The 57,671-nt window shown below is 66.7% G+C and carries 52 protein-coding genes and 1 pseudogene (1 of these 53 cut by a window edge); 31 read left to right on the top strand and 22 right to left on the bottom strand.

Features of this window, described 5'->3' with window-relative positions:
* Positions 1-159: 159 nt before the first annotated feature.
* Both J8I35_RS03095 and J8I35_RS03090 read left to right on the top strand, forming a co-directional pair.
* Positions 160-402, top strand: coding sequence for a DUF6566 family protein (locus J8I35_RS03095; RefSeq protein ID WP_209924435.1), 243 nt, complete (start codon positions 160-162; stop codon positions 400-402).
* A 91-nt stretch (positions 403-493) separates the two neighbouring features.
* Complete coding sequence (locus tag J8I35_RS03090) at positions 494-1,201, top strand: succinate dehydrogenase/fumarate reductase iron-sulfur subunit (protein WP_050013958.1); 708 nt, start codon at positions 494-496, stop codon at positions 1,199-1,201.
* A gap of 30 nt (positions 1,202-1,231) precedes the next feature.
* Here the strand turns inward: J8I35_RS03090 and J8I35_RS03085 are convergent, their stop codons facing one another.
* From J8I35_RS03085 to J8I35_RS03060, 6 genes are all read right to left on the bottom strand, one after another.
* The gene (locus tag J8I35_RS03085; protein ID WP_209924434.1) at positions 1,232-1,663 is read right to left on the bottom strand and encodes a hypothetical protein; all 432 of its coding nucleotides are present in this window, start codon (positions 1,661-1,663) and stop codon (positions 1,232-1,234) included.
* Positions 1,664-2,268: 605 nt separating this feature from the next.
* Positions 2,269-3,321, bottom strand: a complete 1,053-nt coding sequence (locus tag J8I35_RS03080) for a Rieske 2Fe-2S domain-containing protein (protein ID WP_209924433.1) — start codon at positions 3,319-3,321, stop codon at positions 2,269-2,271.
* Positions 3,318-4,373 carry a Rieske 2Fe-2S domain-containing protein gene (locus J8I35_RS03075; protein ID WP_209924432.1) on the bottom strand — a complete coding sequence of 352 codons (1,056 nt, stop codon included), beginning with the start codon at positions 4,371-4,373 and terminating at the stop codon, positions 3,318-3,320. Before J8I35_RS03075 ends, J8I35_RS03080 begins: the two co-directional genes overlap by 4 nt.
* A gap of 12 nt (positions 4,374-4,385) precedes the next feature.
* Entirely contained in the window at positions 4,386-5,480 is a 1,095-nt protein-coding gene (locus J8I35_RS03070; RefSeq protein ID WP_209924431.1) for a methyltransferase type 12, read from the bottom strand.
* 13 nt (positions 5,481-5,493) lie between these two features.
* Positions 5,494-6,456, bottom strand: a complete 963-nt coding sequence (locus tag J8I35_RS03065) for a class I SAM-dependent methyltransferase (RefSeq protein WP_050014051.1) — start codon at positions 6,454-6,456, stop codon at positions 5,494-5,496.
* 581 nt (positions 6,457-7,037) lie between these two features.
* A complete protein-coding gene (locus J8I35_RS03060; protein ID WP_050013954.1) occupies positions 7,038-7,712 on the bottom strand; it encodes an HAD family hydrolase in 675 nt (224 codons plus the stop codon).
* Between the two features lie 193 nt (positions 7,713-7,905).
* On the opposite strand from J8I35_RS03060, the gene J8I35_RS03055 reads away from it, so the two are divergent.
* The 12 genes from J8I35_RS03055 to J8I35_RS03000 all read left to right on the top strand — a co-directional run bounded on the left by J8I35_RS03055 (position 7,906) and on the right by J8I35_RS03000 (position 22,499).
* Positions 7,906-9,108: a sugar transporter gene (locus J8I35_RS03055; RefSeq protein ID WP_209924430.1), complete on the top strand. Its 1,203-nt coding sequence runs from the start codon at positions 7,906-7,908 to the stop codon at positions 9,106-9,108.
* 493 nt (positions 9,109-9,601) lie between these two features.
* The gene (locus J8I35_RS03050; protein WP_209924429.1) at positions 9,602-10,549 is read left to right on the top strand and encodes a DUF4880 domain-containing protein; all 948 of its coding nucleotides are present in this window, start codon (positions 9,602-9,604) and stop codon (positions 10,547-10,549) included.
* 136 nt (positions 10,550-10,685) lie between these two features.
* Positions 10,686-11,150 (top strand): Lrp/AsnC family transcriptional regulator, encoded by a 465-nt coding sequence (locus J8I35_RS03045; RefSeq protein ID WP_012336653.1) that lies wholly within the window; start codon positions 10,686-10,688, stop codon positions 11,148-11,150.
* Positions 11,151-11,444: 294 nt separating this feature from the next.
* A complete protein-coding gene (locus J8I35_RS03040) occupies positions 11,445-13,835 on the top strand; it encodes a TonB-dependent receptor (RefSeq protein WP_209924428.1) in 2,391 nt (796 codons plus the stop codon).
* Positions 13,825-14,613 (top strand): energy transducer TonB, encoded by a 789-nt coding sequence (locus tag J8I35_RS03035; RefSeq protein ID WP_209924427.1) that lies wholly within the window; start codon positions 13,825-13,827, stop codon positions 14,611-14,613. Before J8I35_RS03040 ends, J8I35_RS03035 begins: the two co-directional genes overlap by 11 nt.
* Positions 14,614-14,636: 23 nt before the next feature.
* Positions 14,637-15,377 carry a MotA/TolQ/ExbB proton channel family protein gene (locus J8I35_RS03030; protein WP_012336656.1) on the top strand — a complete coding sequence of 247 codons (741 nt, stop codon included), beginning with the start codon at positions 14,637-14,639 and terminating at the stop codon, positions 15,375-15,377.
* A gap of 11 nt (positions 15,378-15,388) precedes the next feature.
* Positions 15,389-15,811 (top strand): biopolymer transporter ExbD, encoded by a 423-nt coding sequence (locus J8I35_RS03025; RefSeq protein WP_074807266.1) that lies wholly within the window; start codon positions 15,389-15,391, stop codon positions 15,809-15,811.
* Positions 15,808-17,619 carry an SbmA/BacA-like family transporter gene (locus tag J8I35_RS03020; protein WP_209924426.1) on the top strand — a complete coding sequence of 604 codons (1,812 nt, stop codon included), beginning with the start codon at positions 15,808-15,810 and terminating at the stop codon, positions 17,617-17,619. The genes J8I35_RS03025 and J8I35_RS03020 overlap by 4 nt, the downstream gene beginning before the upstream one ends.
* Before the next feature lie 78 nt (positions 17,620-17,697).
* Positions 17,698-18,918 carry a thioredoxin gene (gene trxA, locus J8I35_RS03015; RefSeq protein ID WP_209924425.1) on the top strand — a complete coding sequence of 407 codons (1,221 nt, stop codon included), beginning with the start codon at positions 17,698-17,700 and terminating at the stop codon, positions 18,916-18,918.
* A gap of 223 nt (positions 18,919-19,141) precedes the next feature.
* Positions 19,142-20,500: a metallopeptidase TldD-related protein gene (locus tag J8I35_RS03010; protein WP_209924424.1), complete on the top strand. Its 1,359-nt coding sequence runs from the start codon at positions 19,142-19,144 to the stop codon at positions 20,498-20,500.
* Between the two features lie 51 nt (positions 20,501-20,551).
* Entirely contained in the window at positions 20,552-22,039 is a 1,488-nt protein-coding gene (gene tldD, locus J8I35_RS03005) for a metalloprotease TldD (protein WP_209924423.1), read from the top strand.
* Between the two features lie 103 nt (positions 22,040-22,142).
* Positions 22,143-22,499, top strand: coding sequence for a Fis family transcriptional regulator (locus J8I35_RS03000; protein ID WP_245170056.1), 357 nt, complete (start codon positions 22,143-22,145; stop codon positions 22,497-22,499).
* A 77-nt stretch (positions 22,500-22,576) separates the two neighbouring features.
* Here the strand turns inward: J8I35_RS03000 and J8I35_RS02995 are convergent, their stop codons facing one another.
* The 6 genes from J8I35_RS02995 to J8I35_RS02970 form a co-directional block, all read right to left on the bottom strand.
* A complete protein-coding gene (locus J8I35_RS02995) occupies positions 22,577-23,128 on the bottom strand; it encodes a sigma-70 family RNA polymerase sigma factor (protein WP_077179759.1) in 552 nt (183 codons plus the stop codon).
* Positions 23,129-23,769: 641 nt separating this feature from the next.
* A complete protein-coding gene (locus tag J8I35_RS02990) occupies positions 23,770-24,933 on the bottom strand; it encodes a helix-turn-helix domain-containing protein (RefSeq protein WP_245170082.1) in 1,164 nt (387 codons plus the stop codon).
* A 150-nt stretch (positions 24,934-25,083) separates the two neighbouring features.
* Positions 25,084-26,211 (bottom strand): NAD(P)-dependent alcohol dehydrogenase, encoded by a 1,128-nt coding sequence (locus J8I35_RS02985; protein WP_209924420.1) that lies wholly within the window; start codon positions 26,209-26,211, stop codon positions 25,084-25,086.
* A gap of 13 nt (positions 26,212-26,224) precedes the next feature.
* Positions 26,225-27,694, bottom strand: coding sequence for a benzaldehyde dehydrogenase (locus tag J8I35_RS02980; RefSeq protein WP_209924419.1), 1,470 nt, complete (start codon positions 27,692-27,694; stop codon positions 26,225-26,227).
* Positions 27,695-27,992: 298 nt separating this feature from the next.
* Positions 27,993-28,625 (bottom strand): TetR/AcrR family transcriptional regulator, encoded by a 633-nt coding sequence (locus tag J8I35_RS02975; RefSeq protein WP_209924504.1) that lies wholly within the window; start codon positions 28,623-28,625, stop codon positions 27,993-27,995.
* 83 nt (positions 28,626-28,708) lie between these two features.
* Positions 28,709-28,903, bottom strand: coding sequence for a hypothetical protein (locus J8I35_RS02970; RefSeq protein ID WP_209924418.1), 195 nt, complete (start codon positions 28,901-28,903; stop codon positions 28,709-28,711).
* Between J8I35_RS02970 and J8I35_RS02965 the strand changes: the two genes are divergently transcribed.
* From J8I35_RS02965 to J8I35_RS02920, 10 genes are all read left to right on the top strand, one after another.
* Positions 28,902-29,795: an NAD(P)/FAD-dependent oxidoreductase gene (locus J8I35_RS02965; protein ID WP_209924417.1), complete on the top strand. Its 894-nt coding sequence runs from the start codon at positions 28,902-28,904 to the stop codon at positions 29,793-29,795. The two genes, J8I35_RS02970 and J8I35_RS02965, sit on opposite strands and share 2 nt — an antisense overlap.
* A gap of 96 nt (positions 29,796-29,891) precedes the next feature.
* Entirely contained in the window at positions 29,892-30,755 is an 864-nt protein-coding gene (locus J8I35_RS02960; protein WP_209924416.1) for a class I SAM-dependent methyltransferase, read from the top strand.
* Between the two features lie 257 nt (positions 30,756-31,012).
* Complete coding sequence (locus J8I35_RS02955; RefSeq protein WP_050013946.1) at positions 31,013-31,762, top strand: hypothetical protein; 750 nt, start codon at positions 31,013-31,015, stop codon at positions 31,760-31,762.
* A 413-nt stretch (positions 31,763-32,175) separates the two neighbouring features.
* Positions 32,176-33,312: a muconate/chloromuconate family cycloisomerase gene (locus J8I35_RS02950; protein ID WP_176016221.1), complete on the top strand. Its 1,137-nt coding sequence runs from the start codon at positions 32,176-32,178 to the stop codon at positions 33,310-33,312.
* Positions 33,313-33,364: 52 nt separating this feature from the next.
* Complete coding sequence (gene catA / locus J8I35_RS02945; RefSeq protein WP_209924415.1) at positions 33,365-34,306, top strand: catechol 1,2-dioxygenase; 942 nt, start codon at positions 33,365-33,367, stop codon at positions 34,304-34,306.
* Between the two features lie 122 nt (positions 34,307-34,428).
* The gene (locus J8I35_RS02940) at positions 34,429-35,787 is read left to right on the top strand and encodes a Rieske 2Fe-2S domain-containing protein (RefSeq protein ID WP_050013943.1); all 1,359 of its coding nucleotides are present in this window, start codon (positions 34,429-34,431) and stop codon (positions 35,785-35,787) included.
* Positions 35,784-36,272: a benzoate 1,2-dioxygenase small subunit gene (benB, locus tag J8I35_RS02935; RefSeq protein ID WP_124593680.1), complete on the top strand. Its 489-nt coding sequence runs from the start codon at positions 35,784-35,786 to the stop codon at positions 36,270-36,272. The genes J8I35_RS02940 and benB overlap by 4 nt, the downstream gene beginning before the upstream one ends.
* 40 nt (positions 36,273-36,312) lie before the next feature.
* Positions 36,313-37,335, top strand: a complete 1,023-nt coding sequence (gene benC, locus J8I35_RS02930; RefSeq protein ID WP_209924414.1) for a benzoate 1,2-dioxygenase electron transfer component BenC — start codon at positions 36,313-36,315, stop codon at positions 37,333-37,335.
* Positions 37,332-38,108, top strand: coding sequence for a benzoate diol dehydrogenase BenD (gene benD / locus J8I35_RS02925; RefSeq protein WP_124630987.1), 777 nt, complete (start codon positions 37,332-37,334; stop codon positions 38,106-38,108). The genes benC and benD overlap by 4 nt, the downstream gene beginning before the upstream one ends.
* Positions 38,109-38,217: 109 nt before the next feature.
* The gene (locus J8I35_RS02920; protein ID WP_209924413.1) at positions 38,218-38,616 is read left to right on the top strand and encodes a RidA family protein; all 399 of its coding nucleotides are present in this window, start codon (positions 38,218-38,220) and stop codon (positions 38,614-38,616) included.
* Positions 38,617-38,691: 75 nt separating this feature from the next.
* Here the strand turns inward: J8I35_RS02920 and J8I35_RS02915 are convergent, their stop codons facing one another.
* From J8I35_RS02915 to J8I35_RS02900, 4 genes are all read right to left on the bottom strand, one after another.
* Positions 38,692-39,498: an oxidoreductase gene (locus tag J8I35_RS02915; protein ID WP_204384546.1), complete on the bottom strand. Its 807-nt coding sequence runs from the start codon at positions 39,496-39,498 to the stop codon at positions 38,692-38,694.
* Between the two features lie 33 nt (positions 39,499-39,531).
* Positions 39,532-42,672, bottom strand: coding sequence for an efflux RND transporter permease subunit (locus tag J8I35_RS02910; protein WP_209924412.1), 3,141 nt, complete (start codon positions 42,670-42,672; stop codon positions 39,532-39,534).
* On the bottom strand, positions 42,669-43,793 hold the full coding sequence (locus J8I35_RS02905) for an efflux RND transporter periplasmic adaptor subunit (RefSeq protein ID WP_209924411.1): 1,125 nt from the start codon (positions 43,791-43,793) through the stop codon (positions 42,669-42,671). Before J8I35_RS02905 ends, J8I35_RS02910 begins: the two co-directional genes overlap by 4 nt.
* 82 nt (positions 43,794-43,875) lie before the next feature.
* Entirely contained in the window at positions 43,876-44,493 is a 618-nt protein-coding gene (locus J8I35_RS02900) for a TetR/AcrR family transcriptional regulator (protein ID WP_050013935.1), read from the bottom strand.
* Between the two features lie 77 nt (positions 44,494-44,570).
* Here J8I35_RS02900 and J8I35_RS02895 point away from each other — a divergent pair, with 77 nt between their 5' ends.
* Both J8I35_RS02895 and J8I35_RS02890 read left to right on the top strand, forming a co-directional pair.
* Entirely contained in the window at positions 44,571-46,031 is a 1,461-nt protein-coding gene (locus J8I35_RS02895; RefSeq protein WP_209924410.1) for an efflux transporter outer membrane subunit, read from the top strand.
* A gap of 63 nt (positions 46,032-46,094) precedes the next feature.
* Positions 46,095-46,292: pseudogene (locus J8I35_RS02890) on the top strand (addiction module antidote protein); the annotation flags it as partial.
* Between the two features lie 21 nt (positions 46,293-46,313).
* Here the strand turns inward: J8I35_RS02890 and J8I35_RS02885 are convergent.
* The 5 genes from J8I35_RS02885 to J8I35_RS02865 form a co-directional block, all read right to left on the bottom strand.
* A complete protein-coding gene (locus tag J8I35_RS02885) occupies positions 46,314-47,990 on the bottom strand; it encodes a cytochrome c (protein WP_245170054.1) in 1,677 nt (558 codons plus the stop codon).
* Positions 47,981-48,382, bottom strand: a complete 402-nt coding sequence (locus tag J8I35_RS02880; protein ID WP_050013932.1) for a hypothetical protein — start codon at positions 48,380-48,382, stop codon at positions 47,981-47,983. The genes J8I35_RS02885 and J8I35_RS02880 overlap by 10 nt, the downstream gene beginning before the upstream one ends.
* Positions 48,379-51,027, bottom strand: coding sequence for a cytochrome c oxidase subunit I (ctaD, locus tag J8I35_RS02875; RefSeq protein WP_209924409.1), 2,649 nt, complete (start codon positions 51,025-51,027; stop codon positions 48,379-48,381). Before ctaD ends, J8I35_RS02880 begins: the two co-directional genes overlap by 4 nt.
* 13 nt (positions 51,028-51,040) lie before the next feature.
* On the bottom strand, positions 51,041-52,102 hold the full coding sequence (gene coxB / locus J8I35_RS02870; protein ID WP_209924408.1) for a cytochrome c oxidase subunit II: 1,062 nt from the start codon (positions 52,100-52,102) through the stop codon (positions 51,041-51,043).
* Between the two features lie 300 nt (positions 52,103-52,402).
* Complete coding sequence (locus tag J8I35_RS02865) at positions 52,403-54,250, bottom strand: thiamine pyrophosphate-requiring protein (RefSeq protein ID WP_209924407.1); 1,848 nt, start codon at positions 54,248-54,250, stop codon at positions 52,403-52,405.
* A 169-nt stretch (positions 54,251-54,419) separates the two neighbouring features.
* Between J8I35_RS02865 and J8I35_RS02860 the strand changes: the two genes are divergently transcribed.
* From J8I35_RS02860 to J8I35_RS02840, 5 genes are all read left to right on the top strand, one after another.
* Positions 54,420-54,803, top strand: a complete 384-nt coding sequence (locus J8I35_RS02860; RefSeq protein ID WP_209924406.1) for a DUF305 domain-containing protein — start codon at positions 54,420-54,422, stop codon at positions 54,801-54,803.
* 151 nt (positions 54,804-54,954) lie between these two features.
* A complete protein-coding gene (locus J8I35_RS02855; RefSeq protein ID WP_209924405.1) occupies positions 54,955-55,695 on the top strand; it encodes an FRG domain-containing protein in 741 nt (246 codons plus the stop codon).
* A gap of 157 nt (positions 55,696-55,852) precedes the next feature.
* Positions 55,853-56,359, top strand: a complete 507-nt coding sequence (locus J8I35_RS02850; protein WP_209924404.1) for a low affinity iron permease family protein — start codon at positions 55,853-55,855, stop codon at positions 56,357-56,359.
* A 181-nt stretch (positions 56,360-56,540) separates the two neighbouring features.
* Positions 56,541-57,020 (top strand): BON domain-containing protein, encoded by a 480-nt coding sequence (locus J8I35_RS02845; RefSeq protein WP_050013925.1) that lies wholly within the window; start codon positions 56,541-56,543, stop codon positions 57,018-57,020.
* Positions 57,021-57,134: 114 nt separating this feature from the next.
* Positions 57,135-57,617: a DUF1641 domain-containing protein gene (locus J8I35_RS02840; protein ID WP_209924403.1), complete on the top strand. Its 483-nt coding sequence runs from the start codon at positions 57,135-57,137 to the stop codon at positions 57,615-57,617.
* Here J8I35_RS02840 and J8I35_RS02835 read toward each other — a convergent pair.
* Positions 57,592-57,671: the 3' end of an NUDIX hydrolase gene (locus J8I35_RS02835; protein WP_209924402.1), read on the bottom strand. It continues 394 nt past the right edge of the window; only the last 80 of its 474 coding nucleotides appear in the window; its start codon lies off the right edge, out of view; it ends in the stop codon at positions 57,592-57,594. The two genes, J8I35_RS02840 and J8I35_RS02835, sit on opposite strands and share 26 nt — an antisense overlap.

The raw sequence follows: 57,671 nt of genomic DNA, 5'->3' as shown, positions 1-57,671 counted from the left end.
CCCTTCGCGATGCGGGCCCGGTAACGGTTCGATGCGGAAAAGGGACGCAAGCAGCGTGCCGGCCGGGCACGGCGCGTGCGCACGAGGCCGGCGGCGCGCGCGGCGATCATGCGGCGCGCATTTTTTTCATCGCCATCGCAGATAAGACAGGAGGCCACCGTGGCACATCAACAGGACGCACAGGTTCGGGACCCGTATCGCGGCCACGAAATCCTCGTCTGGGCGCGACCCAACGAACAGGGCGCATGGCGCGACGAGGTTCAGGTGTACGTCAATGGGGCGCGCATCGAGTTGACGGTACCGGCGGCCGCCGGTACCGAATGGCTGACCGAGGTCGAGGCGCTGCGCGCGGGGCTGGAACGCGGCCGCTATCTGATCGACAAGCGCGTGGACGACGACTGACCGGCATGGCGCTTGCGGCGCCGCAGGCCGCGACAGCCGCCCCGCAGCATCTCGTCAACCCACCCATGCCGGCCCGCGCCGGGAGGAACCGATGAGCGATCCGCGTACCCTGCATATCTACCGCTACGACCCCGATCGCGACGCGCAGCCGTACCTGCAGCGCTACGAGATCGACGTGAATCCGGACGACCGCATGCTGCTCGACGTGCTCGGCCGCGTGAAACGCGACGACGAGACGCTCGCGTATCGCCGTTCCTGCCGCGAGGGGATCTGCGGGTCCGACGCGATGAACATCAACGGCAAGAACGGCCTCGCGTGCCTGACCAACATGCAGACGCTGCCGCGCGAGATCGTGCTGCGGCCGTTGCCGGGGCTGCCGGTGGTGCGCGATTTGATCGTCGACATGACCGACTTCTTCAACCAGTACCACTCGATCCGGCCATACCTGATCAACGACACGACGCCGCCCGCGCGCGAGCGGCTGCAATCGCCGGAAGAGCGCGATCAGCTCGACGGGCTGTACGAATGCATTCTGTGCGCGTGCTGTTCGACGTCGTGCCCGAGCTACTGGTGGAACCCGGACAAGTTCGTCGGGCCGGCCGGGCTGCTGCAGGCGTACCGGTTCATCGCCGATTCGCGCGATCTGGCGACGGCGGAGCGGCTGGACGATCTGGAGGATCCGTACCGGCTGTTCCGCTGCCGGACGATCATGAACTGCACGGACGTGTGCCCGAAGGGGCTGAATCCGACTAAGGCGATTTCGGAGATTCGGACAATGTTGGTTAGGCGGACGGTGTGATGCGCGATGTCTGAATGCGTGCTCTCGAAATCATGAAAATAACGCGATAAGTCGTTGCAGCAAAGGTATTCGCGCCGTCCAGCCATCGACGTTGGAAGGCGGCATGGCGATGAAGCGCAATGGAGACGACTTCGATTGGTCGTAGTAGAAAATGGCGTCGTCGCCGTACTCCAGTTCCCGAGGGGCTGCGTCGTTGATCGTGCGTACCGCAAAATACCGCTCTGCCCGCACCTCTCCGGCCGGGCCTATCACCCGGAGCCGAATTTCGTCGCCGTCGCCAAAGGAGCGATGTGCCCCACACAGCTCGATTTTGTATTTCTCGCCGCCGAACTCTTTCGTTCCCCCGTTAAGCGTCTGAGTATAGTTTTCGCAATCCCCATATGATTTCCGCAACATAAGAGACGGAATCGCCAGCGCCAAAACGAGCGCGAATGCGATTAAATTTTTTCTGGTGGCGTGCATATTTCGCCCAGGCTCAACTTGATGTATGGCAACGAGCGGCAACAATGAAAACAACTGTCAGCACGGCCCGCGCATTCAAGGGCAGCAAAGATACGGACAGCTCGCCACCGAAGGCGAATAGTAGCCGAGCCGATCCGCGTCGCCCGCCTGATCCGACGTCGACATCAACCACGACGGAAGCGCGTTTCTGCGGCCGCTGTGCTTTCGCTTTAGCTTGCTGATAGGTGCCGGCGGCTCCTGCCATCGTGTTGGCTACTCCTGTTCGTTTATCGAGATCCGTCCAGTCTATCGGGATACGGAAGTGCAGCCACTGGGGTCCGGGGAAATAGTCTTATAACCAATCGAAGATTAAATAGTCATATTTATTCTCGAATCACTGATTAAGGTTATCGCATGCGAGAAACTCATTCGCCCGCGGAGTTTCGCGCGTGAGTGTTATGGGTCGGAAACTTGAAAATACGGAAAAAACGCGCAGACGTGGCTCGCGGCGAGCGTCGATCCTTGCGTTGTCCGCGTCACGCTCTTAGCGCTGACCGCGAATTCGGACAATGCGTCCGGCGGACGGTTCAGCACAGAGCATCCCGAAGCGGAACCGCCGGCTCCCGCTATTTCTCGACGAACGCGTCCACATGCGTGGCACGCCGTTGCGCCGCTGCGCGACCCTCGGCCGGATAGAACTGCCGCGCCCAGCGCTGAAACACCGGATACGGTCCGTCGCCTGCGACCGGTGTCCCGTAGCCCGTGTAGTCGCGATGGCTCCACACCATGATGTCTTCCTTGAACACCGGCACCAGCCACAGTCGATGCAGCAACCGGCCGAGCGCGGCGTAGACGATTCGCTGCAACGGCGCCGGCCACCGCGACAGCCACGAAAAGCGGAACGAGATGCCGTCCCGGAAGGTCCAGCGCAGCGGCGCGATCTGTACGCCGCACGCGAAGATCTTCGCTTCGAGGCCGATCGCCTTCATTTCATGGTCGGACGACACGCAGCCGAGCCCATGAACGCCGATCAGCGTGCTCCATTTGATGTTCTTCCATGCCATGTCCACCTGCATCGAAATGCGCGGGCCGTCGATCACGGGCGCATGCGGCTTCATGTCCTTCCAGCGATGCAGCGCGCCAAAGTGTTCGAGGTCGTAGCCGTTTTCGGGCAGGTTCTGCATCACGCCGCGCAGCGTGAAAGCCTGACCGACGGGCGCCGAGAAGCCGGTCATGTCGACTTCCGGCAGTTCCCACGTCGGCGCGAGGCCGTCGGCGTTCTGCCACACGAACACGAAGCCGTTCCATTCGCGCACGTGACGGGTGCGAAGCGTCAGCGCTTGCCCGCCCTTCGTGCAGCCGGCGGTGGTGCGCCGCCCGTCGGGGCCATACGCGTAGTGATGGAACGGACAGACGATCTGCTCGCCGTCGACCACGCCGCCGTGGCCCAGATGCGCGCCCTGGTGCGGGCAATACGCGTCGACCGCGCACGCGACGCCCGATGCCGTCCGGTACAGCACGACATCGCGTCCCATGAAAGGCGTCGTGAGCACGGTGCCGCGCTTCAACTCGCGGCTGAAACACAGCGCGAACCATCCGTCCGGATAGGGCAGCGGCGCGGTTTCGTCGACGGGGCCGGTTGCATGCCTCGCGCGCTCCTGCATTGGCACGGCGTTCATCGCGCGAATTCCCGATCGGCGTGCGCGACAGCCGCCGGCACGGCGTCGCGTTGTCCGTCAGGCGCGTCGCCGCCGGAAGCCGGGTAGAACTGCGCGGCCCAGCGCCGGAACGTCATGATCGGCATCTCGCCCGCCATCAACGTCGGGCGCGCGTCGTAGTCGCGGTGATCCCAGATGCGCAGGTCGCGCTTGAATTGCGGCACGAACCACAACCGGTACGCGGCGCTCACGAGTGTCTCGTGCAGCGCCCGGCGCAGCGGCGACGGCCACGCCGACGCGCGTTCGACGCGCAGCGCCACGAATTCGCGGCAGGTCCAGCGATCGGCTTCGATCTGCGTCGGGAACAGCACGACCCGCGCATGCAGCCCGAGGTCCGGCAGTTCCATGCGCGCGGCCATGCAGCCCAGGCCGTGCATCGTGATATCCAGCAGCAGCCGTTGGCCGAGCAGCACGAGCGTCGAGCGCATCGTCATCCGGTGGCCATCGGCTTGCGGCGGCTCGAGCACCGGATTCGACCACCCGTGCACGGGGCTGAAATGGTTGACGTCGACGCCGTTCTCGGCCGGATTCTGCAGGCTGCCGTTCAGCGTGTGGCACTGGCCGCGCGGCCGCGAATAGCCGTCGAGGTCGAGTTCGGGCAGCGACCACGACGGCGGCGCGCCCGTACGGTCCTGCCATGCGAGCACGAGGCCGTTCCATTCGCACACGTGGCGCTGCCGCAGCGCGGTGGCAGGCGGCTTGCCGTCGCGCCCGGCGCGCACGCAGGTGCCGTCCGGCGCGAACGCGAGGTGATGGAACGGGCACACGATCTCCTCGCCGCGCACGACGCCGCCATGCCCGAGATGCGCGCCGAGATGCGGGCAATGCGGCGCGACCGCGCGAATCAGGCCGGATGCCGTTCGATACAGCACGACGTCCTCGCCCATGAAGCGCGTGACGACGAGTGCGCCGCGTTTGACGTCGCGGCTGTAGGCCAGCGCGAACCAGCCGTCCGGATAGCGATGTCGGGAAGCGGCCGCGGGTTCGGGCACAACAGGGATCGATGCGTGCATGCGCGTCTCCAGTCATCGGGGCGAAGCATGCCGGTCCGCCGCCGCGATTTCCTCGAGCGTCGGCAGTGGCGTCATCGCGACTTCGCCGCCGGCGAAGCGGCCGCCGCCGAGATCGTCGCCGTGGTAGCGGGTGCTGAACGCGTGAAATTCCGCGTTGCCCGCGCTCATGTAGCCCAGCTCCGTCACGTAGGCCTGCGCGACGGGGTCGTCCGCCAGCGCGCCGGTCGCGACCGCTTCGCGCGCGTCGATCAGGCGGCCCTCGTTCGACGTGCAGAGTGCCGCGAGCCGGTCGAGCGCCGCCTGCACGTTCAACTGCTCGACGCGCATCAGGATCCAGACGGCATTGAATCGCTCGTGCGCGGAGCGTTCCTTGCGAAACGAAAACAGGTCGTTGACGAGGATCACCGAATCGATCGTCCTGTCCCGTGCGTCGGCCAGCGCCGCGTGTTGCGCGAGGCGCTGCTCCATGTCGATGTCGAGCGCGTATTCGGTGAGCAGCGTGATCCAGTGGCCGAAGCCCTCGACGCGGCGAAACGCCAGATAGTCGTCGAGCGACAGGCGCGATGCGTCGGTCGCTGTCGGATCGGCCTGCGTACGGATCTGGTCGCGGATGCATTCGACGAAGCGCTGCCAGAAGGCCGGGCGCGCGTCGCACCGGGTGCGCATCAAGCGCAGCGTGTCGTGCAGCAGTCGCGCGGCGGGCACATCGGCCGGCGGCGGCGTGCCGTCGACGGCCGCCAGAAAATGATCACGCAACGTGTCGAGCCCCGCCTGGTCGCCGGTGCGCGCCAGATGCGTGAACGCGTCGTCCATCAGCGTCGTGACGTTCATCATGCGATGGATCGTGTACACGCGATCGGGCCGCGCATTCGGGTAGCACAGGCTGCCATACGCGGGAATGCGCTGCGCGAGAAAACGGCGTGCCGCCGCGTCGCTGCGATAGTGCCGCAGGATGGTCGGATAGTCGTCGATCGCGAGCTGCTGCTCGATCGCTGCGTGCCGCGGGTGCCGGGCAACGGGCAGCGCGAGCCGCGGCAGCGGCAGCACCAGCGTGTGCGTCGCGCTCGGCGGGGCGCTGTCGGCGTGCGGCGTTCCGGATGCTTGCATGCGAATCTCCGGGTTACGCGTCCGGTTTGACCGCGACGATGCTGTAGGTCGACACCTTGTTCTTGATCAGCGCGACGGACCAGTTTTCGGCGAGCACGCGCAATTCTTCCAGCGTGTCTGGCGCGCGGTGCGGGAAATGGCGGTCGATGTTGGCCTTGGCGTCCATCAGCCAGCGCGCCACGTCGATGTTCGACGGCAGCACGCGCATGTCGCGGATCGCGAACCCGGCGTCGATCAGCACCTGCCTGAAATAGTCGGGCGTCTTCCGATGCTTGCACGCGATCCGGTCGATCTCGTCCGGCGTGTCGGACTCGTATTCGTTGAGTGCGACGTTGTACAGATTATCGGAGATGATCACCGACCCGCCGCCGCGCACGCGCGCATGCAGTGCGCGCATGGCTTTTTCGTACAGCGCGTTCGGGAAATGCGAGATCACGCCGCGAATGATCGCGAGATCGTACGGCGTCGCGGGATCGGGCAGTCGATCGACGTCCTGCGCGTTGCACTGATACAGGTTGATGCGCCCAGCGAGCCCGTGCTGCGCATGAAAGCGTGCGCAGTACTCGAGTTGCTCGCGACTGACGTTGATACCGTCGAGGCGCATGCAGCCGGGGAAGCGGCCGGCCAGATACTTGAGGATGTAGCCCCAGCCGCAGCCGATGTCGAGAATGCGCTCGACGCGTGCGGGAACGGGGTCGTCGAAGCCGGCGAGGCGAAGCTGGCGTTCGAAGTAGCGAATGCCCGATTCATCGAGCGAGATCGGCGGCGTGGAGCGCGGATCGTCGTAGACGCCGAACTGAAACAACAGGTACTCGCCGATCGCCTTGCGCCAGTCGTCCGGACTGCCGGCGTAGGTCGCCTGCACTTTCTGCTCGTAGTCGCTCACCGTTTCGCCGTGCAGCACGCGGATAGGCAGCGCGGGCGCCAGGTGCGGCGCGCGCATGTCGGCGATTGCCTGTTCGCTGATCTGATTCATCGAAATCCTCGCGTCGTCCATTTCCGTCAAACCGGACAAAACAATGCCCGCCGATCGAGTGGGAGCGCACGCCTTCACGAACCGCCGGCGCGAAAATGCTCCGCGCCCCGACACGTGCGATCGTGCGATTGAATGAATCGATGTAATGCTTCTGTCGAAGCGTTATGAAGGCGAAAGATCCGTGCGCATTTATAGGACCCCGAATAAATGGCGGAAAGGGCGCGGTGACGCAGTATCGCGATGCAGGCCCCATATCATGCGCGGGACGTCTGGCGACGCGGGGTTGCGCCGGCTGGCCGGTTCGGCTCCGTATGCCGCTTGCGTTTTCACGATTCGGATACTGCGATCGTGAACCGGAAGCGAAGTGTATTCGTTATATGAGAGGCGATTCGTTTTTTCAAGAATCTTCCCGTCTGTTTTAAAAAGACGGGAAAACGGGCATCGGTAAAAAATATTTAAATCGCGATCGTCAATGGCGATTTGGATTGTTTCGATTCGATGAATCGAAACGGGGCAGTCGCGCCGCGAACGTGCGCGCGCGGCTGCCCGGCCGGACGCGGGCCGGCCCGACCCGCCGGCGCCTACGGCCGCGCGGCAATCTCGTCGAGATGCCACAGCAGATCCGCCGGATCGTCGTACACGCGCAGCGCACCCGCGCGTTCCAGTTCGTCGCTGCCGTACCCACCCGCCAGCAGCCCGACCCCCAGCGCGCGGCAGCGGCTCGCGGCGAGCATGTCCCAGATGCTGTCGCCGACCACCACCGTATGCTCGATCGGCACGTTCAGCTTCGCGGCGGCGGTCAGGAACAGGTCGGGGTCCGGCTTCGCATACTTCACCTGATCGCGCGTGACGACCACGTTCTTCGCCGGATCGACGCCGAGCGCCTCGAGGTTGATCGCCGCGGTTTCCATCCGCCCGCTGGTCGCGATCGCCCAGCGAATGCCGGCATTCGACAGCGCGGCCAGCAGCTCGCGCGCGCCCGGCAGCGGCCGGACCTGCGCGCGCAGCCGCTGGTACGCAGCGGCGTGCAGCCGCGCGAGCCGCTCGACACGGTCGGCGTCGATGTCGCCGTCCGTCTCGCGCAACAGCTGGTTCAGGAACAGGCCGCCGCTCATCCCGATCTTGCGATGGATGCGCCACACCGACAGTTCGATGCCTTCGGCATCGAGCGCTTCCTTCCACGCGAGGACGTGCTGATAGACGCTGTCGACGAGCGTGCCGTCGAGATCGAACAGAAATGACGTTTCAATGCGCATGTGAATCTCCTGGCCCGATGGCATTCGGGCAAATCGTCGGCAAAACCCAATTCGTCACATTATCGGCGCACGGCCGTGTCACCGCCATGTCCCGCGCCGCGCGCGGCGGCGGCGTGTCGAACGGCGCTGGTACAATCGCGCCGATGCGCCGGGCGGGCCGCCCGCGCGCGCCCAACCTTCGTCGAATCCCCGTATGGCAACCCCCGACGCCGTCAGTTCCGAGCAATCGTGGTGGGGCGTTCTGGCCCTCGCGCTTTCCGCCTTCATCTTCAATACCACCGAATTCGTGCCCGTCGCGCTGCTGAGCGCGATCGGCGACAGCCTGCAGATGCAGCCGACCGCCGTCGGCCTGATGCTGACGATCTACGCGTGGGCGGTCGCGGCCGTGTCGCTGCCGCTGACGTTCGTCACGCGCCACGTCGAGCGCCGCAAGCTGTTGAGCGTGGCGCTGCTGGTGTTCATCGGCAGCCATGTCGTGACCGGCTTCGCATGGAATTTCACGGTGCTGATGATCGGCCGGCTCGGCATCGCATGCGCGCATGCGGTGTTCTGGTCGATTTCGATCCCGCTCGCGGTGCGGCTCGCGCCGAGCGACCGCAAGAGCCGTGCGCTCAGCCTGATCGCGATGGGCTCCGCGATCGCGATGGTGGCCGGGATTCCGCTCGGCCGCGTGATCGGCGAGGCGTTCGGCTGGCGCGTCACGTTCCTGATCATCGCGGGCGCGGCGGGCGTCACGCTGCTGCTGCTGCGCGCCACGTTGCCGGTGCTGCCGAGCCAGGGCGCCGGGTCGCTGAGCAGCATCGGCGTGTTCCTGCGCAAGCCGGCGCTGGTCGCGCTGTACGCGATCACCGTGCTCGTCGTGTCCGCGCACTTCACGTCGTACACGTACATCGAACCGTTCGTGCAGAGCGTCAACCACGCGAGCAACAGCCGGATCACGTACGTGCTGATCCTGTTCGGCGTCGCGGGCCTGCCGGCCGCGGTCTGCTTCAATCGCGTCTATCCGCACCGGCCCGACGATTTCCTGCTCGCGTCGATCGTCGCGTTGTCGGGCTGCCTGCTGATCCTGTTCCCGTGCGCGCTGAACATCGTTACGCTGTCCGTGCACACGCTGGTGTGGGGCGGCGCGATCGTCTGTTTCGGGCTGGCGATGCAGGCATGGGTGCTGAAGCTGGCGCCGGAGGCGACCGACCTCGCCGTGTCGATCTACTCTGGGCTGTACAACGTCGGGATCGGCGCCGGCGCGCTGCTCGGCAACCATATCGCGGGAGACTTCGGGCTGCCGTGGATCGGCACCTTCGGCGGCGTGGTCGCGATCTTCGCGGGCGGTGTCGCGTGGGCCGCGTTGCGTCTGCACGCGAAACGGGAAGCGGCGGCCGCGGCGCCCGTGCGTTGAAACTGCCGTCCTTCCGTGACCGCATTGTCGAACGCGACGTCGAGTTGCCCATGGGTCGGCATCGCGAAATCGAACAGCTTGCGCCGATCGAGTTCGTTCGCGACATACGCGGCGAAGGCTTTGGCGTCGCCGCCGGCGGTCGCGATCTCGTCGGCCAGCCGATCGGGTTCGACCGTGCGTCGTGCGCTGACGGCCCGAGCCGTGAAAGCTGCACGTCTTTCGGCCGCGGCGCGGGCCGATGCCCCGGCGCATCCGCGTGGCGTACGACGAACGGGTGGCGAAGCTCGCGGAGGCGACGGGGCGGGAGCAGGTGCTGCCGCACGACCGCCCGAGATCACGCAACGGATCCGCGCCCATTTCGCCGCATCGTTCGTTGCGATGCGCTCGTTACGGCATGTTATGCTCGGCGCGAAACCCGTGTTCCGGAAATAGCGGCGCGGCAACGGGCCGCGTTCGAGCGGCACGGCCGTTCGCCCTCGATTGATTGACGCTCATGAACGGTAACTCCACGCTCGATCCAGTGGCCCAAGAGGCGATTGACTGGGAAGTGAGGCTGCGCTCCGGCGAGATTTCGCAGGCCGAGCGCGACGCATTCCTGGCATGGCGGCGCGCGGATCCGGCCCACGAAGAAGCGTGGGCGCGGCTGCAGCAGCGGCTCGGCAGGCTGGGCTCGTTGCAGGGCACGTCGAGTACGGCGGTGCGGCGGGCGCTCGACGAGCCGTCGCGACACCGCAGACGATTGCTGAAAGCCGGCGCGGGCCTGGGAGGCATCGTGCTCGCGGGGATCGGCACGCGCCAGCTCATTTCGACGTTTTCGCTCGACGCGGACTACCACAATGGCGATGTGGTCCCGCAAAGGGTCCAGTTCGACGGCAGCGTTTCCGTCACGGCCGGCGCGGCCACGCGGGTGTATACCCATGCGCGTGACCAGGCCGACCTCTATCTGGCCGCCGGTCAGGTTGCAACCGATCCGAATCGCGCAGGCTATCAGCCTGTCGTCGTGACCACCCGCGACGGCATGGTCCGCACCGAGCGGGCGCGCGTGAGCGTGGACGTTCTGCGCCTGCATACCGTCGTGGCCGTGCAAGGCGGCGACGCCGTGCTGGCTGTGCCTCACGGGCGCCGCTTGCGGGTGCCCGATGGATCGGCATGGTCCCTGTCGGGCGGGCAGATCGCGCGCATGCCCGAAACGTCGGCCGACATCTTCTCGTGGACACGCGGCACGCTGGTCGTGCTCGACCGCGCGGTGCCGGACGTGATCGAAACGCTGGGCCGTTACTTCGGCGGCTATGTCCGTTTTCCGGAGGCCGCGCTGTCGCGCCGTGTGAGCGGCGTCTTTCCGCTCGACGACGCGCCGGCCGCACTCCGGCAACTGGCCGAAAGCCTCGGGTTTTCCCTGAGTCTGTACGGCAACATGCTCGCCGTCGCCACACCTGCCTGAAACCGCAGGCTGCCTCTCCAGTTCCCTTCCAGATTTTTTTTGATTTGCGGTGTCACTTTTCGCCGCTCGTTGCACAAGGTAATCAAGAGCGCATCAAATCGCTCGACATCAACCCGTGCACTCGAGTGGAGGAAGTGTGTTCGACGCTATCGACAAGTCCATATTGTCCGTCCTGCAGCAGGACAGCACGCTCTCGGTGGCCGAGATCGCCGACCGTGTGAACCTTTCGACCACGCCATGCTGGCGACGCATTCAGAAGCTCGAGCAGGACGGCGTGATAGCGCGTCGCGTGGCGCTTCTGGATGCGAAGAAGCTCAACGTGGGCGTGACCGTTCTGGTGGAAATCAAGACCGCGGAACATACCGCCGCATGGTTGCGGCGTTTCTGTGACGTGGTGGCGACGATCCCCGAGGTGGTGGAGGTCCATCGCATGAGCGGGCACATCGACTACATGCTCAAGGTGGTGGTGCCGCATATCGACGCGTATGACAGCGTATACAGGCGTCTGATCGGCGCGGTCGACATCTTCGATGTCAGCTCAAGCTTCGCGATGGAGACCATTAAGCAGACCACCGTATTACCGCTCGATTACATGCTGTGACCGCGGGGCCGAGCAGTTTGTCGACAGGGGCGGAGAAGGACGGAATTTCACCGGCGCGGCGGGAGCCGCGGAATGGAATTCCAAAACGGGCAGCGCAAGCGAATTGTTTCAAAAAAACATTCCAGGCCCGGACGATAGACTTGTTTCATCGATGACGCGTTCGGGCAAGAGGCTGACCGAAGCCCGATTGAAAGCATGACGGAAATTTGCGACACGATGATGACGCGGTCACGCGTAGGAATACTGATAGAACGGACGAAGAGCCAATACATTCGACAAGGGAGCGGTTCAAACGTGAAGCTCAATATCGGAACTCGCCGGGCCATCTCGAGCCAGGCATCAGGGGTTGCCATCGCGGTTGCCGTTGCACAGGTTTTCATCGCGGCGTCGGCGCATGCACAACAGGCCGCACAGCAGTCATGGCATCTCGCAAGCGGTCCGTTAGACCGCACGCTGGTCGAAATCGCCCAGGCGGCCAACGTGAGGTTGAGCTACGACGCGGGCCTCGTGCAATCGTTGAAATCGTCGCCGGTGGAGGGCAGCTATACCGCCGAGGCCGCGATTCGACAAGCGCTCCGCGGCACCGGTCTCGACCTCGTCGCGACGGGCAGCGGTGGCCTGACCATTCAGAAGGCGGTTGCGAAGCCCGCTGCGGCCGCGCCCGTCGCGGCGTCGGCGGCGGCAGCCTCTGTGGGGCCTGTCGATACCACGCTTCCGCTGATCAGCGTGGCGGCCAGCCGGGACTCCGGCGGCACCGGCTTCGTCGCGGAATCGTCGTCCACCTATGCGCGCTCGGATGTGCCGCTGAGCGAGACGCCGAAATCGGTCAGCGTCATCAACGCGGCGGTGATCCAGAGCCAGGCCGCTCAGTCGCTCTCCGACGTGCTGAGAAATGCTTCCGGTGTCGTCACGCGTCCGGGGCCGCTTGGTGTGCCGAGTTACACGATTCGAGGGTTTGTAGCGCAAAACCTCACATCGGATGGATTGGCGACTGTCGGGACTGCCCCCAACGTTACGCCGACGATCGCCATCTCGAGCGTGGAAGTGGTCAAGGGGCCCTCGGCCATCGTGAATGGCAACAGTCCGCCGGGAGGCGTCATCAATCTCGTCAAGAAGACGCCGCAGGCCGAGCCGTTTCACGAAATCCAGGTGGGCTACGGTTCCTACGGCGACGAGCAGATCGCGCTGGACAGCACGGGCGCCATCACCGCCGACAAGAAGCTTCGGTATCGCTTCATCATCTCGGGCGAGCGGGTTGGCCAGAATTCGATGGGATATGACGGCGAGAGAAATTTCTACTTCGCCCCGACCCTGCAATGGAAGGACTCGACCACGGATGTGACGGTCGGCTATGAGCGCACGGTCAATCGCGAGCCGGTTCCCCAGTTCACGCTCGGCCATGCCGCCGGCGATATCTATCGAAACTATATCGACAAGCCGCTAGGCACGCCGTCCGACCATTTCGGCGCGCAAACGGACAATATTTTCATTCACCTGGAACAAAAGCTCGGCACGGCGCTGACCTTCGTGAGCAAGGGTTCCTATACGCGGACCCAACAAACGCAGCAAGCCTGGACAACGGCGACGCCGCTCTCGGCGACCAACGGCACGTTGTTCCACAACTTCGATTCGGTCTCGGATTTCTACAGTTGGAGCTTCCAGAATTACCTGCGAGCCAAGTTCGATATCGGTGCTGCAAAAAATACGGTGATTGCCGGCTGGGACGTTCTTCGCTACAGCCAGCATCAGTCTGACACCACGACATCGAAATTCATTTCCATTCCGAATGTCTTCGGCTCATTTACGCTTCCGTCTCCCGACACGGGAAACGTGATGCCGAATAACACTACCTACTTCACTCAAACCGGTTTATATCTACAAGATCAGTTTTCCTATAAGAATTTCCATGCGCTCGCGTCCGTGCGCCGGGATACCTATCTGACACATGCGACCTACGCCGGTACCCCACCAGCGGGAAGCCATCAGAACGCCTATAGCCCGAGCCTCGGCCTGCTCTACGAACTGACCTCCGAGGTTGCTGCCTACGCCAGCTACAACCGCGGCTTCCAGCCGGGCACGTCGCTTCAATTCGGTGGCGGTGTGCTCCCCCCGCAAATCAGCCAGCAAGTCGAAGTGGGCATGAAGTTCAACCTGCTGGACGACAAGCTGGCCATTACGACCTCGGCCTACCGCACCTCGTTCAGCAACTACAACGTCAACGATCCGCTCCATCGCGGTTTCTCTATTGCGACCGGCGGGGCCGTCAGCCGCGGATTCGAGGCAGAGATCAGTGGCCAGCCACTGCCCGGCGTCAACCTGATTGGTAGCTATACGTACAACGACTTCGTTCAGCCTTCGGGCAGCAAAATCGCCGTGAACCTGCCCAAGAACAGCGCCAGCCTGTGGGCCACCTACAACTTTCAGACTGAAAAGCTCCAGGGTTTCGGGGTCGGCGCGGGGCTCTTCTTCGCGAGCGGGCAGTACATCGGCTCGGGCTCGGCGTACCGCATTCCCAGTCAGGTGGAGACGGATCTCGGCCTGTTCTATCGGAAGAAAGGTTACGGCCTGAATCTTTCGATCAAGAACGTATTCAATCGCAAGCTCTACTACAGCAGCACGACGCCCAGCATGATCCCGATGGGACCGGAGCGGACGGTCATGCTGACCGGAACCTATGACTTCTGATTCCTTGCCCGGCCGCCCCTGGGATGACATCGCCGTGCGCGAGAACACGTCCCAGGCGCCCCATGCGCGCACCCGCCGCGTCGCGTGTGCCGCGGGTGTACTGCTTGCACACGCGCTCGGGCTGTACGTTGCGGTTCACGAAAGCGCGGTGACGCTCAGGCTCGAGGCCGGGCGTCCGGCGGGCGGCACGGTGCAGGTGCAACTGGTCGCCGCGCCGGCGCCGCGGCCCGCACCGACACCGCCTGCGCCGCCCAAGCCGCACACCGAGCCGCCGAAACCCGTGGCGCCGGCGAAGCCGGAAAAGGCGCACGTGCTGGCGTCGCGCGCGCCGAGCCCGCGTACGGCGGAGGCGGCACCTCAGGAGACGCCGAAACCCGCCGAACCGCGGCCGGCCGCGCCGGCGCCCACGCCGCATCCCGCACCTGAAGCGGCGCCGGCACAACCTGTCGCGCAACCCGCGCCCGGGCCGAACCTGCTGGACGCGCCGAGGCAAATCAGCGCGGGCGAGTTGAAGCAGTTGGGATGCCAGATGCCGCGACCCGACTACCCGGCGAAAGCGCGCCGGCTGCAACAGGAAGGCACGGTGGTCGTGCATCTGAGCATCGGCACCGACGGCGCGGTGACGTCTGCGCGCGTGGCGCAGAGCAGCGGCTCGCCGCTGCTCGACGCGGCCGCCGTCGCGGCGATCCGTGCCGGCCGCTGTCACCCGTACGAGACCGCGGGCATCGCGCGCTCGGTCGAAGCTTCCCAACCCATCGCATTCAACCTGAACGACTGAACCCGCACCAATCGGAGCAACACATGGAACAGTATGGCATCGCCAACGTCTGGCAACAGGGTGACTTCGTTACCCGCTTCATCTTCGTTTTCCTGATCGGCATGTCCGTCGTCTCGTGGTTCGTGATACTGACGAAAGGATTCGCCAATCGGCGTCTCGAATCGCTCGGCAAGCGCGCGCAAACGGGTTTCTGGTCCAGTGCGTCGATCAGCGACGGCATCGCGGCGCTGGGCGAGCGCGGTGACAATCCTTATCGTGCGCTGGTGCTTGCCGGGCGCGAAGCGAATGAACAGCATGCGGGCAACGAACCGTCGATGCAGGGCAGCCTGAGCGCGAGCGAATGGGTGGCGCGCGGGCTGCGCAACGCATTCGACGACGAAGTCGCGCGCCTGCAAAACGGCCTGGCCGTGCTGGGCTCGATCGGCAGCACCGCGCCGTTCGTGGGGCTGTTCGGCACCGTCTGGGGCATCTATCACGCACTCATGGCGATCGGCATGTCGGGGCAGGCCAGCCTCGATCACGTTGCGGGCCCGGTGGGCGAGTCGCTCGTGATGACGGCGATCGGGCTGTTCGTCGCCATTCCGGCGGTGCTCGGCTTCAACTACGTGAACCGCGGCAACAAGCGCGTGAGCCATCGGCTGAACCGCTTCGCGCACGAGCTGCACGTGTATTTCGTCACCGGTGCGAAGGCCCGTGCCGACGCTGGCCGGCCGGTCGGCGCACCGGCCGCGACCAAGCGCGCGACGCCCAACCTGGCCGCGTGAAGGAGCCTGCCATGTCAATGATTACCGATGGCGGCGGCGACGAAGGCGTCATGAACGACATCAACATGACACCGCTGATCGACGTCATGCTGGTGTTGCTGATCATCTTCATCGTGACGCTGCCCGTCATCAACAAGGCGGTGAAGGTCGATCTTCCGCAGGCGGCCGCGCAGCCGGCCGTGTCGAAAACCCAGGACATCGATCTGTCGATCACGGCGGACAAGACGGTGCTGTGGAACAAGCAGCCGGTCGACGCGGATGCGTTGAAGGCACGCGTGGCCGAGGCCGCGGCGCAGGGCGAGCCGCCCGCGGTCAATATCAACGCGGATCAGCACGTCGAGTACGGCAAGGTCGCGACCATTCTCGCGGCGCTCCAGGGCGGTGGCCTCAACAAGATTAACTTCGTGATGCAACCGCCCGAGGCGCACCAATGACGGTGAACGGCGCTTCTCCAATGGACCGCGCGGAAGACGCTGAAGCGCGCCGCCACTTTCCGTCGGTTTGGCGACTGCTGTTCCCCTACTGGCGTACGCGCGAAGGCGTGTTCTCGCTGATACTGCTGATGCTCGTGATCGGGTCGAGTTGGGCCACGACGTACGTGATGCTGTGGAACAACAACTGGACCGGCACGTTCTACGATGCGATCGGCGCGTCGCGATTCAAGGTGCTGCCGGAGCTGCTCGTGCGTTTCCTGCTCGTGGCGATGGCCGGTGCGGCCGTGCAGATTACCGGGGTGGTACTGCAGGAAATCGTGCAGATCCGCTGGCGCAGATGGCTCACGACATGGCTCGCCGAAAAATGGCTCGCGCACAACAACTACTACCGGATCGAACGCGACCGGGAACTGGAGAACGTCGATCAGCGTATCGCGGAGGACGTGAAGCTGTTCGTCAACGACACGCTGCTGCTGGGTCTCGGGCTTCTTTCGGTACCGGTCAGCGTCGTGTCGTTCAGCGTCGTGCTGTGGCGCATGGGCGGGCCGTTGCAGGTGCATGTCGGCGGATCGTCGTACGTATTGCACGGTTATCTGGTGTTCGCCGCATTTGCCTACACCAGCGTCATTTTCGCGGCGACGCATTATCTGGGCCGCCGGCTCATCACGCTGACGGCCAGACAGCATCGTGTCGAGGGCGATTTTCGCGTGCTCATGGTGGGCGTGCGTGAATTCGCGGAACAGATCGCGTTCTTTCAGGGGCAGACGACCGAGCATGGGCGTCTGCAGTCATCGTTTCGCTTCGTGGTATCGAATCTCTACACGACGCTGTGGGTGAGGACGCGCGTCTCGTTCTTTAACAATATCGTCGGTCAGTTGAGTTCGGTCGTTCCGATCGTTCCGACCTTGCTGATGCTGCCGCAACTGATGTCGGGTGGGCTGACGCTCGGCGGGCTGATGAAATCGAACAGCGCATTTAATTCCGTCACGGGGTCGTTGGCATTTTTTTGGCAAGCCTATCCGGGGTTTACGTCGTGGCGCGCGGAAGCCAACCGTTTACGCGAAGTCCTGCACGTGAGCGAGCATGAGCCGAGGCAGGAAATCGTGCTTCAAGAAAGCCGCACCGGAGCGGTCGCCGCGAGCGGGCTCGTATTGCGCGACGCGTCCGGCGACACACTGTCGCGCGTGCCCGACTTCGTGCTCCCAGCCGGCCGGCGGTGCCTCGTGCGAGGTCGCTCGGGGTGCGGGAAAAGCACGTTGCTGCGGGCGCTGGCCGGCCTATGGCCCTACGGCGAAGGCACGATCGTGCGTCCGGCAGCCGGCACGTTCTTCTTGCCGCAACGCAGCTATATCCCGCCGGGCTCGCTGAAGGCGGCGGTGACCTATCCGCGCGACGCGTCGGCATACCCCGACAGCGAATGCGAGGCACTGCTGCGCGCATGCGGATTGTCGGCCTATGCGCGCTTGCTCCATGTCGAAGACCGCTGGAGCGCTCGGCTGTCCGGTGGCGAGCAACAGCGCGTGGCATTTGCGCGCGTGCTGCTCGCCAAGCCTTCTGCAGTGTTCCTTGACGAATGCACGTCCGCACTCGATAGCCAGAGCGAGAAGGAACTGTACGGTCTGTTGATCGAGCGCTTGCCTCAGGCGACGGTCGTCAGCGTCGCGCATCGCAAGGAACTGCTGGCGTTTCACGACACCACGCTCGATTTCCCCGCTCCGTCGGTACCGGAAGCACGACAGGACGCGGCCGACGAAGCGCAGGGTGCACACGCCGGCAGCCGCCCATACATGGGAACGCAGCTGTGTTGAGCGCCACGATCCCAACCGGCACCGTGCATTTGAACCATGTACGGCGCGCCAACAAGTGAAACAGGACAAGGTCGATTCATGAGCAATCTGAAAGCAGTGACGCTGGAAACCATCGAAGCCGATGTAATCAACAACCCGCTGCCCGTACTGGTCGACTTCTGGGCGCCCTGGTGCGGTCCGTGCAAGGCGCTCGCGCCGACGCTGTCGAAAGTGAGCGAGCAGTTTCAGGGCAACGTGGCGTTCGTGAAGATCGACGTGGACGAGAATGCCGGCGTACGCGAACGATTCGGTGTTCGCGGGATTCCGACGCTGATCCTGCTGCGTGACGGCAAGGAGCTCGGCCGCGTGGTCGGCAATCGCTCCGCCACGCAACTGGCCGGCTTCATCGACAATCACCTCGGCTCCGTGACGCCGTTGCCGACGGCGATCGCCGTTGCACCGAACGCGTTCGGCGGCGACGCCCAGCTCAAGGCGGAACGCCTTGCCGCGTTGCGCGCGTGGCTGGACCGCAAGCGGGCCACGCCTTCCGAAGCGATGTGGGATGGTGAAATCGGCAGCGCCATTCAGTTCGTCTGCAACACCGCGGACGTGGACGATTGCGCGAGGATGCTGGGTATCCCGGCCAACGTGCTGGCCGTGGTGGAATCGCTGTCGAGCTATCGCAGCACCCATCTGAACGGCGCGGAGTTCGTCGCGCACTGGCTGGACGCCGTGCCGGTGGGTGCGAATCTCGCGCGGCTGCCGCAAATGCTGCTGACGGATCTACTGTCCGGCGGCGAGATGACCGAGTTGATCGGCGGCGACCCGGCGTTGCTGTCGATTCGCGACCGGCTGGCCGCGCAGCATGACCCCGCTCGGGCGGAAGGGCCCCTGGATTCGGAACTGGCCGCGATCAAGCAGGCGCTCGCGAAAGCCGATACCACCGCGGCCGGCGCCGCGCACGCGTTGGCGGCACGGCTTCTCGTATTGGTCGCTCAGCCGCTCGGCGACGCCGCGATCGTCACCGACTTCATATTCGGCCTGGCGGGCGCGCATTGGGAGTTGTTGCGCGCGGCCTGCAACTGGACGCGCGATGACGACCGACGCTTCATGCAGCTCGCCGAAGAAACGTCGAATCGCGCGGTGGAGCGCGGCGAAGAGGCTTCGCAAGGCGACAAGACTCTCGAGCGAATTGGGCTGGTGGATTCCGAACTCATTGCACGGTTTCGGTCTCACTACGGCGACGGCACGAAGGCCATGAAAAAGGTCGGCACGAGCATCGGCGATCGTTTGATCGGGCTGACGAAGCGCTGCGCGTGAATCATCGCGGAAAAGGCGCGCGCCGAACGTAAATTCCGGATGCGTCGGCGTGCGCGAAAAACGATTCCACGAATCCGCGAGACGGCGATTTCTTTCGTAAAAAAAATTCGGTCGCGCTCGATAGACTGTTTCCAATGTGCTCCCGCTCGACATGACGCGAAAACGTCTCGGTAGAAAGTCGGACTCGTGGGGCACGCGGCAATCCAACACTCGGAGTGATTCCATGCATGACGGCGGTACGCAGTGGCGCGACGTGAAATCCGGCCTGGAGGCGGCGGCCGAATGTGCACTCGATCTTGCACGACGCGCAGGGGCCGACGGCGTTCGTGTGGAGGTCGATCATGTCGAATCGCGGGCAGCGACCGTGCGCAACCGGATGCCGACCGAACGGAGCCTTCGACTGTCATCATCGGTCTCGCTCGTGGTCTATCGCAATGGCCGACGCGGTGCGACGACCTCGTCCGATTTGTCTCCCGACGGCCTCGCCGGTGCGGTGGCGGCCGCCATCGACATCGCGTCGGTCACGGACGTCGATGCCGCCGCCGGCCTGGCCCCGGCAGACTTGCTCGCCAGGGACTTCATCGATCTGGACTTGTATCATCCGCTCGATCTGTCGCTTGATGAGATGCTCGACGACGCCCGTCGCGCGGAAGAGGCCGCGTTCTCCACGAGCCCGGCCATCGTGACGACCAACGGCGCCAGCGTCAGGACTTCCGCGGGATTGTCGCTGCTCGCGACCAGCGAGGGGTTTGGTCACGGCGTGCCGTGGTCCACGCATTTCGTGTCGTGCATGCCTGTCGCGGCAGGCACTGGCGAGAAACAGATGGGATTCTGGAGCGATGGCGCGCGCGCTTATGCCGATCTGGACGCACCCGCACGGATCGGAACGTTGGCCGCGACACGTGCGCTCGCGCTGCTGGGCAGCACGCAGATTGAAACGCAGCGTTGCCCCGTGTTGTTCGAGCCGCTGGCCGCGATGTCGCTGCTCGGCGAGTTCGTCAACGCGGCATCCGGCGATGCGCTTTATCGGACGGGCTCGTACCTGACCCACCGTCTCGGTACTCGCATCTTTGCCGATCACATTCAGGTGGACGAAGATCCGTTCGTGCCGAGAGGCATGGCGAGCCGATGCTTCGACGCCGACGGCGTGGCCGCGTCCCGGCGATCGGTTGTCGAGGCAGGCATGTTGCGCGGCTATTTTCTTGGCTTGTACGCGGCCCGGCGTCTCGGCATGGCGCCGACCGGCAACGGTTGGGGCCCGCACAACCTCGAAGTGCGCAGTGCGAAAACCGCCAACACGGACGGGCTCGACGCGATGCTGGAAAGGCTGGATCGCGGCTTGTTCGTCACCGAGATGGCGGGCGGCGGTGTGAATCGGCTGACGGGGGATTTCTCGCGTGCCGCGAAAGGGTTCTGGGTGGAGAACGGCCAGATCCGTTTCCCGGTCACCGGCATCACGATCGCGTCGAATCTGAATGCGATGTTTTCCGGCCTGCTCGCCGTGGGGGCCGACACCGTGACCAGGGGCAGCTTCCGCACGGGTTCGTGGCTGATCGATGAAATGAGAATCGGCGGCAACTAACGCGTGCGATGCGCGCGGCCATCCTTTCCTGTCACATACCGGTACGACACCATGCTGGACACGAACGAAACCCTGACTGACACCTGTGCCCCCTCGCTCCACGACATGCGCCGCGCGGCGTATGCAGGGTTGCTCGACAAACACGGCATCGACGAAACGCATTTGTTCGCCGCGCTGAACAGCGCGCTCGGGCAGTCCGGCGACTTCGCCGACATCTATCTGAAGGAGTCGATCGCCGAATCGTGGTCGCTAGAAGGCGGCGCGGTGCGGGGCGGCGCGTGGCTATGCGATTCGGGATTCGGCATTCGCGTGCTGAATGGCGAGGAGACGACGTTCGCGAGTTCGCAAAGGATCGGAGCGGACGCGTTGCGCACGATCGCGCGGCAGATTCGTTCGGGACCGGAGGTTTTTTCCCACGCAACGCCTCGCGGCGAGCCACCCGGTTCCGCGGCGGCGCGATCGATCTATCTTCCGCGCGCCTCGCTCGGCGCGATCGGCGCTGAGCGCAAACTCGCGCTGCTCAAGCGCGTGGACGAACTGGCGCGTTCGAAGGATCCGCGCGTGGTCGAGGTCAACGCGATGCTCGCCGCGACGCACGAGACGGTGTGGATCGCGCGCTGCGACGGGCTCAGTGTCGGCGACGTGAGACCCATGCTGCGGTTGGCGATCAACGTTCGCGTCAAATCGGGCGACCGCGTCGAAAGCGCGAGCGGGGGAATCGGCGGTCGCTACGAAATCGCTTCGTGGTCGGACGACGACCTCCGCACGCTGGTATGCGACCGCGTCGAAGCCGCGCTGACGAAACTGGATGCACGGCCCGCGCCGGCGGGAAAAATGACCGTCGTCGTCGGGCCCGGCTGGAACGGCGTGCTGTTGCACGAAGCCGTAGGCCATGGTCTCGAGGCCGACGGCATACGGCGCAAGACCTCGGTGTTCGCGGGCCGCATCGGCGAGCGCGTGGCGGCGCGTAACGTCACCATCGTCGACGACGGCACGCTCGAAGGCCGCCGTGGCTCGCTCAATGTCGACGACGAGGGTTGTCCGACGCAACGCACGGTGTTGATCGAGGACGGCGTGTTGCGCGGCTGCATGCAGGACTCGCTCAACGCGCGCCTGATGAACATGCGGCCGACGGGCAACGGCCGCCGCGAGGGCTATGCGGTGTTGCCGATGCCCCGCATGACCAACACGTTCATGCTCAACGGCGATCGCGAGCACGACGAGATCATTGCGTCGGTAAAGCGCGGGATCTATGTGGCGGGGCTCGAGGGCGGGCAGGTCGACATCACGAGCGGGCAGTTCGTGTTCGAGGCGTCGGAAGCATTCCTGATCGAAAACGGCAGGCTCTGCGCGCCCGTGAAAGGCGCGACGATCACCGGCAACGGGCTCGAAACGATCCAGAAAATCAGCATGGTCGGCAACAACCTCGAACTCGACACGGGCCGCGCCGTGTGCGGCAAGGCCGGCCAGTCGGTGCCGGTGAGCGTGGGGCAGCCTACCGTTCGCGTGGACGACATGACGGTGGGCGGAACGGCGTGATGAATGCGTGCGGACCTTTGGCGAGCCGACGATGAGAGGGTGGGCGCAGCGTCTCGACCAGTCGAGAATCCGGTCGCGGGCGGACAAGACGGAACGCCTGCCTTTGCCGAAGGCCATTCGCGATGCGCTTTCACTGGAGTATCACCTTCAGCTCGAAGCGCTGCGCGCCGGGGCCGGCTCGCTGACCGCGCTGCGCATCCTGCTGCGCGTGGCGATGGCCGCCGCGATGTTGCGCGAGCTCGGCTACGGCGGGCAACACCTGCATGCGGCCGACGAATACGAGCGCATCGCCGGTCATGCATATGAATCGGGAGAGGAAGGTCGCTACGGATTCGATCCGGCCGCCTTTCGCGCCTTCGCGGCGCTCGTGACGGATCATGACTCGCAACTCGAGACAGCGCCCGTCCGGGTGATCGACGTCGTCGCACGGCAACTGGAGCGACCCGGCGCGGCGCAGTGAAAGCGGCACGTTCGCGACAACGAACGGCACGCGAGGCTGTCAGCCGGCAGTCGAGCGTCGACGCGGGTGCCGCCGGCTCATGTCATCAGATAGCACTGCGTCAAGGCCTGCGCGATATATTTGCGCACCATGCTCACCGACACGCCGAGCCGCTCGGCGATTTCAGCGTGCGTGAGGCCGTCGATCTGACTCATCACGAAAGCGCTTTTCGCATTGGGTGACAGGCCGTTCAACGCCTGATCCACGAGCAAGAGCGCCTGCGTCACTTCCGCCATGCTTTCCGCCGACGGCGTGACGGCTTCTTCCCGATGGGCGAGCGTCTCCAGATACGCGCGTTCCAGGTCGCGGCGGCGCCACATCTCGTAGGTGAGGCGCTGGGCGATGACCGTGAGAAAGGCCCGCGCATCGCGCACCGCTGTCAGGTCCTGCATACCGGCAAGTTCCGCGAACGACGACGACGCGAGATCTTCCGCATCGGCAGGCGAGCCGACGCGCCTTTGCAGTTTCGACTTCAGCCATGCATAGCTCGCGCGGAATTCACTCGTCAGCCATGCCGCGCGCGAGCGCGTGCGTTCGTCGTCGACATCGCATCTCGTGGGGGAGCCACTGATCGGTGAACTGTAATTCATATGAAACGGATTCCTGGACCCGTGGCGTCAAGGCACGCAAGCGTGCACGAAAACGGCACATGAAGAAGCGCACTTTATTTGCGCCGCCACGCCGCTGGAAGTGACAACGCCTCTGCGCAGCGCCCAGGCTTGAGTATGCCATTACAAAAACCGCTGGACTCAAAGTGGTTTGAAACCAACGCAATATTTTGCGCCGTCGTTTCGCTGCCGCAGGACCGCGCCGTCATCGATCGATAAGTCTGATGAATACGCGAACGATACGGACACCGCATCATCGACGGAACCAAGGAATCATGGAATCGTTATGAGGTCACGCTCGGAACGAGCGCGGGGAATTCGCGGCATCCTTTCGGTTGGAGACCGCTTCTGAGCCGCATCGACGTGGACCTGGCACATGCGTGTTTCAATCCGCGCCCGAGCGTGACGTGACGATCGCCGTCGAGCTTTGGCGGCGTATGGTCCGACCGCGGACGTTCCGTTATCGACAACGGCGCGTATCGACACGCGAATGACGGGCTGCGATTACACGAAACTATGGGACGGGCCAAACCTGTATTGGCCTTCGGGGCAACGCCAGCCCGGTGTCAGCATGAGCAGGCCCCAAGCGCCAATTGCCGCGCGACCGGCTTCATCCCGCATCGTCAATGCGATCCGTCGTGCCTGATCCCTGCCGCGTCGAGCTGCCGAAGTTTCGCGTACAGCGTCGTGCGTGAAATGCCGAGTTGCCGCGCGGCCGCCGACACATTGCCGTCGTGCTCGTCGAGCGCGCGCCGGATCGCGTCGAGTGACTGTTCGTGCAGGCTCGCCTGCGGGCCGGCGGCCGACCCGACGTTGCACACGTCGGCAGCGTCTTCGAGCACATCGGCGTGACGCGCCCTCGTCGCCCGGTCGAGCGGCGCACGCACGGTGCGCACCCATACGTGGCTACCATCGTCGCGCGCGATCCGCTGCGGCGTGCGTGCCGGTGTCAGCAACCGGCGCTGCTGCGCGGGCGTCGCGCCCGGAAATAGTTGCCGGAGATCGACCGGCGCCGCCGGCCCGGCGGGCGCGAGGTCGAGCATCTGGCGGGCCAGGCGGCTCACCGCGCGCACGCGGCCCGCTTCGTCGAGCGCGATGACGCCGGCGAGCGGCGTGCCGAGCCAGCGCGGATCGAATTGCACCTGCAGCAGATGGCAGTCGCGCAGCATCGCATAGAGCCGCTGTTCGGCGGCGAGCGACGCGTGCCGGAACGGCTCGCGCAGTTGCGCGACGTTGCGCCTGCCGATGCCGGTGATATCGAGCGCGCCGATCACTTCGCCGTCGAAGCCGACCAGCGGCACCGCGAGACAGAACACCCGCGACAACTCGTGGAGATAATGCTGCGCGCCCGCGACGATGGCTTCGCTACCGTCGTGAATCACGCAGCTCGGCGCGGTCGTGCCGATGTTCGGCTCGACGATCCTGCGCCCGGCGACGATCGGCGTCAGCAGCGCGTCGTCGCATTGCGGGCTGCGCCGCGCATGGACGATCGTGCCGTGCGGATTGACGCACATGATCGTCCATTCGGTGCCGCCGAATGCGGCCCACAGCGGCTCGATTTCCTGCGCGACGCAGCGATGGAGCCGCCGATCCGCGCGCGATTCGTCGCGCTCGCGCTGCATTTCATAGCGGGCGGTTTGCCACGGCCGGAGCCCGGCGTCGCGCGAGCGCAGCCACGAGCGCGCGACGCTGGCCGGCAACGCCGTTTCCGGCAGCGGCTCGCCCGCGGCGAAGCGGGCGCGGAGCCGGTCGAGGTCAACCGGCCGTGCAGGGGATTCAGGGGCCATGTTCACGCTGCGCTCCATTCAAGGTCGATATCCGTGCCAGACGTGTCGGCCTGGCGTGTCGCGCGAATGCGTAATATAGCCCGGTGCCTGATGCCGGGTATTTTCCCGAGAAGAGGCGCCGCCGCGTGCTGCCGGCGGCGCCTGTTGCGCTCAGTGCGGCAACCGCAGGATCGGCTTGAGCGTGATCCCCTTGCTGCTGTCTTCCGCCGCCTGGTTGATCTGGTCGAGCGGATAGAACTTCACCAGCCGGTCGAACGGAAACCGCCCTTGCAGATACAGCTGCACGAGCTGCGGAATGAACGTCTGCGGCACGCTGTCGCCTTCGACGATGCCGCGAATCGTGTGACCGCCGAGCAGCAGGCTGTTCACGTCGAATTCGGCTTTCGTACCCAGCTTCGGCGCGCCGACCACGCCCATCGTGCCGCGCGAGCCGAGCGCGTCGATTCCTTGCGACAGCACCGCCGGCAGCCCGGTCGATTCGAGCGCGTAGTCGACGCCGCCGCCGGTGATCTCGCGGATCGCGTCGGCCACGTCGACTTCCCGGCTGTTGATCGCGTGCGTCGCACCGAGCTCGAGCGCCAGCGCGAGCCGCGACGGCACGATGTCGACGGCGATGATCGTCGTCGCGCCGGCGATGCGCGCGGCCATCACCGCGCTCATGCCGACGGCGCCGGCGCCGAAGCTCGCGAAGCTGCTGCCCGGGCGCACCGCGAGCGAGTTGATCACCGCGCCCGCGCCGGTCTGGATCCCGCAGCCGAGCGGGCCGAGCAGTTCGAGCGGCGCGTCCTTCGGCACCTTGATCGCGTTGTTCTCGCGGGCGAGCGCATAGCTCGCGAACGACGACTGCGCGAAGAAATGATCGTGCAGCGGTTGTCCGGCTTCGTCGCGGATGGCCGTCTGCCCGTCCGTGTCGGCGCCGCCGAAATTCAGCGCGAAGAACTGCCGGCAATACGCGCCGTGGCCGCCGACGCACGACGCGCAGTGGCCGCACGCGCCGTAGGTGAGCACGACGTGGTCGCCCGCGGCGAGCGTCTTCACGTTCGGGCCGACCGCCTCGACCACGCCGGCGCCTTCGTGACCGAGCACGGCGGGCAGCGGCACCGGGTAGTACTGGTCGCGTACGATCAGGTCGGTATGGCACAGGCCGGTCGCGACGACGCGCACGAGCACCTCGTCGCCGCGCGGCGCGCGAATGCGGGCCGCCTCGATCGAGAAGGGTGCGCCGGCGGCGCGCGCGACGGCCGCGGTGACGGCGCGCGTATCGTTTTCGGTGTACATGTCGGTCTCCTCGTCAAATCGGATACAGCGGCGCTTCGCCCTTGATCGTCAGCCACTGCCACTGCGTGAATTCCTCCCAGTTTGCCGCACCGCCGATGCTCGTGCCGTTGCCCGATGCGCCGACGCCGCCGAACGGATTGATCACTTCGTCGTTGACCGTCTGGTCGTTGATGTGCAGCAGCCCGGTGTTCAACCGCTCGCCGATCCTCAGCGCGCGGCCGACGTCGGCCGACAGGATCGCCATCGACAGTCCGTATTCGGTTTGATTGGCGAGCGCGATCGCGTCTTCGTCGGTATCGAACGGCACGACGATCGCGACCGGCCCGAAAATCTCCTCGTCGAATGCCGGATTGCCCGGCGCGACGCCGCTCAGCACGGTCGGCTCGAAGAACAGGCCACGATGATTGCCGCCCGTCTCGACCCGTGCGCCCGCACGGCGCGCCGCGTCGACCACGCTCGCCGCATGGTCGCGTTGCGCGGCGTTGATCAGCGGGCCGAGGCCGACGTCGCCGCTGGCCGGATCGCCGACGCGCAGGCTTCGCGCCTTCTCGACGAGCTTCGCGACGAAGCGGTCGTGAATCGCGCGCTGCACGAGCACGCGGCCGGTCGCCATGCAGATCTGGCCTTGATGCAGATACGCGCCCCATGCGGTGTTGGCGACCGCGCGGTCGAGGTCGGCATCGTCGAGCACGATCAGCGAATTCTTGCCGCCGAGTTCGAGCGATACCTTCTTCAGGTGGCGGCCCGCCGCTTCGCCGACCTTGCGCCCGGCCGCGGTGGAGCCGGTGAACTGGATCATCGCGACGTGCGGATCGGCGACCAGCGCCGCGCCGGCCGCGCCATCGCCGGGCAGTACGTGCAGCACGCCCTCGGGCAGGCCGGCGAGCTCGAACACGCGGGCGATCGCGACGCCGCCGCACACGGCGGTACGTGGATCGGGCTTCAGCACGACCGCGTTGCCGAGCGCGAGCGCCGGCGCGACCGCGCGTATCGCGAGATACAACGGGAAATTGAACGGCGAGATCACGCCGATCACGCCGCGCGGACGGCGGCGCGCGAGCGACAGCCGGCCGGCCGCCGACGGCAGTACTTCGCCGGCCGCGCGCGACGGCAGCCCGGCTGCTTCGTGCAGCGCCTTGATCGTGACCGACGTTTCGAACGCTGCCTTTGCGCGGGTCGAGCCGCTTTCGCGCACGAGCCAGTCGACGATCGAATCGAAGTGCGTTTCGGCGATGGCCGCCGCGCGGCGCAGGACGGCCGCGCGCTCGTCGTAGGGCAGGGCGAACCAGGCGGGCTGGGTGCGGTGTGCGGTAGCCGATGCTTCGGCGATGGCTGCGGCGTCGGCGACGCCGATGCGGCCGAGCGCGTTGCCGGTTGCCGGTTCGATTACGTCGGCGGCGTGCGGGCTGGCGTGCCAGTTTCCATTGAAGGTCTTGCCGCGCCAGATGTCGGTGTCGAACAGTGCGGGGGTGTTGCTATCCATTTGCGCTCCTGGGGAAATTCGGATCGGCCGGATCGGGCGTGGGTTGGCGTCGATCGGCATGCGCGCGAGGGTAGGCAAGCGCGGGGAAGCGGGGCTATCCGGATTTCTTCCCACGCGTGGGAGGCGCGTGGATCGGGACGCGTTTGCGATTCCGTGTGCGGAAATTGAACAGTTGTCGGGCCATTGCGCTCGCGCAATGGCCTCCCCGTCAGTCGTCCACGGATCATCCATCGGTTGCCCGGGGCGAACATCATCTGCAACTGCTGCGGGTTCGTCATCAAGCCGCGACAACGCACCGCTAGATGCCGCCGTGCGCGGCGATGAACATGGCGACGGCCGACCGGCAATAGGACTCGATTTCGTTGTCGTTCCGTGCGCTCGCCTCGTCGAAGCGCGCGACAAGCAGCAGATCGCATCCTTTGAAGAGCGCGCCAAACAAGCGGGCGGACCGGTGAGCATCGGGTACGTTCAGCATCGCTTTCGCGTGCAACTGACGCAACACGGCCTCGATTTGGGCAATGACATGGGCGGGCCCCGCTTCGTAATGGAGCTTGCTCAACGATCTTTGATTCGTCTTGTCGGCCAAAACCATGGCTTCGACGCTGCGGACGTCCGGGCTCAACAGCGTGCGAAGCAGCGATGATCCTACCGCCATGAGCTGATCTTCAGCCGAACCGGCGATGCCTTCGGTCAGGGTCTGCGGCGCAAACTGCTGGCAGTGGGCCGCCATGGCCGCGCTGAACAGCGCCTCCTTGCTCTCGAAGTGTCGATAGATGCTGAGCTTGGATATCTTCGCGCGCTGGGCGACCTTGTCCATGGTCGTCGCTTGAAAACCCAATTCCACGAAGAGTTCGCAGGCGGCGTCGACGATCGTCTGGCGAAGCGCGTCGTTGGCGGGCCGGCCGCGGCGGCCCTGGTTGTTTTCGGTCACGATCATTTCAGTACTTGACAGTATTCAAATCCGTGCATTAGGATACCATTCAGTATCATAAATATGCAAGCCAAGGGTCGGTTTCAACCGGTCGTCCGAATCAGTTTCCCCGGCCGCCCGGCGATATCGAGCGGCATTGTCCGGCCGTTCAACACGGTGACGGCGACTGTCGCGTCGTTGCCGAAGCCCTGCTCGCAGCCCGTCTGGAGCGCGTATCGCTGGACGATATGGCGCACCAAGCCCAGCCCCTCCCACCAGGACACGGAGCCCATCACCATGAATGACGTTATCATCATCGGCGGCAGCTTTGCCGGCCTTGCCGCCGCGCTGCAGTTCGGCCGTGCCCGCCGCGAGGTCACCGTGCTCGATACCGGCCGCCCGCGCAATCGCTTTGCCGGTCACTCGCATGGCCTGCTCGGCCACGATCACAAGCCGCCGCTCGACATCCTGGTCGAGGCGCGGCAGCAGCTGTCGCGCTATCCGACGATCAAGCTGGTCAATGCCCGGGCGGAGAGCGTGTCTGGCGCGATCGACGATTTCTGCGTCGTCACCGACGATCACGAAAGCTTGAGGGCGCGCCGCCTGATCCTGAGCTATGGCGTCGCCGACCAGATGCCTGAGGTTCCGGGCTTTGCCGAAAGCTGGGGCACGTCCATCGTGCCATGCCCCTATTGCGACGGCTTTGAAGTCGCCGGCCAGCATTGGGGCCTCGTCTGGTCCGGACCGCAGTCGTACCAGTCTGCCAGGCTGTTCCGCGACTGGACTGACGCGTTGACGATCTTCACTGACGGTCATGACATCGCGCCCGATATCCGGGCCGATCTGGCGCGCCGCAACCTGTCTGTCGTCGATGGCCGGATCGTCGAGATCGCGCACCAGAACGGCCATATCGCCACCGTCAATCTCGACACGTGCCGCAACGTCGCGGTCGACGTCCTGTTCGCCCAACCGCGCAACAAGCCGTCCGCCAGCCTGCACGAATCACTGGGCCTCGCCACGGTCGATACGCCTACCGGCATCGTTCTCGCGGTCGACGAGCGCCGCCAAACCAGCATGCCCGGCATCTACGCCGCCGGCGACCTCGCCACGCCGTTCTTGCCCTCGGTCACCCAGGCATCATCGCAGGGCGCGATGGCGGGTATCTTCGCCCAGCAGTCGATGGTGGTTTGAGCGCACGGATTCCTGCTCTCGTTGCGTCGTCGCGTTCGAACAGGTCGACATGGATCGACGCGGCGAAAGGCGGATCGTCGGGTCAAGGAGAATGACATGGCAAAGCAAAGTGCTGATCAGGCGGGTGACTGGAATGGTCAAAGCGGCGAGCGCTGGGTCGCCAACCAGGCTCGGCTCGACGCTCTGGTGGCGGTGTTCGGGCAGGCCGCGATCGAAGCCGCCGCGCCCGCGACGGGTGAGCGCGTGCTGGACATCGGCTGCGGCGCGGGCGCGTCGAGTCTGGCGCTGGCTGCTCGCGTCGGCGCGGCGGGCCACGTGCTGGGCGTGGACATATCCGAACCGCTGATCGATCGAGCGCGCGCGCTTGCGCGCCACGATACGCCGGCCCTGTTTCAGGTGTCCGACGCCAGCAGCGCAGCGCTGCCCGAAGGCGCGTTCGACATTCTGTTCTCGCGTTTCGGCGTGATGTTTTTCCCCGATCCGACAGCGGCGTTCGCCCATATGCGACGCGCGCTCCGGCCGGGTGGCCGGGTCGCTTTCGTCTGCTGGCGCGGGGCGGCCGAGAACGATTGGATGCGACTGCCGGTGGGCGCGCTCAAGGACATCGTCCCGCCGAGTGCGCTGCCCGATCCCGACGCGCCCGGCCCGTTTTCGTTCGGCGACCGGGAGCACCTGGCGCGCATCCTGACGGCGGCCGGTTTCGCCGAGATCGTTATCTCGCCCTTCGACGCCGCCGTCCCATTCGGCGAGGGCGAAACGCGGGACGCCGCGATCGCCGACGCAGTGAGGATGACGCTCGAGGTCGGCCCGCTGTCGCGTGCGCTCGCTGGTCAACCCGACGACATCCGCGCCCGTGCCTCCGCCGCCGTTCATGCCGCCTTCGCGAGCCTCCCCGGCGAGGGAGCGGTATTGATCAACGGCGCTGCCTGGGTCGTCACGGCACGAAATCCGGCAGGCTGACAGGGATTAACAGGCGAGACGCGGCCGCTTGGTCGCGCCGGGCGTCGTTGGCCGCTCAGATGGATGTCCGTTCCGAGCGCTGAACGAGCGCTCGCCTTGCGACAGGCAGATGGCCGGTTGCGAAGCAGAGCCGACGCCTGAGCGGCCTGCCGGCGGCGCATGCGACCGGCAGTTCGTGGCCGATTTTCGCCGACGTGATCAGGCTGAATCGCTACAATTGCCCCATCTGTCCCCTTCGACGGCATCGAATTCGAGACATGCTGACTTCCTATTTCTGGAGCGGCGACGCCATTCGCAGTCGACGCGTCAGTGACATCGTTCTATCAGGCACGGTCGACGTGCCGGTTCCTTCCGCACGGCTGCTCGCAGATTGGGAAAGAGAGACATCGTCGCGGCTCGTCCTGGAGCCGGGGGACGTCGAGGCAATGCCGTTGGCGCGAACGCAAGCGCGCTGGCCGGACTACAAGCGCTGCGTGCAGGCCATGTCCGACTGGACGGGCGCACTCGGACTGCCCAACGTGCTTGCCGCCAGTGACGTGGCCCTCATGGCCTGTCGTGGCGCGAGGTACCACCATGACGGCGCGCAATATGGCGGTGCGGCCTTCTGCAATCTCTTCCTGAGCGAGGACCGAGGGCTGGACTTGCATTTTCCCGCTACCGGCCATCGCATTCCGCTGACCCGGGGGACCGCTGTGATATTCGATACGGGCCAGCCTCATGGCGTCATTCAGCGCGGCAGTCGCGAATTTAATGCGGTCGACTTCGCGCCAGGCCGCGATTGCATCCAGATATTCCTGACCTGGGAGCTTCCCATCGAAGACGTCCATGTCGGGCAAGCGCTTGACGTCGTCTTCGACACTGCCCGTTCGACCTCGCTGCACCTGGATGAGGAACAAGTCTGGTCGAACGGCGCACCCGCCGCCGTGTGCCCGGCATCCGGTCGCTGGTATCGGCCCGGCGGCCGGTCGCACATACGACCGCTTGCCGACGCCTCATCGATGTCTTAGGGAGCATGTTTGCGTCAATGAGTGCAAGCGTGACGGCCTTCCGGTCGTTCGCCGAAACCGACGCCGACGCCGACACCGAAGCCGACGGCCCGACGGCGGCCCACCGTTTTTTTCCCTCAGGAAAACCCTGATCGACTCGGCAGGCCGCCGGTTTTCAGCTCGTTTTCCCGCTGCCGCAAGCCGCCTCGGCAGACCCCCGCCCAAACGATCCCCCGACCCCGCACAACCCGCTCCATCAACCCTCCCAGCCCGTCTGTCTACCCAAACAGGTATGGCGCACCGCAATATTTCGCATTCATGGGGCGATTTCAATACCAATTAGGTATCGAAAATCCCGCCCAAAAGTATTGGACGCCCGATTTCCCCGCCGCGTATAAATCCGTTCCATGAACAGCCCCCACGCAGCGTGTCCCATGTCCTCCCCCACCATCGAACGCATCGAAACCCGTCTCGTCGACTTGCCGACGATCCGCCCGCACAAGTTGTCGGTGGCCACGATGCACGGCCAGACGCTGATGCTCGTGAAGGTGTTCTGCAGCGACGGCGTGACCGGTATCGGCGAAGGCACGACGATCGCCGGCATGGCCTACGGTCCGGAAAGCCCGGAAGCGATGAAGCTCGCGATCGATGCTTACCTCGCACCGGCGATCATCGGCCGTGACGCGACGCGCGTTCAGACGCTGATGGCGTTCGTCGGCAAGCTCGCGAAGGTCAACCATTTCGCGAAGAGCGCGCTCGAAACCGCGCTGCTCGACGCGCACGGCAAGCGGCTCGGCGTGCCGGTCAGCGAACTGCTCGGCGGGCGTCGCCGTGATCGCCTGCCGGTCGCGTGGACGCTCGCGTCGGGCGACACGGCCACCGACATCGCCGAAGCCGAACGGATGCTCGACCTGCGCCGCCACAACGTATTCAAGCTGAAAATCGGCGCGAAAGCGCCGGAAACGGATATCCGCCACGTGGCCGAGATCAAGCACGCGGTCGGCGATCGCGCATCGGTGCGCGTCGACGTGAACATGGCGTGGAGCGAAACGCAGGCCGCGCGCGCGATTCCGGCGCTGGCCGATGCGGGCTGCGAACTGGTCGAGCAGCCGGTCGCGTCGGCCGCGGCGCTGACGCGCCTGATGCGCCGTTTCCCCGTCGCGCTGATGGCCGATGAAATCCTGCAGGGCCCCGACAGCGCATTCGACATCGCGAAGCAGCACGGCGCGGACGTGTTCGCGATCAAGATCGAACAGAGCGGCGGCCTCTTCGCCGCGCAGCGCGTGGCCGCGATCGCGGACGCGGCCGGCATCGAGCTGTACGGCGGCACGATGCTCGAAGGCGCGTTCGGCACGGTGGCGTCCGCGCACCTGTTCGCGAGCGTCGCGAACCTGCAGTGGGGCACCGAACTGTTCGGGCCGCTGCTGATCACCGAAGAAATCCTGACGCAGCCGCTGGACTACAGCGACTTCGAACTGACCGTGCCGGACGGCCCCGGTCTCGGCATCGTGCTCGACGAGGACAAGGTCAGGCGTTTCACCCGCGACGGGCTGACGAAAGTCGCGCGGTAAGTCGAGTCAGGCAAAGACCGTCATCCCCCCAAATACACGTGGAGACAGCATCATGAGCGTCAAAGTTTTCGATACCCGCGAAGTGCAGGACCTGCTGAAGGCCGCGTCGAACGCGGGCGGGCGCGGCGCCGGCGGCGACGCACGCACGCAGCAGATCGTGCTGCGCCTGCTCGGCGACCTGTTCAAGGCGATCGACGATCTCGACATCACGCCCGACGAAGTGTGGGCCGGCGTGAACTATCTGAACAAGCTTGGTCAGGATGGCGAAGCGGCGCTGCTCGCGGCCGGCCTCGGTCTCGAGAAGTATCTCGACATCCGGATGGATGCCGAGGACGAGGCGATCGGCCTCGACGGCGGCACGCCGCGCACGATCGAGGGGCCGCTGTACGTGGCGGGCGCCCCGGTGCGCGACGGCGTCGCGAAGATCGACCTCGACGCGGACGACGGCGCGGGCCCGCTCGTGATCCACGGCACGGTGAAGGATCTCGACGGCAAGCCTATCGCCGGCGCGCTGGTCGAATGCTGGCATGCGAATTCGCACGGCTTCTATTCGCACTTCGACCCGACCGGCAAGCAGAGCGACTTCAACCTGCGCGGTGCGGTGAAGACGGGCGCCGACGGCCAATACGAATTCCGCACGCTGATGCCGGTCGGCTACGGCTGCCCGCCGCAGGGCGCGACGCAGCAACTGCTGAACCGTCTCGGCCGACACGGCAACCGCCCGGCGCACGTGCACTTCTTCGTGACGAGCGATGACCATCGAAAGCTGACCACGCAGTTCAACATCGACGGCGATCCGCTGATCTGGGACGACTTCGCGTATGCGACGCGCGAGGAGCTGATTCCGCCCGTGACCGACAAGACCGGCGGCACGGCGCTCGGCATGAAGACCGATGCGTACCAGGACATCGAATTCAACTTCGTGCTGACGCCGCGCGTACAGGGCAAGGACAACCAGATCGTCGACCGCCTGCGCGCCTCAGCCACGGCATAACCCGTCCGGCAGCACGGTGGCGCGCGTGCGTGCGTCGCCGCTGCCGGCCGGTCCCCCGAGATTCAACCGATATCGATGCGAGCGTGCTTGCAGGACGCGGCACGCGCATGGAAGGAGCCATCATGTCCGTCACGATCGACGCTACCAACGAACTGGATCACCTGCTGGAAACCGCCGTGCAGGATGACAAGGCGGCCGGCATTTTCCGCTGCCGTCGCGACATCTTCACGAACGCGGAGCTGTACGAACTCGAGATGAAGCACATCTTCGAGGGCAACTGGGTGTACCTGGCGCACGAAAGCCAGATTCCGGACAACAACGACTACTACACGACGTGGATCGGCCGCCAGCCGATCGTCATCACGCGCGACAAGGGCGGCGAGCTGCATGCGGTGATCAACGCGTGTGCGCACAAGGGCGCGATGCTGTGCCGCCGCAAGCACGGCAACAAGGGCAGCTTCACGTGCCCGTTCCACGGCTGGACCTTCTCGAACACCGGCAAGCTGCTGAAGGTGAAGGACGAGAAGACGACCGAGTATCCGGTGCAGTTCAACACGCACGGTTCGCACGACCTGAAGAAGGTCGCGCGCTTCGCGAACTATCGCGGCTTCCTGTTCGGCAGCCTCAACGCCGACGTGCTGCCGCTCGAGGACTACCTCGGCGAAGCGCGCGTGATCATCGACCAGATCGTCGACCAGGCGCCGAACGGGCTCGAAGTGCTGCGCGGCAACTCGTCCTACATCTACGAAGGCAACTGGAAGATGCAGATGGAAAACGGCTGCGACGGCTACCACGTCAGCACCGTGCACTGGAACTATGCGGCGACGATGAGCCGCCGCAAGGAGGACGGCACCAAGGCGGTCGATGCGAACAGCTGGAGCAAGTCGGTCGCGGGCGTGTACGGCTTCGACCACGGCCACATCCTGCTGTGGACCCAGACGATGAACCCGGAAGTGCGGCCCGTGTACCAGCACCGCGACGAGATCCGTGCGCGCGTCGGCGACGTTCAGGCCGATTTCATCGTGAACCAGACGCGCAACCTGTGCGTGTATCCGAACGTGTTCCTGATGGACCAGTTCAGCACGCAGATCCGCGTGGTGCGGCCGCTCGGCGTCGACAAAACCGAAGTCACGATCTTCTGCTTCGCGCCAAAGGGCGAGAGCGAAGCCGATCGCACGACGCGGATTCGCCAGTACGAGGATTTCTTCAACGTGAGCGGCATGGGCACGGCCGACGATCTCGAGGAGTTTCGTGCGTGCCAGGCCGGCTATGCGGGCATCACGGCGATGTGGAACGACCTGTCGCGCGGCGCGCCGCTGTGGATCGACGGGCCGGACGAGAACGCGAAAAAGATGGGGCTGAACCCGCGCATTTCGGGCGAGCGCAGCGAGGACGAAGGACTGTTCGTGTGTCAGCACGAACACTGGGTGAACGTGATGCGCGATGCGCTGAAGAAGGAACGCGGGGAGGTGGCGGCATGAGCTTCGATTACCGGACGATTTGCGCGGCGCTGTATCGCGAGGCGCGCCTGCTCGACGATCGCGAGTGGGACGCGTGGCTGACCTGCTACACGGAGGACGTCACGTACTGGATGCCGGCGTGGGACGACGACGATCGGCCGACCGACGATCCGCAGCGCCAGATCTCGCTGATGTACTACGCGGACCGCGGCGGCCTCGAGGATCGCGTGTTCCGGATCAAGACCGAGCGCAGCGGCGCATCGACGCCCGAGCCGCGCACCAGCCACAACGTGACGAACGTCGAGGTGCTGGCCGAACGCGACGACGAGGTCGACGTGCGCTACAACTTCCACACGCTGAACCACCGTTATCGCGTGACCGATCACTTCTTCGGCACGATGTTCGTCACGTTGCGCCGGGCGGGCGACGCACTGCTGATTTCGCACAAGAAGATCGTGCTGAAAAACGACTACATCCGGCAGGTGCTCGACGTGTATCACGTCTGACGCCCGTTGTTTTGCCATGAAAGGAAGTGGAGGTGACGCGATGTCCAGCTACAAGATTGCATTGAATTTCGAGGACGGGGTAACCCGCTTCATCGACTGCAAGGCCGGCGAGAAGGTGCTCGACGCAGCCTTCCGCGCGAAGATCAACCTGCCGATGGATTGCTCCGACGGCGTGTGCGGCACCTGCAAGTGCCGTGCGGAAAGCGGGCACTACGACCTCGGCGACGATTACATCGACGATGCGCTCACCGAGGACGAAAAGGACGGCGGCCTCGTGCTGACGTGCCAGATGGTGCCGCACAGCGATTGCGTGATCGCGGTGCCGACGTCGTCGGTCGCGTGCAAGACCGGGCAAAGCAGCGTTGTCGCGACGGTCACGAAGGTCGAGCAGCACAATGATGCGGCCGTCGTGCTCGAACTCGACGTCGGCGCGAATGCGCCGGCGTTCCTGCCGGGCCAGTACGTGAACATCGGTGTGCCGGGCAGCGGCCAGCATCGGTCGTATTCGTTCTCGTCCGCGCCGGGCGACGCAAAGGTCGGATTCCTGATCAAGAAGATTCCCGGCGGCGTAATGAGCACGTGGCTTGCATCCGCGCGGCCCGGCGACACGCTCGAACTGCACGGGCCGCTCGGCAGCTTCTATCTGCGCGACGTGCAGCGGCCGCTGTTGTTCCTCGCCGGCGGCACGGGCCTCGCGCCGTTCCTGTCGATGCTCGACGTGCTCGCGCGCAGCGGGTCGCAGCAGAAGGTGCACCTGATCTACGGCGTCACGCGCGATCTCGATCTCGTGCTGGTCGACGCGATCGAAGCGCTGGCGGCGAAGCTGCCGAACTTCAGCTTCGCGACGGTCGTTGCCGATTCGGCGTCGAACCACGCACGCAAGGGCTGGGTCACGCAGCACATCCCGGCCGACGCGCTGAACGACGGCGACGTCGACGTGTATCTGTGCGGGCCGCCGCCGATGGTCGATGCGGTGCGCCAGTATTTCGACGATGCAGGCGTGAAGCCGAACAGCTTCCACTACGAGAAGTTCACCCCCAACGTCACGGCAAAGGCGGCATGACCATGCAACGATTCTCCGGCAAGGTCGTCGTCGTCACCGGCGCGGCGCAGGGCATCGGCCGCGGTGTCGCGCTGCGCGCGGCGGCCGAGGGCGGCAAGGTGCTGTTCGTCGATCGCGCGGATTTCGTCGCCGACGTGGCGGCCGAAGCGACCGGTGGCGAGACGGCCGGCTTCGTCGCCGATCTCGAAACGTACGAAGGCGCGCATGCGGCGATCGCGTATGCGGTGCAGACGTTCGGCGGCATCGACATCCTGATCAACGGCGTCGGTGGCGCGATCCGGATGCGGCCGTTCGCGGAGTTCGAGCCGGCGCAGATCGACGCGGAAATCCGCCGCTCGCTGATGCCGACGCTCTATGCGTGTCACGCCGTGCTGCCGCACCTGATCGCGCGCGGCGGCGGCACGATCGTCAACATCTCGTCGAATGCGACGCGCGGCATTCGCCGCGTGCCGTATTCGGCGGCGAAGGGCGGCGTGAACGCGCTGACGTCGGCGCTCGCGATGGAATATGCGGAACACGACATCCGCGTCGTCGCCACCGCGCCGGGCGGCACCAGCGCGCCGCCGCGCCGCGTGCCGCGCAATGCGGCCGGCGACACCGAGCAGGAACAGGCGTGGATGGGCGAGGCCGTACGGCAGGTGACCGAATCGACGTACTTCAAGCGCTACGGCAGCCTCGACGAGCAGATCGCGCCGATCCTGTTCCTCGCGTCGGACGAGGCGAGCTACATCACCGGGACGGTGCTGCCGGTCGCGGGTGGGGATACGGGTTGAGGGGCACGCGTGACGATTTGCTGTGCTTCACAGTGCACGCGCTGCTGCCGTGCGCACGACAACGATCACGTAACCGGTCGGCGCGGCAAACCCGGCCATGGAGACACTCATGAGCAAACGCGAAGCGATCATCCCGGCCGGCTTGGAGGCCGTGTACGAAAAAATCGGCTATGCGCCGGGAGTGAGGGTCGGCGATACGCTTTACATATCCGGCCAGATCGGCCGCGACGCCGCGATGCAGCGGGTCGAGGATCGCGAAGCGCAGATCGTGCAGGCGTTCGAGAATCTGAAGCACGTGCTGGAGGCGGCCGGTGCTTCGTTCGACGACGTCGTGGACCTCACGACGTTCCACACCGACATGCGCGACCTGCCGCTGTTCATGCAGGTGCGCGACCGCTATTTCCATGCGCATCCGCGGCCGGCATGGACGGCCGTCGGCGCGCACATGCTCGGCGGCGCGCCCGGTTATATCGTCGAGATCAAGGCGGTGGCGGTGCTGCGGCGGTGATCGACGGGTATCGTTGCGAGGGAACCGTCCTTGCGGCCCCCTTGAGACGATAAGGCGCTTGCATCGATCGTCCCGTCACCCGAGCCGGAATTTCTTGCGCAGGCTCGAATCGACCGGGCCGGCCGGCATGAAGCGCCGCAGCGTACGCAGAAGCGACGCCTCGCCGCTCGGCGCGCGTCGCATGCGCCACGCGCCGAGCGCGGCCTCGACAATGGTGCTCGCCACCCCGTCGGGCTCGGGCGCAGCTTTCACGTTGTCGACGACCGCGCGCGCCGCAAGCGTCCGTTCGCGGTCGTAGTCGGCGATCTTCGCGCTCGCGCGCGGCGCATTGACGTCGAGGCTGGTCCGCGTAAACGACGGTTCGACCAGCGTCGCGCGAATGCCGAACTGGCGCAGCTCGTGATCGAGTGTTTCGGTCAATCCCTCGACCGCATGCTTGGACGCCGCATAGAGGCCCATGTACGGCGCGGGCAGGAACCCGAGCACCGAACTGACGTTGACGATGCGTCCGCCGCGCCGTGCGCGCATGTGCGGCAACACCGCCTGCACCGTGCGCAGGATGCTGAACACGTTGGTGTCGAACAGCGCCGCCGCTTCGACCACCGACGTTTCCTCCACCGCGCCGATCAGGCTCGTGCCCGCATTGTTGACGAGCACGTCGATACGCGCGGCGCGCTCGACGATCGTACGGATTCCGGATTGAACGGACGCATCGTCGCGCACGTCCATCTCGATCAACTCGACGCCGGCGACGGGTGCGGTTCGGGCAATGCTGCGCACGGTACCGAACACCCGGCACCCGCGTCTGGCGAACTGCTCTGCGGTGGTGCGCCCGATGCCCGAAGACACGCCCGTCACGACGACAACGGTAGGGTTCGACATGACTGTTTCCTTCGAGAGTGAATGGTGGGCACGTCAGTTGCGTGCGTCGAGCGCGGCCGCGAGCGTGGAGTCGGTCAGTGACGCCGGTTCGGGTTCGCCGCGATGCGAGCCGGCGGCACGACCCGGCCCGATCCTGAACCAGATCGCGTACATCGCCGGCAGGAACACCAGCGTGAGAATCGTGCCGGCGAACGTGCCGCCGATCAGCGTGTACGCGAGCGTGCCCCAGAACACCGAATGCGTGAGCGGAATGAACGCGAGCACGGCCGCCATCGCGGTGAGGATCACCGGCCGCGCGCGCTGCACGGTCGCCTCGACGACCGCATGGAACGGATCGAGCCCGGCCTGTTCGTTCTGATGGATCTGCCCGATCAGGATCAGCGTGTTGCGCATCAGGATTCCCGACAGCGCAATGAGCCCGACCAGCGCGTTGATGCCGAACGGCTGCCCGAACAGGATCAGCGTCGGCACCACGCCGATTAGCCCGAGCGGGCTCGTCATGAACACCATCACCATCGCCGAGATCGAGCGCACCTGGAAGATGATGATGACGAGCGTGATCGCGAGCATGATCGGGAACAGCGGCAGCATCGCCTTCGTCGCCTTGCCGGATTCCTCGATGGAGCCCGCTTCCTCGATCCTGTAGCCGCTCGGCAACCGCGCGACGATCGGCTGAAGCTGCTTCGTGATCGCGGCCGATACGTCCGGCGGCTGCAAGCCGTCGGCGATGTCGCCGCGCACCGTGATCGTCGGCACGCGATCGCGCCAGCGCAGGATCGGCTCTTCCATCCGTACGTCGACCTTGCCGACCTGCGACAGCGGAATGCGCTGCCCGTTCGCGCCGGCGAGCGTGAAGTCGTCGAGCCGCGCCGGGTCGAGCCGCGCGTCGCCGCCCGAACGCGCGACGACCTGCACGGTCCGGATATCCTCGCGCACCGCGGTGACGGGCACGCCGGTCAGCAGGAACTGCAGCTGCTGCGCGACCGCGCTGGACGTCAACCCGACCGCCTGCAGGCGATCCTGCTGCAGCGTGAAGTGCAGCGTCGGCGCGCGCGTGCCCCAGTCGGCATTGACCGTGCGCATCATCGTGCTGCCGTTCATCACGTGCCCGACGTCGGACGCGATGCCGCGCAGCGTGTCCGGATCGGGGCCGGTGACGCGATACGCGACCGGGAACGGCGAATACGGGCCGAACACGAGCTGCGTGACGCGCACGCGCGCTTCGGGCGCAAGGCCGTCGGCGACGGCGCGGCGCAGGCGCGCCTTCAACGCGTCGCGTTCGTCCTGACTGTCGGTGCGCACCACGATCTTCGCGAACGACGGATCGGGCAGCTCCGGCCCCATCGCAAGATAGAAGCGCGGCGCGCCCTGGCCGACGTACGCGGTGACGATCCGCGCTTCCTTCTGCTTCGCGAGCCACGCTTCGACTTTCGACGCGGCGGCGCTCGTTTGCGAAATCGACGTGCCGTACGGCATCTGCACCTCGACGAGCACCTCGGGGCGATCGGAGATCGGGAAGAACTGCTTCTTGACGACCGCCATGCCGAGAATGGCGAGTACGAACAGGCCGACGACGGACCCCGCGACCAGCCATTTACGCGCGATCACGCGCGTCAGCAGCTGGCGGAAGCGGTTGTAGCGCGGCGTGTCGTAGATCGCGTCGTGGCCGCCTTCGATCTTCCTGAACTCGGGCAGCATCTTCACGCCGAAATATGGCGTGAACACCACCGCCACGACCCACGACGCGATCAGCGCGATCCCGACGATCCAGAACATGTTGCTCGTGTATTCGCCGGCGGTGGAGCGCGCGAAGCCGTTCGGCATGAAGCCGACCGCAGTCACCAGCGTGCCGGCCAGCATCGGCGCGGCCGTGTGGCTCCACGCGTAGGCCGACGCGGCCACGCGCCCATAGCCTTCCTCCATCTTCACGACCATCATTTCGATCGCGATGATCGCGTCGTCGACGAGCAGCCCGAGCGCGAGGATCAGCGAGCCGAGCGTGATGCGGTCGAAGTTCTTGCCGGTGGCGGCCATCACGACGAACACCACGGCCAGCGTCAGCGGCACGGCCGCGGCGACGACGAGTCCCACGCGCCAGCCCATGCTGACGAAGCTCACCAGCATGACGACGAGCAGCGCGGCGAAGAACTTGACCATGAACTCGTCGACGGCCGAGCTGATGTTCACGGATTGATCGGTGACCTTGGTCAGGCTCATGCCGAGCGGCAGTTCGCGGTTGATCGCGCCGACTTCACCGTCCAGCGCGCGGCCGAGGTCGAGCCCGTTCCAGCCGTCGCGCATCACGATGCCGAGCAGCAGCGCGGGTTCGCCGTTGTTGCGGATCATGAACGTCGACGGATCTTCGTAGCCGCGCTCGACGGTCGCGATGTCCGACAGCTTCAGCGTGCGGCCCTGCGAGACGATCGGCGTGTCGCGGATCTTCTGCAGCTTGTCGAACGCGCCGTCCACGCGAATGAAGATCTCCGGCCCGCGCGTCTCGACGGAGCCGGCCGCCGTCAGCACGTTCTGGCCGTTGAGCGCCGCGAATACGTCCTGCGGGCTCACGCCGAGCGTCGCGAGCCGGTCGTGCGACAGCTGCACGTAGATGCGCTCGGCCTGCTCGCCGATGATGTCGACCTTCTTCACGCCCGCCACGTGCAGCAGCCGCTGACGCAACGCTTCGGCGTCGCGCACCAGCAGGCGCTGCGGTTCGCCCCTGGCCTTCAGCGCGAACAGCGCGAACGTGACGTCCGCGTATTCGTCGTTGACCATCGGGCCGATCACGCCGGCCGGCAGGTTGGTCGCCTCGTCGCCGATCTTTTTCCGTGCCTGGTAGAACTGCTCCTGCACTTCAGACGGCGGCGTGCTGTCGAGCAGCGTCAGCGTCGTGATCGCGAGGCCCGGACGCGTATAGGTTTCGGTACGGTCGTACCAGCGCAGCTCCTGCATGCGCTTTTCGATCTTTTCGGCCACCTGGTCGTGCATTTCCTGCGCGGTGGCGCCCGGCCATGCGGTGATGACGGTCATCACCTTGATCGTGAACGCCGGATCTTCCGCGCGGCCCAGCTTGAAGAACGACACGAGGCCGGCCAGCGAAATCAGGCAGACCAGGAACAGCGTGATCGCGCGCTCGCGCACGGCGAGCGCGGACAGGTTGAAGCGGCGTTCGCTCACGGCCGTGCTCCTTCGCTCGCGATGGTGGCGGCCGGCGCAGACACGCGGACCGCTTCGCCTTCGTGCAGCAACTGCGCGCCGAGTGCGACGACGCGCTCGCCTGGCTTGAGCGTGCCGTCGCCGGCCACGCGCGCGCCGTCGTCGTCGAGATGTTCGACCTTGACCGGCCGCCACGTCACCTTGGCCGGTTCGCCGGCGACGACCCACACGCCGGGCCCGTTGCCCGCGTCCAGCAGCGCGCCGATCGGTACCTGCATGCCGCGTGGCGAAGCCGTGCGCGCGTCGTCCTGCAGGCGGACCGTGACGGTCGCGCCGAGCGGCGCATTGGCCAGCGCGCCCTGCAGCACGTAGCGCGCTTCGAAAGTACGCGTTCTCGCATCCGCGGTATCGGAAAGCTGGCGCAGCGTCGCGGGGACGCCGACGTCCGGCTTGCCGAACAGCCCGGCCTGCGCGAGCGACCCAATCGCCGGACGCAGGGTTTCCGGCAGCTGGATCACGGCCTCGCGGCTGCCGGCGTGCGCGAGCCGCACCACCGGCTGTCCCGCGCTGACGACCTGGCCGGGTTCCGCGAGCGTTTCCATTACCACGCCGTCGCCGTCCGCGACGAGTTGCGCATAGCCGGTCGCATTGCGCGCGACGTCGGCGTCGGCCTCGGCGGCGCTCAACTGCGCTTTCGCGGCATCGGCCGCGGCCTTGGCCTGGTCGTACGCGGATGCCGATATCGCACCGGTGCCGCGCAGGTCGCGGTAGCGCGTTTCGTCCTCGGCGGTCTGCCGCGCGCGGGCCCGTGCGGCGGCGACCGCCTCGTCGCGGGCGCGCGCCGCGAGCTTCAGGTCGACCGGGTCGAGCCGCATCAGCGGCTGGCCGCGCCGCACGGTTTGCCCGGTATCGACGAGCCGCTCCAGCACCTTGCCGGCTACCCGGAAGCCGAGATCGCTCTGCACGCGCGCGGCGACGGTTCCGGTAAACGAGCGGGACGCGGGGACGGCCGCCTGCACGACGGCGGTGCGCACGAGCGGCGCCTCCGTGCGCGGATCGGACGGCGCTTTTCCGCTGCAGGCGGCTAGCGCGACGGGCAGTGCGGAAGCGACTGCGAAGAAAGCGAGGCGACGCCGAACCATGAAAGACCCAGTGATGAAGTGATCGGGGCTTTCATTGTGTATCTAGTGACCAATATAGTCAATGGTCACAAATGGGAGCACATCACGGTGCGAGGCTTCGGAGGACGAGGCTGGACAGTTGGGCGGGCGCGGCGTCGGTCGTGTCGAGGTTGTACTGCAGCAGCAGCGGGTTCAGGTACGGCCGCATCACGAGGTAGATCGCGGTCGCGGTTTCGTCCAGCGGCGTCTTGCGCTCGAACTCGCCGTTTTGCCGGCCTTCCTGCAGGACGTCCTGCAGCAGCTTCTGCACGCGCGCCTCGTAGGCCTGCACCGACGGCCAGTTTTCGGTGGCGGCCGACGCCGCGATGTCGTACAGCTTGCGGTCGCGGAAAAACAGCCGCAGGCTCGCCTCGGTGAAGACCTTGAACATCCGCCGCAGCTTTTCGGTAGGCAGTTCGGCCTCGGCGACAGCCGCGCGCACGTCCGTCTCGATCTCGTGCAGGCAGTGCGCGCAGATCATCTCGCCGATCGCCTGTTTCGACTCGAAGAACTTGTAGATATAGGCCTTCGAGAAGCCGATCGCCTTCGCGAGGTCCGACACGGTCGTCTTTTCGTAGCCGTACCGGCTGAAGTGCTCGGTGGCGGCGGCCACGATCTGGTCGCGGACGTCGTGGTCGGCCGGGCCGCGCGCGGGCGCCGGGGAAGGGTCGATTTTTTTCATGGGCTGCAACGGACAGGAATGGACAAAAAGTGACTATTTGGTATTATAGTCACTACCGGATTCTTGCTAAAGCCCACATGCTACCCAAACCCATCGTTGCCGCGGCGCTGGCCGCCATCTTGTCGGCGGGGTGCGCCGTCGGTCCCGACTATGTGCGGCCGGACGTGGCGATGCCGCAGCAGTTCCAGGGTCAGCGCGCCGTGGACCAGCGCCACGCGGCGGCCGACGCCGACCTCGCGACGTGGTGGACGGGCTTCGGCGATCCGCAACTGACGCAATACATCACGCTGGCGCTCGCGCAGAACCTCGATCTTGCGCAGGCCGCGGCGCGCGTCGAGCAGGCGCGCGCGGGGCTCGGTGCGGCGAACGCGGCGCTGCTGCCGTCGGGCAATGTAAGCGGGCAGGCCGCGCGCGTCTACCAGTCGGTCGAAACGCCGTTGGGGCGCGTGTTGAATTCAACACCCGGTTTCGACCGTCATGGCAACGACTACGAGGCCGATCTCAACGCGAGTTGGGAACTGGACGTATTCGGCGGGTTGCGCCGCGGCCGCGAAGCGGCGCTCGCCGATTATCAGGCATCCGAAGCGGCGGCGGTCGCGACGCGGCTCGCCGTCGCCGCGCAAACCGCGGACACCTACATCACGATTCGCGGGTTGCAGGGCCGCCTCGACGTCGCGCGGCGCCAGGTGCGGACCGAGCAGGATCTGCTGTCGACGCTCAACCTGCTCTATGGAAAGGGCCTCGCGGCGGAGCTTCAGGTGAGGCAGGCCGAAGGCGCGCTCGCGCAGGTACGCGCGACGGTGCCGGTGCTCGAAGCGGCGCTGGACGCGGCGATGAATGCGCTCGACGTGATGCTCGGCGCGCAGCCCGGCACGCATCGCGCGGAATTGCTCGCCGGCGGCGACGTGCCGGTTGCGCCTCGGATTGCGGCGACGGGCACGCCCGGCGAACTGCTCCGGCGCCGGCCCGACCTGATCGTCGCCGAGCGGCGCGTGGCGGCGTCGAACGCGCGCATCGGCGTGGCCATCGCCGAGTATTACCCGAAGTTTTCGCTGAGCGGGCTGATCGGCAGCGCGACGACGATGGGCGCGGGCAACCTGTTTGCCGGCGGCGCGAACCAGGCGGCGGGCGTGCTCGGGCTGCGCTGGCGCCTGTTCGACTTCGGCCGGATCAATGCGCAGATCGCGCAGGCCAAAGGGCAGGATGCCGAAATGCTGGCCGCGTATCGGCTCGCGGCGCTGCACGCGACCGAGGACGTCGAGAATGCCTTCTCGGCGCTCGTCAAGCGGGACGAGCAGGCAGCCATTCTCGGCGACGGCGTGAATTCGCTCGGCCGCGCGCGGACCGCATCGTTCGCGGCTTACCAGAAAGGGGTGGTCAGCCTGATCGAGGTGTTGCAGGCCGACGAAAGCCTGCTGCGCGCATCGGACGAACGCGTGCAGGCGCGAACCGAAGCGGCGCGCGCGGCGGTCGCGGCGTTCAAGGCGCTTGGCGGTGGGTGGCAGGCGCCGGAAGCGCAGGCTGTTGCGAATCGGTAGCGGAACGGACCGATGGCCTTCGACCCGGTCGGCAGCGCCGCGATCAGCACTGGAGGATTGAAGATGAAAATCAGCGAACTGGCCGAATTCGATGGCTCGAAGTACCTGAAGGACGAAGAAGCGATTCGTCACGACCTGGCGCAGGCGTTCGAAGATGGGGATCCTCGACTGATCCAGGCCGCGCTCGGGAACGTCGCGAAGGCGCGCGGCATGACGGCGCTGGCGCGCGAGTCCGGTGTGAAGCGTGAAGCGCTCTACCGCGGCGGCCCACGGCTGATATCGTCAGGGCCGGGCTGAAACATTCGTGCCGGGCCGGTCCGCATTGATCCGGCCGGCATCGCAGGGGAAGCCCCGCGAGCAGCACGCCGCTACCGCTTGATCGCCCCCCGGCAACCGCCTCACATCCTGCTCCGACACCGGCGCCGCCCGATTCCCCCACGCACCGCGCACGTAGCTGACCACCGCCGCGATCTCGCCGCTCGTCAGCGCGCCGCGCATCGCCGGCATCCGCTGCACCGGCCCCGGCTTGCCAGGCGTGGGCCGCGCACCCTCGACCACGATCCGGATCGTGCTCGTCGGATCGGCCGCGAGCACGATCGAGCTGCCCGCGAGCGCCGGCCCGTGATCCGGCACGCCTTTACCTTCGGCGCCATGGCAGCGTGCACAGAACCCCGCATACACGCCGGCCCCCGGCGCCTGCTGGCCGCCTTCCGGACGCGGGCCGGCAACCGTCAGCCGCGGGACACCGACACCGAGCGGATTCGTCGCGGCAGTCGGTTGCGCGGGCAACGACTTGAGGTACACGGCGATCGCACGACGATCGTCCTCCGTCAGCAACGCCGTGCTTTCGCCGACGACCGGCGCCATCGCGCCGAACACCGCGCCGCGCGCCGCATGACCGCTGCGGAGGAACGCGGCGATGTCGTCGGCCGACCACCGGCCGAGGCCGCCCGGAACCGCGCCGGTCAGGTTCGGCGCGAACCAGTGGTCGTTGATGCCGCCGGTCAGGAACGCGGGGCTGCGTTCGTCGTAGCCGCGTTCGTTGTAGGCCGGCCCGCGCGGCGTATGGCACGCGCCGCAATGGCCGAGCCCCTGTACGAGATACGCGCCGCGATTCCATTGCGCCGATTGCGACGGCTGCGGCGTGAACCGGTCGCGGTTCGCGAACACGAGGCTCCACAGCCCGAGCGCCCAGCGCTGGTTGAACGGAAACGGCAGTTGCGTGAGTTTCGCCGCATTCGCGGACGGCGCGACGCCGCGCATGAAATACGCATACAGCGCGCGCACGTCGTCGTCGCTCAGGTGCGCGAACGACGGGTACGGCATGGCCGGATACAACCGGCTGCCGTCCGCGCGCACGCCGCGCCGCATCGCATCGTCGAATTGCCGTAGCGTGTAGTGGCCTATGCCGTGCGTCGGGTCCGGCGTGATGTTCGGCGCATAGATCGGCCCGAACGGCGAATTCACCGGCTGGCCGCCCGCGTACGGCGTATGGTCGGCCGCGTCGTGGCACGCGGCGCAATCGCCGGCGAGCGCGAGATAGCGGCCGCGTGCGAGCGTCGCGGCGTCGGCGCTCGCGGCCGCCGCGGCGATTATCGGGCGGCGGGCAGTCGAGGCAGACGCAGCATCGGGCGGCGGAGTGGGCGCCGCGGACGATGTCGCATCCGCCACTGACGCGTCCCGGTCGCGTGACAGCCGACGGTCGTCCTTCACGCGAGCGGACATTGACGCGCCGGCATCGGCCGCCGACGCGCGAATCCGCACGAACCGCCAGCCCGATGCGGGCTCGGGCGCTTCCGCCGCCGACGCGGCGTCGGCCGTGTCGCCGGCCGCGGCCGCGTTGTCGTCGCGCTGCATGTCGCATCCGCCGAGCGCGATGCATACCGCAAACGCGACACCCGCGCGCTGGCCCAGAACTCGGAACGGGAACGGAAACGAAGCGAACGGGATCAGCGCCATGGACTGCAAGGCCCCACGAAAGCGGTGACGATCCCCGTAAACACCAGACCGATCACGAAACCGAGCGCCGCGAGCATGCCGCAGCGCGCGAGAAAGCGCGTACTGCCGTCGCGCGTCGCGGCACGCGCATCGGCATCGTGCCGGTGCCGCCACGCGTGCGCGAGCCAGGTCGCGCAGGCCGCGGCCAGCGCGAACGCGCCCGCGGCGATCAGCGCGAGCCACACGCCGACGTGCGCCCAGCGCGGCGCGGCCTGCGCGACACCGAGCGGATAGCACGCGGTGGACGCGAGCGTCTCCGACACCAGCATTTGCGCGAACCACAGCGCGGGCGCGCCGACGAGGCCCGCCGCGATCGCGAGCAACGGTGTCCACGCGCGTCGTGCATCGCTCATCCCGTGCTCCTCAGCCAGAACGGCGACACATACAGCGCGGTGAAGATGAACAGCCACACGATGTCGACGAAGTGCCAGTAGAACCCGCCGACCGTCAGCGCGACGCGTCGCTCGCGGCCGAAGAAACCGGCGGCCGTCCACGCGGCGAGCAGCGCGAGGATCGCGAGGATCGCGAGACCGGCCACGACGTGCGCGAGGTGGAACCCGGTGATCGTGAAGTAGAGGCTGCCGTACAGGTGCGCGGTCGGGCCGTACGGGTGATCGCGCCATTCGTGCAACTGAACCAGCGCGAACACGGTGCCGAGCACGAGCGCGACGACGAGCAGCGCGACCGCGCGCGCCTGCCGGCCGGCCCGCACCGCGCGCTCGGCGAGCCACACGAACACGCTGCTCGACAGCAGCACGACCGTGTTGGCGGCCGCGAGCCCGATCTTCGGCATCCCTTCGGGCGGCCACGGTGCGGACCACTGCGACTGCAGGTAGAAGTAGCAGAACAGCAGGTAGCCGAACAGCCCGGCCTCGGTCACGATCAGCGTGAGCATGCCCCACCAGCCGCCCGCGCGTTCGCCGCAACTGCCGACCGGCAGCGGCTCGATGCACGCGGCCGGCGCGGCTGCCGGCGCCGTCGCCGACGGCGGCTCGTCCGGATGACGCCCGGCGGCCGCGGCAGGCGCCTGCGTGTCGGCGCGGGCCGGCAGGCGCGCGCGTTGTCCGAGTTCGCGGCGCGGCCACAGCCACGCGGCGGTCGCGATCGCGCAACCGGCGACTGCCACGCACACGAGCGTCGGCGAGCGCGCGAGCATCGCCGCGAACACGGCGGTCGCGAGCAGCGCGAGCACGAACGGCATGCAGCTGTCTTCGGGCATCTTCAGGATCGCGCTCGGCGCGGCGGCGAGCGGCGTGACCGCGAGCGCCTCGCGCCCATCGGCGAGCCGGTAGCCGACCCGCAGGCTGGTGCGCGCCGGATCGTCGCGCGTTTCCCACAGCGGATGCCGCGACGCGACGAGCGGCAGCACCGCGAAGTTGTACACGGGCGTCGGCGACGCGACCGACCATTCGAGGCCCGCCGCGCCCCACGGATTCTCGCTGGCGCGCACGCCGCGCCGCGCGCTCACCAGCGCGTTGACGACGAACATCACGATGCCGATCCCGAACACGAACGAGCCGATCGTCGTCAGCAGGTTCGACGTGTCCCAGCCCATCCCGGACGGATAGGTATAGATGCGGCGCGGCATCCCGAGCAGCCCGGAAATATGCATCGGGAAGAACCCGAGATTGAAGCCGACCAGCACGACCCAGAAGGTCAGCTTGCCGACGCGCTCGTTCATCATCCGCCCGGTGAATTTCGGGAACCAGTACGCGACGCCGCCGAGCACCGGAAACACGTTGATGCCGAGTAGCACGTAGTGCAGGTGCGCGACGACGAAGTACGTATCGGTGAGCTGCCAGTCGAGCGGCACGGCCGCGGTCATTACGCCGGACACGCCGCCGATCACGAACATCAGCACGAAGCCCGCGAAATACAGGAACGGCGTGCGAAACACGGGGCGGCCGGTCCAGATCGTCGCGATCCATGCGAACACCGCGACCGCGCTCGGAATCGAGATCAGCATGCTCGCGGCGCCGAAGAACGCGAGCGCGAGCGGCGCGATGCCCGTCGCGAACATGTGATGGACCCACACCTCGAAGCCGATCAGCATCGTCGCCACCGTCGATACCGCGACGGCCTCGTATGCGACGAGCGGGCGTCGGCAGAAGGTCGGCAGCGCGTCCGACACGATCCCCATTGCCGGCAGCACGACCACGTAGACCCACGGATGCGCGAACATCCAGAACAGGTGCTGCCACAACAGCGGACGGCCGCCGTGCGCGACGTCGAAGAAATGCGTGCCGGCATTGCGGTCGAGCCACAGCAGCAGGAACGCGAGGCTCACCGACGGCACCGCGACGAGGTTCGCGACCGACGCGGTCAGCGTGCCCCACACGATGATCGGCACCCGGTCGATCGACATGCCGTGCGCGCGCATCCGCAGCAACGTGACGACGAAGTTCGCGGCGCCGCCGGTCGTCGAGATGCCGAGCAGGATCATCCCGAGCGCGTAGATGTCGATGTTCGCGCCGGCGCTGTAGTCGAGCGACGTGAGCGGCACGTAGTTGAACCAGCCGCCGTCCGGCACCGCGCCGAGCGGAAAGCTCGCGTACAGGAACAGCCCGGCGAACAGGAACGCCCAGTACGAGAACGCGTTCAGCCGCGGAAACGCCATGTCGCGGGAGCCGAGCATCAGCGGCCACAGATAGTTCGCGAAGCCGGACAGCACGGGCAGCGCGTACAGGAAGATCATCGTGACGCCGTGCATCGTGAACAGCGAATCGTATTGCGCGGGCGTGAGCAGCGTCGCGTTCGGCCGCGCGAGCTGGATGCGCATCAGGAGCGCCTCGACGCCGCCGAGCAGCAGGAATGCGAACGCGGTGACGATGTAGCGCAGCCCGATGCGCTTGTGATCGACGGTGCCGAGCCAGCCGCGCCAGCCGGGTTCCGATTCCCACAGCTCGGCCAGCGCGCGCTCGTGCGCGGAACCGGGCGGCGCGTCGCCGAGATCGGGTACGCGGCTGAGCGGGGCGGGCGTGTCGCGGGCAATGGCCATCGGCATCCTCGGTTCAGTGCAGCGTCGCGAGATACGCGGAGAGATCGTCGGCGTCGCGTGGCGCGAGCGCGATCGACGGCATCAGCGATTGCGGCTTGATTTGCTGCGCATGCGCGATCCAGCGGCGCAGGTTGTCGGGCGTGTTGTCGAGCGTGCCGGCCGCGAGCAGCCGGCGCGTGCCGACGTGCGTGAGATCGGGGCCCGCGTCGCCCGTCGCGTCGGTGCCGCGCACCGCGTGGCAGCCCGCGCAGCGCGCGGCGAACACGCGCTGGCCGCGTCGTTCGGCGCCGGCGCTCGCCGTGGGTGCCTGGGCCGGTTGGCGCTGCGCGGCGAGCCACGCACGAAACGCGTCCGGCGGCTCGGCCACGACTTCGAACGCCATGTGCGCATGCTGCGCGCCGCAGTATTGCGAGCATTGGCCGCGGTAGATGCCCGGCCGGTCGGCCTGCAGCCATTGGCGGTTGGTCTGGCCGGGAATCGTCTGCGTCTTGCCGGCGAGTTGCGGCACCCAGAACGCATGGATCACGTCGGCGCTCTTCAGTTCGATCGCGACGGGCTCGCCCACCGGAATACGGATTTCGTTCGCGGTGACGAAGCCCGGGCCGTTCGCATCGTCCGGATAACGAACGGCCCACCACCAGTCTTGCGCGGTGACGACGATCGTCAGCGCGGGCGGACGCGGCGGCGCCGCGATCGCGCCCAGCACGCGCAGCATGTACACGAGCGCGCCGAACAGCAGCAGGATCGAGATCGCGGTGCCCACGGTCACGATCGTCAGCCCGCTGCCGTAGCCGCCGCCCGCCTGCGCGCGACGACGAAACAGCGCGATCAGCAGTAGCACGGCGATCGCGACGCACACGAACGTGCACAGCGCGAGCAGCGCCCAGCCGAGCACGAAGACCGGCTGCGCGGCGGGGCCTGCCGCATGGATCACGTACGCGAGCGGCAGCGGCGCGGCCGGATTGCCGGGCTCGGCACGCTCGGCGGCCGCGCGCGCGACGATCGGCGCGGCCGCCCAAGCGAACGGTGCGATGCATGCGATATGACGCGTGTTCCTGGACAGCGGGACGAGCAACGCGACTCCTTGCCGCATTCGGCGGCGTGACGACAACCGTTCGCGGCAGAGCAAGTTTCGTGCGCGCGCGGCTCGCACGTATGCAGTCGTGCGGGGGTGCGGAATGCCGCGCGCAACGGCCGGTACGTCACAGCCGGCTTGTAAATTGAGTGACGCGTTTTTACGCGCGCGTGTGGCGGGCGGAAGGTCGTTTGCTGTGCGGATCAAGTTCCGGAACGGCGCGACAGCGACAGCGGCGGCGTGCCGGCCATCATCGCAAAACGCCAGAACCGACCGTGAACGTCGCGCCGTCCCGCGGCCTTACGATTCGCCTTTCCCGTCCTTGCTGCCCTTGCCGGCCTTGTCGGCCTTGTCGCCGTGGTCGCCCGGCAGCACGGCCGACAACACCTGCCGCGCGGTCTCGACGATCACGTTGCCCTCGCGCGGGTCGCCCCTCACCAGCGTTTCGGCGAAATGCTTCGCCTGCTGCAGCGTCACGTGCGGCGGCAGCGGCGGCACCTCCGGGTCGCTCTTCACTTCGAGCACGACCGGCCGGTCGGACGCGAGCGCTTCGTCCCACGCGGCGCCGAGCTGTTCCGGATCGTCGACGTAGATACCCTTGAGGCCGAGCAGCGTCGCGAAGCGGTAGTACGGCACGTTCGGGATCCGCTGCGACGCGTCGAACTTCGGGTCGCCTTCCATCACGCGCTGCTCCCACGTGACCTGGTTCAGGTCCTCGTTGTTCAGCACCATGCAGATCCAGCGCGGATCGGGCCACTGGCGCCAGTATTTCGCGACGGTGATCAGCTCGGCCATGTTGTTCATCTGCATCGCGCCGTCGCCGACCATCGCGATCACCGGGCGCACCGGATGCGCGAATTTCGCGGCGATCGCGTAGGGCACCGCGGCGCCCATCGACGCGAGCCCGCCGGACAGCGAGCCCATCATCCCGCGCCGCATCATCAGGTCGCGCGCATACCAGTTCGCGCAGGAGCCCGAATCGCTCGTCAGGATCACGTCGTCGGGCAGGCGCGGCGACAGCTCGGTAAACGCGCGCTGCGGATTCACGCCGCGCCCGGCGCTCGCCTTCGCGGCCGCGCGCGCCGCGAGCGTGTCGTGCCAGTCGCGGTTCCATTTCGCGATCCGGTCGCGCCACGCGGTGTCGCGCCGCTCGTTCAAGAGCGGCAGCAGCGCGCGCAGCGTCTCGGCGCTGTCGCCGACCAGATTGACTTCCATCGGGTAGCGCAGGCTCAGCATGTCGGCCTTCAGGTCGATCTGCACGCCGCGCGCCTGGCCTTCCTTCGGCAGGAATTCCGAATACGGAAAACCGGAGCCGACGACCAGCAGCGTGTCGCATTCGGTCATCAGCGCGTAGCTTGGCTTGGTGCCGAGCAGCCCGATCGAGCCGGTGACCCATGGCAGGTCGTCCGGCAGCGCGGCCTTGCCGAGCAGCGCTTTCGCGGCGCCCGCGCCGAGCTTGTCTGCTACCGCGATCACTTCGTCGGTCGCCTTCAGCGCGCCGGCGCCGACCAGCAGCGCGACTTTCGAGCCCGCGTTGAGCACGTCGGCCGCGCGTCGCAGGTCGTCCGCATACGGCACGACTTTCGGCGCGGTATAGCCGACCCCCGAATGTACGGTGCCGTGCGCGCGTTTCGGCGGCGCGTAGTCGAGCTCCTGCAGGTCGTTCGGCAGCACGAGCGCGGTGACCGCGCGCGCGCCGAGCGCGGTGCGCACCGCGCGGTCCACCAGATGGCGCACCTGGCCGGGCACCGTCGCAAGCTGAACGAATGCGCCTGCAACGTCCTTGAAAAGCGCCGGAAGATCCACTTCCTGCTGGTAGTGGCCGCCGAGTGCCGCGCGCGCCTGCTGGCCGACGATCGCGAGCACCGGCATGTGGTCGAGCCGCGCGTCGTAGAGGCCCGTCACGAGGTGCGCGGCGCCCGGGCCCGACGTCGCGACGCATACGCCGAGCTCGCCTGTAAATTTTGCATGCGCGGACGCCATGAAGGCCGCCATCTCCTCGTGGCGCGCCTGGATGAATTCGATCTTGCCGTCCGCGCGGTTCAGCGCGCCGAAAAATCCGTTGATGCCGTCGCCCGGGTAGCCGTAGATGCGGCGCACGCCCCAGTCGTACAGCCGTTCGACGATGAAATCCGCCACTGTCGCCATGCCGTTTCTCCTTGGTTCGGGATGAGCTGATGCGAGGCGGCCGCGCAAGGCACGTGCCGCGCCGCGTGCGTCGGGCACAGCGGTTGCCCGCCTGTGGCCGATACGACGTGTGCTGACGAGCGAGGATGCCGCACGCGAACCGTTCACTTTCTTGTCGAGGAATCGTCACATGTCTGCATTCAACCGTTCGTTCATACGCCGCGGTGCAGCCTGCGCATTGCTGGCGGCGTGCGCGACGGCGCTGCCCGCAGCCGGACAGTTGCGCCCGCCCGATCCCGCCAGCGTGCCCGACACGTCCACGCAGGCGTTCAAGCGCGCCGATCGCAAGATGATGGAAGCGATGGAAAGCGCGCCATACACGGGCGACGCCGACCGCGATTTCGTCGCGCACATGGCGCCGCATCACCAGGGCGCGATCGACATGGCGCAGGTCGAACTCAAATACGGCAAGGACCCGACGCTGCGGCAACTCGCGAGCCGGATCGTCGCCGCGCAGCGCGACGAGATCGCGCTGATGGAGCGCTGGCAGAAGGCGCACGGCAAGACGCCGTGAACCGCGATGCGAGACGGAGATACGCAGGGCGATACGCAGCCGGCCGTCCCGGCCGTTCCGCGGCCAGCGAGCGGCGATGCACGCGCCGATCCCGGACCCGCGCCGACGGAATGGCCGCGCGCACGGGCAGCCGCGGCAGGAGGCACGATGCATGGACGATAAGCGTGCGGCCGAAGATCGCGCGATCGACAGCGTGGCCGACTACATGGCCGTGATCGGCGCGCAGCGGCAGACGATGGCGCTGCGGCTGTTTCGCGGCCAGTGCAACGTGGGCTGGCCGCTCGTGCCGGGTATTGCGCGGCAGCGCGCGTCGCCCGACGTCGAAGCGCGGATGCTCGACGAATTCACGCGGCGCGCGCTGCCGCATCTCGAACCCGGACAGAACCTCGATGCGTGCGACTGGCTCGCGCTCGCGCAGCAGCACGGGATGCGCACGCGCTTGCTCGACTGGTCCGGCAACGCGCTGGCCGCGCTGTGGTTCGCGGTCAGGCGCGCGAGCGAATCGGGCGGAGACGGCGTGGTGTGGTGCCTGTCGCACGACGCCGACGACATCGCGACCGCCGCCGAACGGCGCGCGCCGCTGGAGGTCACGCGCACCAAGGTGTTCCGGCCGCGTCACGTGATGCCGAGGATCACCGCGCAGGACGGCTGGTTCACGATCCACCGTTATGACCCGCGCGGCGATCGCTTCGTGCCGCTCGACGAGGACGCGGACCTCGCCGGCCGCCTGATGCGGATCGTCGTGCCGGGCGGCCGGTTCGCGACGATCCGGCAGGAGTTGGCCGGCGTCGGCGTGAGCATCGCGACGATCTTTCCGGATCTCGACGGCATCGCGCAACTGACCGACACGCGCTATTTCCCGGACGACGAGGACACGCACACGCCGCAGTAAACCCCGCGCGGGCCGTGCGGCCGGGCACGCGCGATGCTTGTCTCGACGGCGCGCACACGGGACCGAACCCCAAGTCCCCAGCTTGCGACCGGTTCGCGGCGGGCGGCAAGGCGGCTCATGCGCGCATTCAAACAAACGATCGAATCCGGAGGCTTTCATGCGCGAACCCAACGAACCCCCGAGCGGCCGTCGCGACAAGGCGTGCGAGCCCGGCGCCGGTTCCCGGCCGGCCGGGAACACCGTCACCCGCGCGTTCGAACGTTTTGCGTCGGGCGTGACCACCTGGGCCGGCTCGCCGGTGGCATTCGGCAGCGCGGTCGCCATCACCGTGCTGTGGCTCGTCAGCGGGCCGCTGTTTCACTACTCCGACGCGTGGCAGCTCGTGATCAATACCGGCACCACGATCATCACGTTCCTGATGGTGTTCCTGCTGCAGCGCAACCAGAATCGCGACAGCGTGGCGTTGCACCTGAAGCTCGACGAACTGCTCGCGGTCACGCGCGCGGCGAGCGACCGGCTGATCGGGATCGAGGATGCGTCGGAGGAAGAATTGCGCGCGTTGGCGCAGACCTACGTGGAAATGGCGCAGCGGGCGGCCGAGCGCGGCGACGACGAGCCGGGCGGGACGCGCGCGGAAACGGCCGACACGCCGCCCGCATCGTGATCGCCGGATCTTCGGATCCTCCGATCGAGCGGTGCGCGGCCCGATGATTTTTCAAACGCTTGTCGTTTCCGGCGCCGCGTCGCGGCGCGACCGCGTGCACGCGCCGCCTGCAGCGGGGAACGGCACGTGCTGCACACCGAGACGAAGCCCGGTCGTTCCGGGTATTGCGTATGGTGCTTCCATGAACTCCAGAACCCCTTCGAATCCGCTGTTGAATATTGCGGTGGCCGTCGCCTGCGGGGCGGCCGCGATGTACTTCCTCGATCCGTCGTCCGGCCGGCGTCGTCGCGCTTATCTGCGCGACAAGGCGGCTGCGGGCCGCCACGGCGTGACCGATTACGCGAATACGCAGGTGAAGCGTGCGGCCGACCATGCGCGCGGCGCGATCGCCGGCCTGCGGGCCGACTGGCTCGCGGGCGATGCGAACGACGTGCAGGTCGCCGAGCGCGTGCGTGCGGCGCTCGGCCGGCTCGTCGGTCGCCCGCGCGACATCGACGTCAGCGTCGAGCACGGCAACGTGTGCCTGACCGGACAGGTCGAGGAGGCCGAACGGCAGGCGCTGATCGACGGCGTCGCCGCGCTGCACGGCGTGCATCACGTCGAGGACGCGATGGGCGCGCGCAGCGAATACAAGGCGTCGCCCGACGGTCATTCGCACTGACGCGGCCGCGGCTGCCCGCACTGGCGGGGGGCCGGCGAACGAGTACGACACGCATTCGGCGCACGCACGGCTGCCGGTACGACGGCAGCCTGGCGCCTCAACCGGAGCAAGCCCATGACCGACCGCCAGCCCCCCGATACGACGCCCCTGCATCCGGAGCCCGGCGCGCACGACGCGCTCGAACACCTGCTCGGCAGCCTGCATCGGCACGGCTTCCTGCGCTTCGCGAACGAGGTCGTCAGCGCGAACGCGCGACTCGCCGACACGTTCGTCGACGCGCTCGACAAGCCCGGCATGCAGAGCGGCATGCAGAATCTCGCGATGCTGGTGACGGCGCTGTCGCGCATTCCGCCGGAACAGTTCGGTCGCGCCGCGTTCGCGGCGGCCGACGCGCTGCATCACGTCGGCGCGTGGCAGCCGGCGCAGCACGAGCATGTCGCGCCCGGCGTGCGCGGCATCTATCGGCTGCTGCACGACGAGGCGCTGTGGGATGCGTTGACGCCGCTGCTCGAAGGGCTGAAAGTCTTCGCGCAAGGGCTCGCGCGCGATCCGCAGCCGCCGGTCGCCGGGCTCAACGAGACGACGAAAGACGCGTGACCGCGTCCGGTTGCAGGTCGCTGGGGGCGCACAGGCCCGCGAACTGACGGATGA

The organism is Burkholderia sp. CpTa8-5, from assembly GCF_017815045.1.
Lineage (GTDB): Bacteria > Pseudomonadota > Gammaproteobacteria > Burkholderiales > Burkholderiaceae > Burkholderia > Burkholderia sola.
Note: the sequence above shows the minus strand (reverse complement) of the source record. Positions and strands in the feature narration are given on the sequence as shown.

Excerpts from the sequence above, each read along its gene's own strand:
- benD (WP_124630987.1), top strand. The coding sequence starts at position 37,332 with ATGACCATGCAACGATTCTCCGGCAAGGTCGTCGTCGTCACCGGCGCG.
- J8I35_RS02980 (WP_209924419.1), bottom strand. The coding sequence starts at position 27,694 with ATGGATAGCAACACCCCCGCACTGTTCGACACCGACATCTGGCGCGGC.
- J8I35_RS03060 (WP_050013954.1), bottom strand. The coding sequence starts at position 7,712 with ATGCGCATTGAAACGTCATTTCTGTTCGATCTCGACGGCACGCTCGTC.
- J8I35_RS02900 (WP_050013935.1), bottom strand. The coding sequence starts at position 44,493 with ATGAAAAAAATCGACCCTTCCCCGGCGCCCGCGCGCGGCCCGGCCGAC.
- J8I35_RS02845 (WP_050013925.1), top strand. The coding sequence starts at position 56,541 with ATGAACTCCAGAACCCCTTCGAATCCGCTGTTGAATATTGCGGTGGCC.
- J8I35_RS02905 (WP_209924411.1), bottom strand. The coding sequence starts at position 43,793 with ATGGTTCGGCGTCGCCTCGCTTTCTTCGCAGTCGCTTCCGCACTGCCC.
- J8I35_RS02880 (WP_050013932.1), bottom strand. The coding sequence starts at position 48,382 with ATGAGCGATGCACGACGCGCGTGGACACCGTTGCTCGCGATCGCGGCG.
- tldD (WP_209924423.1), top strand. The coding sequence starts at position 20,552 with ATGCTGGACACGAACGAAACCCTGACTGACACCTGTGCCCCCTCGCTC.
- trxA (WP_209924425.1), top strand. The coding sequence starts at position 17,698 with ATGAGCAATCTGAAAGCAGTGACGCTGGAAACCATCGAAGCCGATGTA.
- J8I35_RS03055 (WP_209924430.1), top strand. The coding sequence starts at position 7,906 with ATGGCAACCCCCGACGCCGTCAGTTCCGAGCAATCGTGGTGGGGCGTT.
- J8I35_RS02860 (WP_209924406.1), top strand. The coding sequence starts at position 54,420 with ATGTCTGCATTCAACCGTTCGTTCATACGCCGCGGTGCAGCCTGCGCA.
- J8I35_RS02865 (WP_209924407.1), bottom strand. The coding sequence starts at position 54,250 with ATGGCGACAGTGGCGGATTTCATCGTCGAACGGCTGTACGACTGGGGC.
- J8I35_RS03035 (WP_209924427.1), top strand. The coding sequence starts at position 13,825 with ATGACTTCTGATTCCTTGCCCGGCCGCCCCTGGGATGACATCGCCGTG.
- J8I35_RS02965 (WP_209924417.1), top strand. The coding sequence starts at position 28,902 with ATGAATGACGTTATCATCATCGGCGGCAGCTTTGCCGGCCTTGCCGCC.
- J8I35_RS03030 (WP_012336656.1), top strand. The coding sequence starts at position 14,637 with ATGGAACAGTATGGCATCGCCAACGTCTGGCAACAGGGTGACTTCGTT.
- J8I35_RS03075 (WP_209924432.1), bottom strand. The coding sequence starts at position 4,373 with ATGCACGCATCGATCCCTGTTGTGCCCGAACCCGCGGCCGCTTCCCGA.
- J8I35_RS03080 (WP_209924433.1), bottom strand. The coding sequence starts at position 3,321 with ATGAACGCCGTGCCAATGCAGGAGCGCGCGAGGCATGCAACCGGCCCC.
- J8I35_RS02920 (WP_209924413.1), top strand. The coding sequence starts at position 38,218 with ATGAGCAAACGCGAAGCGATCATCCCGGCCGGCTTGGAGGCCGTGTAC.
- J8I35_RS02985 (WP_209924420.1), bottom strand. The coding sequence starts at position 26,211 with ATGTACACCGAAAACGATACGCGCGCCGTCACCGCGGCCGTCGCGCGC.
- J8I35_RS02995 (WP_077179759.1), bottom strand. The coding sequence starts at position 23,128 with ATGAATTACAGTTCACCGATCAGTGGCTCCCCCACGAGATGCGATGTC.
- J8I35_RS02970 (WP_209924418.1), bottom strand. The coding sequence starts at position 28,903 with ATGGTGATGGGCTCCGTGTCCTGGTGGGAGGGGCTGGGCTTGGTGCGC.
- J8I35_RS03085 (WP_209924434.1), bottom strand. The coding sequence starts at position 1,663 with ATGCACGCCACCAGAAAAAATTTAATCGCATTCGCGCTCGTTTTGGCG.
- benC (WP_209924414.1), top strand. The coding sequence starts at position 36,313 with ATGTCCAGCTACAAGATTGCATTGAATTTCGAGGACGGGGTAACCCGC.
- J8I35_RS03050 (WP_209924429.1), top strand. The coding sequence starts at position 9,602 with ATGAACGGTAACTCCACGCTCGATCCAGTGGCCCAAGAGGCGATTGAC.
- J8I35_RS02885 (WP_245170054.1), bottom strand. The coding sequence starts at position 47,990 with ATGGCGCTGATCCCGTTCGCTTCGTTTCCGTTCCCGTTCCGAGTTCTG.
- catA (WP_209924415.1), top strand. The coding sequence starts at position 33,365 with ATGAGCGTCAAAGTTTTCGATACCCGCGAAGTGCAGGACCTGCTGAAG.
- J8I35_RS02950 (WP_176016221.1), top strand. The coding sequence starts at position 32,176 with ATGTCCTCCCCCACCATCGAACGCATCGAAACCCGTCTCGTCGACTTG.
- J8I35_RS02915 (WP_204384546.1), bottom strand. The coding sequence starts at position 39,498 with ATGTCGAACCCTACCGTTGTCGTCGTGACGGGCGTGTCTTCGGGCATC.
- J8I35_RS03065 (WP_050014051.1), bottom strand. The coding sequence starts at position 6,456 with ATGAATCAGATCAGCGAACAGGCAATCGCCGACATGCGCGCGCCGCAC.
- ctaD (WP_209924409.1), bottom strand. The coding sequence starts at position 51,027 with ATGGCCATTGCCCGCGACACGCCCGCCCCGCTCAGCCGCGTACCCGAT.
- J8I35_RS02960 (WP_209924416.1), top strand. The coding sequence starts at position 29,892 with ATGGCAAAGCAAAGTGCTGATCAGGCGGGTGACTGGAATGGTCAAAGC.
- J8I35_RS02940 (WP_050013943.1), top strand. The coding sequence starts at position 34,429 with ATGTCCGTCACGATCGACGCTACCAACGAACTGGATCACCTGCTGGAA.
- J8I35_RS03010 (WP_209924424.1), top strand. The coding sequence starts at position 19,142 with ATGCATGACGGCGGTACGCAGTGGCGCGACGTGAAATCCGGCCTGGAG.
- J8I35_RS02855 (WP_209924405.1), top strand. The coding sequence starts at position 54,955 with ATGGACGATAAGCGTGCGGCCGAAGATCGCGCGATCGACAGCGTGGCC.
- J8I35_RS03070 (WP_209924431.1), bottom strand. The coding sequence starts at position 5,480 with ATGCAAGCATCCGGAACGCCGCACGCCGACAGCGCCCCGCCGAGCGCG.
- J8I35_RS02850 (WP_209924404.1), top strand. The coding sequence starts at position 55,853 with ATGCGCGAACCCAACGAACCCCCGAGCGGCCGTCGCGACAAGGCGTGC.
- benB (WP_124593680.1), top strand. The coding sequence starts at position 35,784 with ATGAGCTTCGATTACCGGACGATTTGCGCGGCGCTGTATCGCGAGGCG.
- J8I35_RS03020 (WP_209924426.1), top strand. The coding sequence starts at position 15,808 with ATGACGGTGAACGGCGCTTCTCCAATGGACCGCGCGGAAGACGCTGAA.
- J8I35_RS02895 (WP_209924410.1), top strand. The coding sequence starts at position 44,571 with ATGCTACCCAAACCCATCGTTGCCGCGGCGCTGGCCGCCATCTTGTCG.
- J8I35_RS03090 (WP_050013958.1), top strand. The coding sequence starts at position 494 with ATGAGCGATCCGCGTACCCTGCATATCTACCGCTACGACCCCGATCGC.
- J8I35_RS02955 (WP_050013946.1), top strand. The coding sequence starts at position 31,013 with ATGCTGACTTCCTATTTCTGGAGCGGCGACGCCATTCGCAGTCGACGC.
- J8I35_RS03025 (WP_074807266.1), top strand. The coding sequence starts at position 15,389 with ATGTCAATGATTACCGATGGCGGCGGCGACGAAGGCGTCATGAACGAC.
- J8I35_RS02990 (WP_245170082.1), bottom strand. The coding sequence starts at position 24,933 with ATGGCCCCTGAATCCCCTGCACGGCCGGTTGACCTCGACCGGCTCCGC.
- J8I35_RS02840 (WP_209924403.1), top strand. The coding sequence starts at position 57,135 with ATGACCGACCGCCAGCCCCCCGATACGACGCCCCTGCATCCGGAGCCC.